Source organism: Acinetobacter sp. SFA (assembly GCF_001647535.1).
GTDB lineage: Bacteria > Pseudomonadota > Gammaproteobacteria > Pseudomonadales > Moraxellaceae > Acinetobacter > Acinetobacter pecorum.
In genome coordinates this window covers 57,513-115,183 of the sequence record NZ_LSZI01000020.1, presented here as the reverse complement: position 1 = coordinate 115,183, position 57,671 = coordinate 57,513, and the positions used below count along the sequence as shown (strand labels likewise).

54 protein-coding genes (2 of these 54 cut by a window edge) are annotated in these 57,671 nt (G+C 42.4%); 27 read left to right on the top strand and 27 right to left on the bottom strand.

Features of this window, described 5'->3' with window-relative positions; genetic code table 11:
- Positions 1 to 258: the 5' portion of an iron-containing alcohol dehydrogenase gene (locus AY607_RS12675; RefSeq protein WP_064096531.1), read on the bottom strand. The gene continues 903 nt to the left of window position 1, outside the view; 258 of the gene's 1,161 nt are visible here — the first part of the coding sequence; its start codon is at positions 256 to 258; its stop codon lies beyond the left edge, outside the window.
- Positions 259 to 378: 120 nt separating this feature from the next.
- On the opposite strand from AY607_RS12675, the gene AY607_RS12670 reads away from it, so the two are divergent.
- From AY607_RS12670 to AY607_RS12655, 4 genes are read left to right on the top strand one after another with little or no spacing between them, the layout of a single operon-like run.
- Positions 379 to 885 carry a low molecular weight protein-tyrosine-phosphatase gene (locus tag AY607_RS12670; RefSeq protein WP_064096530.1) on the top strand — a complete coding sequence of 169 codons (507 nt, stop codon included), beginning with the start codon at positions 379 to 381 and terminating at the stop codon, positions 883 to 885.
- Between the two features lie 3 nt (positions 886 to 888).
- Positions 889 to 1,929: a UDP-N-acetylmuramate dehydrogenase gene (gene murB / locus AY607_RS12665; RefSeq protein ID WP_064096529.1), complete on the top strand. Its 1,041-nt coding sequence runs from the start codon at positions 889 to 891 to the stop codon at positions 1,927 to 1,929.
- 1 nt (position 1,930) lies between these two features.
- Positions 1,931 to 3,070 (top strand): YdcF family protein, encoded by a 1,140-nt coding sequence (locus AY607_RS12660; protein WP_064102696.1) that lies wholly within the window; start codon positions 1,931 to 1,933, stop codon positions 3,068 to 3,070.
- On the top strand, positions 3,070 to 4,113 hold the full coding sequence (locus tag AY607_RS12655) for an alpha/beta hydrolase (protein ID WP_064096527.1): 1,044 nt from the start codon (positions 3,070 to 3,072) through the stop codon (positions 4,111 to 4,113). Before AY607_RS12660 ends, AY607_RS12655 begins: the two co-directional genes overlap by 1 nt.
- 85 nt (positions 4,114 to 4,198) lie before the next feature.
- Here AY607_RS12655 and AY607_RS12650 read toward each other — a convergent pair whose 3' ends face one another.
- On the bottom strand, positions 4,199 to 5,869 hold the full coding sequence (locus AY607_RS12650) for an FMN-binding glutamate synthase family protein (RefSeq protein ID WP_064102695.1): 1,671 nt from the start codon (positions 5,867 to 5,869) through the stop codon (positions 4,199 to 4,201).
- A 499-nt stretch (positions 5,870 to 6,368) separates the two neighbouring features.
- Positions 6,369 to 7,376: a helix-turn-helix transcriptional regulator gene (locus AY607_RS12645; RefSeq protein WP_064096525.1), complete on the bottom strand. Its 1,008-nt coding sequence runs from the start codon at positions 7,374 to 7,376 to the stop codon at positions 6,369 to 6,371.
- 238 nt (positions 7,377 to 7,614) lie between these two features.
- Here AY607_RS12645 and AY607_RS12640 point away from each other — a divergent pair, with 238 nt between their 5' ends.
- The 5 genes from AY607_RS12640 to AY607_RS12620 all read left to right on the top strand — a co-directional run bounded on the left by AY607_RS12640 (position 7,615) and on the right by AY607_RS12620 (position 11,835).
- Positions 7,615 to 9,174: a circularly permuted type 2 ATP-grasp protein gene (locus AY607_RS12640; protein ID WP_064102694.1), complete on the top strand. Its 1,560-nt coding sequence runs from the start codon at positions 7,615 to 7,617 to the stop codon at positions 9,172 to 9,174.
- A gap of 23 nt (positions 9,175 to 9,197) precedes the next feature.
- The gene (locus tag AY607_RS12635) at positions 9,198 to 9,800 is read left to right on the top strand and encodes an alpha-E domain-containing protein (protein ID WP_064096523.1); all 603 of its coding nucleotides are present in this window, start codon (positions 9,198 to 9,200) and stop codon (positions 9,798 to 9,800) included.
- Entirely contained in the window at positions 9,797 to 10,576 is a 780-nt protein-coding gene (locus AY607_RS12630) for a transglutaminase family protein (protein ID WP_064096522.1), read from the top strand. Before AY607_RS12635 ends, AY607_RS12630 begins: the two co-directional genes overlap by 4 nt.
- Positions 10,577 to 10,589: 13 nt before the next feature.
- Positions 10,590 to 11,324: a proteasome-type protease gene (locus AY607_RS12625; protein ID WP_064096521.1), complete on the top strand. Its 735-nt coding sequence runs from the start codon at positions 10,590 to 10,592 to the stop codon at positions 11,322 to 11,324.
- A gap of 79 nt (positions 11,325 to 11,403) precedes the next feature.
- On the top strand, positions 11,404 to 11,835 hold the full coding sequence (locus AY607_RS12620; RefSeq protein ID WP_064096520.1) for a BLUF domain-containing protein: 432 nt from the start codon (positions 11,404 to 11,406) through the stop codon (positions 11,833 to 11,835).
- A 45-nt stretch (positions 11,836 to 11,880) separates the two neighbouring features.
- Here AY607_RS12620 and alr read toward each other — a convergent pair whose 3' ends face one another.
- From alr to ppsA, 12 genes are all read right to left on the bottom strand, one after another.
- Positions 11,881 to 12,951: an alanine racemase gene (alr, locus tag AY607_RS12615; protein ID WP_064102693.1), complete on the bottom strand. Its 1,071-nt coding sequence runs from the start codon at positions 12,949 to 12,951 to the stop codon at positions 11,881 to 11,883.
- Between the two features lie 49 nt (positions 12,952 to 13,000).
- A complete protein-coding gene (gene dnaB, locus AY607_RS12610) occupies positions 13,001 to 14,443 on the bottom strand; it encodes a replicative DNA helicase (protein WP_064096518.1) in 1,443 nt (480 codons plus the stop codon).
- 215 nt (positions 14,444 to 14,658) lie between these two features.
- Positions 14,659 to 15,105, bottom strand: coding sequence for a 50S ribosomal protein L9 (gene rplI / locus AY607_RS12605; RefSeq protein WP_064096517.1), 447 nt, complete (start codon positions 15,103 to 15,105; stop codon positions 14,659 to 14,661).
- Between the two features lie 9 nt (positions 15,106 to 15,114).
- Positions 15,115 to 15,342, bottom strand: a complete 228-nt coding sequence (rpsR, locus tag AY607_RS12600) for a 30S ribosomal protein S18 (protein ID WP_004278792.1) — start codon at positions 15,340 to 15,342, stop codon at positions 15,115 to 15,117.
- A 12-nt stretch (positions 15,343 to 15,354) separates the two neighbouring features.
- Positions 15,355 to 15,741 carry a 30S ribosomal protein S6 gene (rpsF, locus tag AY607_RS12595; RefSeq protein ID WP_004278789.1) on the bottom strand — a complete coding sequence of 129 codons (387 nt, stop codon included), beginning with the start codon at positions 15,739 to 15,741 and terminating at the stop codon, positions 15,355 to 15,357.
- A 438-nt stretch (positions 15,742 to 16,179) separates the two neighbouring features.
- Positions 16,180 to 17,058 carry a heme o synthase gene (gene cyoE / locus AY607_RS12590; RefSeq protein ID WP_064102692.1) on the bottom strand — a complete coding sequence of 293 codons (879 nt, stop codon included), beginning with the start codon at positions 17,056 to 17,058 and terminating at the stop codon, positions 16,180 to 16,182.
- A gap of 10 nt (positions 17,059 to 17,068) precedes the next feature.
- A complete protein-coding gene (locus AY607_RS12585) occupies positions 17,069 to 17,395 on the bottom strand; it encodes a cytochrome o ubiquinol oxidase subunit IV (protein WP_064096515.1) in 327 nt (108 codons plus the stop codon).
- Positions 17,395 to 18,015 (bottom strand): cytochrome o ubiquinol oxidase subunit III, encoded by a 621-nt coding sequence (cyoC, locus tag AY607_RS12580; protein WP_004278786.1) that lies wholly within the window; start codon positions 18,013 to 18,015, stop codon positions 17,395 to 17,397. The genes AY607_RS12585 and cyoC overlap by 1 nt, the downstream gene beginning before the upstream one ends.
- Positions 18,016 to 18,019: 4 nt before the next feature.
- Complete coding sequence (gene cyoB, locus AY607_RS12575) at positions 18,020 to 20,008, bottom strand: cytochrome o ubiquinol oxidase subunit I (RefSeq protein ID WP_064102691.1); 1,989 nt, start codon at positions 20,006 to 20,008, stop codon at positions 18,020 to 18,022.
- Positions 20,009 to 20,011: 3 nt separating this feature from the next.
- Entirely contained in the window at positions 20,012 to 21,106 is a 1,095-nt protein-coding gene (gene cyoA, locus AY607_RS12570) for a ubiquinol oxidase subunit II (RefSeq protein ID WP_064096513.1), read from the bottom strand.
- Between the two features lie 303 nt (positions 21,107 to 21,409).
- Entirely contained in the window at positions 21,410 to 22,204 is a 795-nt protein-coding gene (locus AY607_RS12565) for an RDD family protein (protein ID WP_064102690.1), read from the bottom strand.
- 416 nt (positions 22,205 to 22,620) lie between these two features.
- Positions 22,621 to 24,999, bottom strand: a complete 2,379-nt coding sequence (ppsA, locus tag AY607_RS12560) for a phosphoenolpyruvate synthase (RefSeq protein WP_064096511.1) — start codon at positions 24,997 to 24,999, stop codon at positions 22,621 to 22,623.
- A gap of 154 nt (positions 25,000 to 25,153) precedes the next feature.
- Between ppsA and AY607_RS12555 the strand changes: the two genes are divergently transcribed.
- The gene (locus tag AY607_RS12555; RefSeq protein WP_064096510.1) at positions 25,154 to 25,990 is read left to right on the top strand and encodes a pyruvate, water dikinase regulatory protein; all 837 of its coding nucleotides are present in this window, start codon (positions 25,154 to 25,156) and stop codon (positions 25,988 to 25,990) included.
- Positions 25,991 to 26,240: 250 nt separating this feature from the next.
- Here AY607_RS12555 and AY607_RS12550 read toward each other — a convergent pair whose 3' ends face one another.
- From AY607_RS12550 to AY607_RS12535, 4 genes are all read right to left on the bottom strand, one after another.
- Complete coding sequence (locus AY607_RS12550) at positions 26,241 to 26,798, bottom strand: hypothetical protein (protein WP_064102689.1); 558 nt, start codon at positions 26,796 to 26,798, stop codon at positions 26,241 to 26,243.
- Positions 26,799 to 27,201: 403 nt separating this feature from the next.
- The gene (locus AY607_RS12545) at positions 27,202 to 28,206 is read right to left on the bottom strand and encodes an LLM class flavin-dependent oxidoreductase (protein ID WP_064102688.1); all 1,005 of its coding nucleotides are present in this window, start codon (positions 28,204 to 28,206) and stop codon (positions 27,202 to 27,204) included.
- 156 nt (positions 28,207 to 28,362) lie between these two features.
- Positions 28,363 to 28,818, bottom strand: a complete 456-nt coding sequence (locus tag AY607_RS12540) for a hypothetical protein (RefSeq protein WP_064096507.1) — start codon at positions 28,816 to 28,818, stop codon at positions 28,363 to 28,365.
- A gap of 244 nt (positions 28,819 to 29,062) precedes the next feature.
- Positions 29,063 to 29,479, bottom strand: coding sequence for a glycine zipper 2TM domain-containing protein (locus AY607_RS12535; RefSeq protein ID WP_064096506.1), 417 nt, complete (start codon positions 29,477 to 29,479; stop codon positions 29,063 to 29,065).
- A gap of 346 nt (positions 29,480 to 29,825) precedes the next feature.
- Between AY607_RS12535 and prfA the strand changes: the two genes are divergently transcribed.
- Both prfA and prmC read left to right on the top strand, forming a co-directional pair.
- A complete protein-coding gene (gene prfA, locus AY607_RS12530; protein WP_064102687.1) occupies positions 29,826 to 30,914 on the top strand; it encodes a peptide chain release factor 1 in 1,089 nt (362 codons plus the stop codon).
- Positions 30,914 to 31,732, top strand: coding sequence for a peptide chain release factor N(5)-glutamine methyltransferase (prmC, locus tag AY607_RS12525; RefSeq protein WP_064102686.1), 819 nt, complete (start codon positions 30,914 to 30,916; stop codon positions 31,730 to 31,732). Before prfA ends, prmC begins: the two co-directional genes overlap by 1 nt.
- 184 nt (positions 31,733 to 31,916) lie before the next feature.
- On the opposite strand, the gene AY607_RS12520 is transcribed toward prmC, so the two are convergent.
- Both AY607_RS12520 and AY607_RS12515 read right to left on the bottom strand, forming a co-directional pair.
- The gene (locus tag AY607_RS12520; RefSeq protein WP_064102753.1) at positions 31,917 to 32,270 is read right to left on the bottom strand and encodes a hypothetical protein; all 354 of its coding nucleotides are present in this window, start codon (positions 32,268 to 32,270) and stop codon (positions 31,917 to 31,919) included.
- Between the two features lie 222 nt (positions 32,271 to 32,492).
- Positions 32,493 to 33,515, bottom strand: coding sequence for an AraC family transcriptional regulator (locus tag AY607_RS12515; RefSeq protein ID WP_064102685.1), 1,023 nt, complete (start codon positions 33,513 to 33,515; stop codon positions 32,493 to 32,495).
- 135 nt (positions 33,516 to 33,650) lie between these two features.
- On the opposite strand from AY607_RS12515, the gene AY607_RS12510 reads away from it, so the two are divergent.
- The 3 genes from AY607_RS12510 to AY607_RS12500 all read left to right on the top strand — a co-directional run bounded on the left by AY607_RS12510 (position 33,651) and on the right by AY607_RS12500 (position 37,635).
- Positions 33,651 to 34,421, top strand: coding sequence for a 3-hydroxyacyl-CoA dehydrogenase (locus AY607_RS12510; RefSeq protein ID WP_064102684.1), 771 nt, complete (start codon positions 33,651 to 33,653; stop codon positions 34,419 to 34,421).
- 163 nt (positions 34,422 to 34,584) lie between these two features.
- Positions 34,585 to 35,721, top strand: coding sequence for an acyl-CoA dehydrogenase family protein (locus AY607_RS12505; RefSeq protein WP_064102683.1), 1,137 nt, complete (start codon positions 34,585 to 34,587; stop codon positions 35,719 to 35,721).
- A 267-nt stretch (positions 35,722 to 35,988) separates the two neighbouring features.
- Positions 35,989 to 37,635: an AMP-binding protein gene (locus AY607_RS12500; RefSeq protein ID WP_064096499.1), complete on the top strand. Its 1,647-nt coding sequence runs from the start codon at positions 35,989 to 35,991 to the stop codon at positions 37,633 to 37,635.
- A 196-nt stretch (positions 37,636 to 37,831) separates the two neighbouring features.
- Here the strand turns inward: AY607_RS12500 and AY607_RS12495 are convergent, their stop codons facing one another.
- Complete coding sequence (locus tag AY607_RS12495; protein WP_064096498.1) at positions 37,832 to 38,344, bottom strand: pyridoxamine 5'-phosphate oxidase family protein; 513 nt, start codon at positions 38,342 to 38,344, stop codon at positions 37,832 to 37,834.
- 687 nt (positions 38,345 to 39,031) lie between these two features.
- Here AY607_RS12495 and AY607_RS12490 point away from each other — a divergent pair.
- The 4 genes from AY607_RS12490 (at position 39,032) to AY607_RS12475 (ending at position 42,117) form a co-directional block, all read left to right on the top strand.
- A complete protein-coding gene (locus AY607_RS12490; protein ID WP_225215721.1) occupies positions 39,032 to 39,817 on the top strand; it encodes a HesA/MoeB/ThiF family protein in 786 nt (261 codons plus the stop codon).
- A 58-nt stretch (positions 39,818 to 39,875) separates the two neighbouring features.
- Positions 39,876 to 41,174, top strand: a complete 1,299-nt coding sequence (locus AY607_RS12485; RefSeq protein ID WP_064096497.1) for an ABC1 kinase family protein — start codon at positions 39,876 to 39,878, stop codon at positions 41,172 to 41,174.
- Positions 41,175 to 41,342: 168 nt separating this feature from the next.
- Entirely contained in the window at positions 41,343 to 41,723 is a 381-nt protein-coding gene (gene folB, locus AY607_RS12480) for a dihydroneopterin aldolase (protein ID WP_064096496.1), read from the top strand.
- Positions 41,680 to 42,117 (top strand): 2-amino-4-hydroxy-6-hydroxymethyldihydropteridine diphosphokinase, encoded by a 438-nt coding sequence (locus AY607_RS12475; protein ID WP_064102682.1) that lies wholly within the window; start codon positions 41,680 to 41,682, stop codon positions 42,115 to 42,117. Before folB ends, AY607_RS12475 begins: the two co-directional genes overlap by 44 nt.
- A 539-nt stretch (positions 42,118 to 42,656) precedes the next feature.
- Here AY607_RS12475 and AY607_RS12470 read toward each other — a convergent pair.
- Positions 42,657 to 43,358, bottom strand: a complete 702-nt coding sequence (locus AY607_RS12470; RefSeq protein ID WP_064102681.1) for a VIT family protein — start codon at positions 43,356 to 43,358, stop codon at positions 42,657 to 42,659.
- Between the two features lie 283 nt (positions 43,359 to 43,641).
- On the opposite strand from AY607_RS12470, the gene AY607_RS12465 reads away from it, so the two are divergent.
- Complete coding sequence (locus AY607_RS12465; protein ID WP_064096493.1) at positions 43,642 to 44,343, top strand: DUF1003 domain-containing protein; 702 nt, start codon at positions 43,642 to 43,644, stop codon at positions 44,341 to 44,343.
- A 146-nt stretch (positions 44,344 to 44,489) separates the two neighbouring features.
- On the opposite strand, the gene coq7 is transcribed toward AY607_RS12465, so the two are convergent.
- Positions 44,490 to 45,125 carry a 2-polyprenyl-3-methyl-6-methoxy-1,4-benzoquinone monooxygenase gene (coq7, locus tag AY607_RS12460; protein ID WP_064102680.1) on the bottom strand — a complete coding sequence of 212 codons (636 nt, stop codon included), beginning with the start codon at positions 45,123 to 45,125 and terminating at the stop codon, positions 44,490 to 44,492.
- A 3-nt stretch (positions 45,126 to 45,128) separates the two neighbouring features.
- The gene (locus AY607_RS12455; RefSeq protein ID WP_064102679.1) at positions 45,129 to 46,448 is read right to left on the bottom strand and encodes an MFS transporter; all 1,320 of its coding nucleotides are present in this window, start codon (positions 46,446 to 46,448) and stop codon (positions 45,129 to 45,131) included.
- A 174-nt stretch (positions 46,449 to 46,622) separates the two neighbouring features.
- Here AY607_RS12455 and AY607_RS12450 point away from each other — a divergent pair, with 174 nt between their 5' ends.
- The 7 genes from AY607_RS12450 to AY607_RS12425 all read left to right on the top strand — a co-directional run bounded on the left by AY607_RS12450 (position 46,623) and on the right by AY607_RS12425 (position 56,546).
- Positions 46,623 to 49,379 carry an autotransporter assembly complex protein TamA gene (locus AY607_RS12450; RefSeq protein ID WP_064102678.1) on the top strand — a complete coding sequence of 919 codons (2,757 nt, stop codon included), beginning with the start codon at positions 46,623 to 46,625 and terminating at the stop codon, positions 49,377 to 49,379.
- A gap of 36 nt (positions 49,380 to 49,415) precedes the next feature.
- On the top strand, positions 49,416 to 53,939 hold the full coding sequence (locus AY607_RS12445) for a translocation/assembly module TamB domain-containing protein (protein ID WP_064102677.1): 4,524 nt from the start codon (positions 49,416 to 49,418) through the stop codon (positions 53,937 to 53,939).
- Positions 53,940 to 54,255: 316 nt separating this feature from the next.
- Positions 54,256 to 54,459: a hypothetical protein gene (locus AY607_RS12440; protein ID WP_064102676.1), complete on the top strand. Its 204-nt coding sequence runs from the start codon at positions 54,256 to 54,258 to the stop codon at positions 54,457 to 54,459.
- Positions 54,460 to 54,720: 261 nt separating this feature from the next.
- The gene (locus AY607_RS12435; protein ID WP_064102675.1) at positions 54,721 to 54,990 is read left to right on the top strand and encodes a hypothetical protein; all 270 of its coding nucleotides are present in this window, start codon (positions 54,721 to 54,723) and stop codon (positions 54,988 to 54,990) included.
- A gap of 150 nt (positions 54,991 to 55,140) precedes the next feature.
- Positions 55,141 to 55,290, top strand: a complete 150-nt coding sequence (locus AY607_RS15075; protein WP_171255309.1) for a hypothetical protein — start codon at positions 55,141 to 55,143, stop codon at positions 55,288 to 55,290.
- A gap of 149 nt (positions 55,291 to 55,439) precedes the next feature.
- A complete protein-coding gene (locus AY607_RS12430) occupies positions 55,440 to 55,721 on the top strand; it encodes a hypothetical protein (protein ID WP_064102674.1) in 282 nt (93 codons plus the stop codon).
- A gap of 624 nt (positions 55,722 to 56,345) precedes the next feature.
- Positions 56,346 to 56,546, top strand: coding sequence for a hypothetical protein (locus AY607_RS12425; RefSeq protein WP_064096485.1), 201 nt, complete (start codon positions 56,346 to 56,348; stop codon positions 56,544 to 56,546).
- 218 nt (positions 56,547 to 56,764) lie between these two features.
- On the opposite strand, the gene xseB is transcribed toward AY607_RS12425, so the two are convergent.
- Positions 56,765 to 56,959: an exodeoxyribonuclease VII small subunit gene (xseB, locus tag AY607_RS12420; RefSeq protein ID WP_064096484.1), complete on the bottom strand. Its 195-nt coding sequence runs from the start codon at positions 56,957 to 56,959 to the stop codon at positions 56,765 to 56,767.
- Positions 56,949 to 57,671, bottom strand: partial view of an exodeoxyribonuclease VII large subunit gene (gene xseA / locus AY607_RS12415; RefSeq protein WP_064102673.1) — the 3' portion only. The gene runs 549 nt beyond the window's last position; 723 of the gene's 1,272 nt are visible here — the last part of the coding sequence; its start codon lies off the right edge, out of view — the gene reads right to left on this strand; it ends in the stop codon at positions 56,949 to 56,951. The genes xseB and xseA overlap by 11 nt, the downstream gene beginning before the upstream one ends.

Below are 57,671 nucleotides of genomic sequence, written 5' to 3'. Positions count from 1 at the left end.
CTGTTTTGCAAAAGCCGCCGCTTCAAGCACCACTGTATCGGGCGGATCGGCCTGAACATCCGAATAAATCACGTAATCCAGTCCGGCAGATTCAATAATATCCAGAAGCGGAAGATGTAATTGCTGCTTCAGCATGCCAGGATCGGTCACCAGCAGTAGACGTTGATAACGGCCATTTTTTAGAATTTTAAATAATTCCTGAATCGTGCCTAGTCCGGCAATGACATTAGGGACGGTTTGAAATTGAAAACGATTCATGGCGATATCCTTAATATTTTTATTGCAAATACGAGATTATTCTATGGTTGTAAGATAGGAATCAGTATATAAATAACTTAACATAAGAATCCTTAAAATAAAGTAGCTCTGAGGTTGTTTATGTCATCCAGAACGCCATACAAGGTGTTATGTGTTTGTTTGGGGAATATTTGCCGTTCTCCCACGGCAGAAGTGGTACTCAGACATTATTGTGATGAACAGCAACTGAATATCGTGGTCGATTCTGTTGGAACCAGTAATTATCATCCCGGCAAGGCTCCGGACTTGCGTAGCCAAAAGCATGCGCTGAAACGTGGTTACGATCTTGCTGGCTTGCGGGCGCGTCAGCTGACTCCGCATGATTTTATTGATTATGATCTGATTCTGGCGATGGATCTGGAGAATTTATCCAATATCCAGAACATACAGCGTCTGGCAGAAATTCGGTTTGGTCATGTACGTGCAAGCGTGGCACTGATGAGTGAGCATGATCAGATCTATCCAAAACAGGCTTTACCCGATCCCTATTATGGCGAAGCGGATGGCTTTGAGCGGGTGCTTGATCAGTGTGAGTCCAGCAGCCAGGCCTGGATTGAAATTTTTAAACAGAATTTAAACAAGGTTTAAGCAATGCAGATTCAAACCCAGGTTCAACTTAAACCTTTTAATACCTTAAATTTAGAAGCAGTTGCTTCATATTACGCTCATATTCAGTCCACCACTGATCTGTTGGCTGCACTGGATTTTGCGGAACAGCAGCAACTCAATGTGCTGATCCTTTCAGGCGGCAGCAATATGTTGTTGCCGGAGCAGATTGATGCACTGGTTCTGCATATGGATATTCATGGCATAGAGATGCTGGATGCTGATGATCAGACGCAACGCTTACGTGTAGGCGGTGGTCAAGGCTGGCATGACTTCGTGCTCTGGACTACAGCACAAGATCTGTATGGTTTACAAAATCTGGCTTTAATTCCGGGTCGGGTCGGTGCTTCGCCAGTACAGAATATTGGCGCTTATGGCGTTGAAGTCGGCGAGTTTATTGATTCCGTCGAGGTCTACGACCGTCAGCTGAAACAGTTTGCTTCGATTCAGGCAGCCGATTGCCAATTTGCCTATCGGCATAGTATTTTTAAAGATGATCCAAATCGTTATGTGATTACCCATGTGACTTTTAGCTTGCTTAAACAGCCAGATTTAAAGCTGAATTATGGTGATCTTAAAACTGCAGTTGGTAACCAGCTCTCGCCAGAAAACCTGCAACAACAGGTCATCCAGATTCGCCAGAGTAAATTGCCTGATCCGCAAGAATTCCCTAACGTGGGCAGCTTCTTCAAAAATCCTGTGGTTGATCAGGTGGTCTTTGACCGAATTGCTGCATCTTTCCCGAATTTACCCCATTACCAGCAAGCCAATGCGCAAGTTAAACTTGCAGCAGGCTGGTTAATCGATCAGGCTGGCTGGAAAGGCAAACAGTTGGGCCCTGTCGGTATGTTTCATAAACAGGCATTGGTCTTGGTGAATTATGGTCAAGCCTCTCTCACCGATGTACGTAAAACGTATCGTGCGGTACAGCAAGCGGTTTGGGATAAATTCCAGCTGATGCTGGAACCTGAACCTGTATTGTTCGATAAAAATGGTCTGATCCGCTCTCATCAGGAAGAGGAATAACATGAAGAACACCCATTGGATGGTACGTTTTCTACAAATTGTCACTGGACTATTTGTATTATGCGGCTGTCTGCTGGTGTTTGTTTATACGCCTTTTTACTCAAAAATTATCGTAAAGGGTTTAAATCACTTTGCATCAGTAGAACTCAATGAAGTTGCGGCTCAAAGCCAGAAAATGGCTGCACTCAGCGAACATGAAAATCTGGAACCTGGGTCTGACTTGTGGATTGCCCGACAGGCATATTTAAAGGTCATGGAACAGGATATCCAGCAAAATAACTCGGCTAACCTGCTTCTGATTCAGGCGCGTTATAAAGCGCTACAGAAGGTGATTGAAGACTATCAGCGCGAGCAGCAAGATCAAAAATCAGAGCAAAGTCCATCTGCCCAGGTACCGTTATTGCGCTCACAGGAAGATGCAGAACCAGTCGATCCGGCAGCCAATGTCCGGGAATTACTGGAGTGGGATAGGAGTGAAAACAAGGAACGCATTGAGCAATATATGGAGTTTCTGACGACACATCCACTCGAGCAGAGGGAGGCTAGTTCAGTACAGGAAACTAATGGCGAAGAAATCCGGCAGGATTTGGCTTTACTACAAGATCAGCAGCAGGTTAAACCAGCGAATCGCTCTCAGCCTTATGCCATTGTGGTACTGGGTGGTGGGTTAACTCTGGATGAGCAACGCAAAGAAATTGTCGTCAATAATTATACGCGACTACGACTGGAAACCACGCTGGCAGTAGAGAAACATTACCAGTTACCAATTGTCTTGAGTGGGGTCGAAGCACCCTATATGCAGCGCTGGCTGAAAAATCACGGAGTCGATGCAAAATTACTGGAAGATCGCAGTATGAATACCTGTGAAAATACCCGTTTCAGTTCATTATTATTACAAAAGAAAGGTGGAGCACCTACAGTGATTCTGATTACTGATCGTTATCATATGCCGCGTACCCGCCGTTTATTTGCTTTAAATGGTATACAAACTATTCCGGTAGAAGCACCGATGCCAACGCCTTTGACCCGCTGGCGTCCAAGTGCACAAAATTATGATCATAGTCGCCGTGCCAATTATGAAATGTTGGCGACCATGCGCGATGTCTGGTTTGGATCCAGTGACTGTCGGGAGGTGCCATAATGTCTGATATCCCATTTTTAAATCCCGCCGTTCTGAAACAGCTGGATTTACCTATTCCTAGTCGGGACATTACCCCACAGCTTTTGCCACCTTTGAACCTGAATCGTAGTGATCAACCGCCAATTGATTTGCAGTCCTATCGAAAACTTTATGGTTTTGATTTGCTGGACTGCAAACACTGGCAGGGCTATGTGCAGATGCCATTATTCAGGCTGCATGTACAGGTGTTTGAGCCCAATCTGGAAAATACCCGCTTTGACAAGATTCAGGGAACCGCTTTTCTGTTGCATGGTTATCTGGAACATAGTGGTATTTATCAGCCGATTGTAAAAGAGCTGCTGGAGCAGGGTTTTAGTGTGTTGACCTATGATCTGCCTGGACATGGTCTGAGTGATGGTTCATCTGCCAGCATTCAGAATTTTGATCACTATCAGCAGGTTTTGCATGCAGTACAACGTTATGTACAGCACGCCTCCCAATTACCTAAACCTTGGGTGGGAATCGGGCAAAGTACCGGCGGTGCGATCTGGATGCATCATTTACTGGAATTTGCACAGCGTCGCGAAAATCCTTTTGTGGAACGGGTTCTGCTGTTATCACCATTGATTCGCCCTGCCAAAACTGCCTGGTGGCATAATTCGGTGGGGCTGGGCATTATTAGCCGCATCAAACGTGAAGTTCCCCGACATTTCAGACGCAATAATCATAATCCGGAGTTTCTGCGTTTTATCCGGCTTAAAGATCCATTACAACCGCGGATGATGGGCATGGACTGGATTCTGGCGATGTCGCGCTGGATGCTGGAAATGGAAGCGCGACCTGCTTGCCGTATTCCGGTCTGGCTGGCGCAGGGTGCACAGGATCAGACTGTGGACTGGCGCTACAATATTGAATTTATCCGGCGTAAATTCCGGCTTCAGACCTTATTGATGCTGGAAGAAGGTTCACATCAGTTAATCAACGAGCGTGCAGACATTCGTGCTGCATTGACAGGCTTGATTCCGGCCTTTCTACATGCCCATGGCAGTAAAACTTATTATTAATTTATTGTTAATAGAGTGAAGGTTGAACATTCAAGTAAAAAAAGGCGTTTTTTTAGAATGCCTTTTTATGTCTAACTTTGTTGATTTAAAAATGTTCTAATTTGGCCAAATTCCACATTCGGAAGTAAAAATTCTCATCATCTTTATTTTCACAAGACAATAATTCTCCCTCTTTCAACCAAAAATGAATCTGTGCAAAGTTTTTTATTTCGTGACTATTCACACGTTGCGCCAGATGATGCGCCTTAATGGCTGAAGGGTGTTTTAAACCTGCGGAAGCGATCAGTTCAGACAGGGCATGCAAGGTGTTTTTATGAAAATGAAAGACACGTTCTGCCTTGGTTGGTACATGTAGTGCTTTTTGGCGATCTTTGTCCTGGGTGGTGACTCCAACCGGACATTGATTGGTGTGACAGCTTTGTGCCTGAATACAGCCCACTGCAAACATAAAACCACGGGCGGAATTCACCCAATCCGCCCCAATGGCAAGCGTGCTTGCAATATCGAATGCACTAATAATTTTACCACTTGCACCAATTTTGATCTTATCTCTCAATCCTGCACCAACAAGGGTATTATGTATAAACAGTAAACCTTCTCGTAATGGTGCGCCGACATAGTCAATTAGCTCAATTGGTGCAGCACCGGTTCCACCTTCAGATCCATCGACCACGATAAAATCCGGGTAAATCTGGGTATGTAACATGGCTTTTACAATACTCATAAATTGCCAAGGCTGACCCAGACACAGCTTAAAACCGACTGGTTTTCCGTTGGAAAGTTCACGTAATTGTTGAATGAAATTCATCATTTCAATTGGGGTGCTAAATGCCGGATGGCTAGAAGGTGAAACGCAGTCATGATCACGGCTGATACCCCGGATTTGTGCGATTTCTTCCGATATTTTACTTTTAGGTAAAATGCCACCATGTCCAGGCTTTGCGCCTTGCGAAAGTTTGATTTCAATCATCTTGACTTGGGGTAATTTGGCCTGAGCAGCAAAACGTTCCGGGTCGAACTGTCCGTCTAAAGTACGGCAGCCAAAATATCCACTGCCAATTTCCCAGACCAGATCACCGCCATATTCCAGGTGATAGGGACTGATACTGCCTTCGCCTGTATCATGAAAAAAATCACCTTTTTGAGCGCCGAGATTAAGTGCACGTATCGCATTGGCACTCATGCTGCCAAAGCTCATGGCTGAAATATTTAAAATAGACGCTGAAAATGGCTGTGTACATTGCTCATTCCCAATCAGGATACGAAAAGTCTGCGGATCGGCAACTTTACAGGGGGTGATAGAGTGACTGACAAAGCGGTAATTATCTTCATAAACATTCAATATCGAGCCGAAAGGTTTATCTGAGTTTTCGTTTTTCGCCCGCTGGTACACCAGACTGCGTTGCATGCGGGAAAAAGGCAGTGCATCCCGGTCGGCTTCAATAAAATACTGACGAATCTCTGGCCGGAATTCTTCAAAGATAAAGCGGAAATGTCCCATAATTGGGTAATTTTTCAGAATAGAATGCTTATTTTGCAGTACATCATACAAACCCAATAGGCTGAGGAGAATACTCAGAATCCACAGGGTATTCACCAAAGTTTGCGGCATGAAATAATAGATATAACGCGGCGAATAACCGATATGGAATGTGGTAAAAATCACTGCTATCAGAATGCAGGCAAACCAGACCGAATGGCGGGAAAAAAACGTATTAAGCAGTTTATGACGTACTAATTGCGCAGGGTTAGCCATTGTAAAATTAAGTCCCTATTTCGACTTCTACAGGGCTTTATGATGTGCAGAGCCCGTTATCTTATACAAGCAGAGAATTGTTATTCAATTTTATAAACTTGCCGAAAACCCTACCAAGCGATGCAATGATTCCACAGCGATTGCTGATAAACATTACTGAAAAATTCCTATAGAAAAAATCTGCATAAGATAGATATTCTCTTTATTTCACAAGATGGAGAGATAATTTTATAGTTGGTTTATCCACTATTATATAGGAGCTTGATCCCATGACCAAAAAGTCCATTCGCTTTAATACTGCTGAACTGGCTTGCTCATGTCTCAGTTATTTTTAAATATCGAACTTTTATCCAACCTGAATTCCGGGGTACCAAAGAGAGGCAGGTGGGCACAGCGACAGATCACCACAATAATTACAAAAATATAAGCATAATTCTCCAGTCCCCAATTTGGGGGCTTTTTTATTTTTAATTCTTATAAAATCTCGATGAAACCCTAGCTAAGGATTCCCCTCATCCCGTTGATTGACTGCATCCGCCACAATACTCGGTTCAATATGTTTAATCTTTTTACCAAAGCTACGCAGCCACCAGACCAGTTGTGAGGTGAATGGCACGGTGGCTGTGATTAATGCCATACCCTTATCTATTTTTTCAATTTTCTGGTCTTTGCTAAGCTGGCTTTCTTCCAGATAATGTGCATCTGCTTCCGACATGGTTAATTTAAGCGTGACGTTCTCTGTAGGCTGATTGAAATCCACCCGGAAACCCAGTGCACCAGAATCAATATATTCATCAATGTCAAAATTCACCGGATGCAAGGCACGTGAATTCAGTACTACGGCAGATTTAAAGCGATGCAGGGCAAAAGTCTGGATATCGGACTTGTCATGACGGGTACATATTAAATAGATAATGGAACCTTTTTGCACCAAAGCCAGAGGATTGAGAATATAGGTTTTTTCTTCGCTGTTATGAACACGTCCCTGATACACACATTCCAGTTGTTTGTCCTGTAACAGACCTTCATACACGGCTTGTTGAGCCGCTTTATCGACGACAGGTGGAATCAGCGGCTGGGTAGCTGGAACAATACGCACGCGATTAATCCATTGCCGGACATTGTTCTGGGAGGAAAGACTGCGTCGCGCCAGATCAAACCAGGGATTCATTTCTTCGATCAGGCTCGGTGGCAGCAGGTGTTTTAAATGTTCTTCGACCATCATAAAGGTGACGGCTTGCGAGCTGGTCATATGCGGCAAACTTTGCAGTGGCGCATCTGAGCGCCAACGCCAGCCTTGTGGTGTGGTCTTACTACTTTCAATTGGAAAGCGTTGCGCAATCTGGTTCAGGTCACGCTGAATGGTACGCAGACTGATATCGATACCTTCGCGATTCAGGATTTCCTGTAATTCACGTGTTCCCATCCATTTGCCGGTAGAAAGACGCGACAAGATTTGCCATTGGCGATACAGGCTGTTCGAGGTTTCTTTTTCTTGTGCTGACATAGTGTATTTTACTGGCAATAAAAGACGGGATTTAAACTTAGATTAACACAATAAGAAAACTCACATTTTTTCGCAAGTCCTTAAACGCAACAATTGTCCTACAAACTAAAAACAACTTGGCAAGAAATAGCATTGAGTTTAAATGGTATTTCCTAGATTAATGATAGGCGGAATATAGATGCGCTGGCATAGATATTGCTTTGATTAAATTAGAATAGATGATAATACGAGGGTTTGTATGCTTAAAGGAAATCAGGATACAAATGTGATTGAAACGATTGATAAATTTACTTCTCCGAATCTTGGGAAGAATTTTATAGACACTAAAACCCCAACGGTATCTACAACAACCAATCCACAACTTTTATTGCAGCAACTGTCTTCAAAGTTTTTTAATGAAATGCAGGATGAGCATGTGCTGTCCAGTCAGGCCGGCCAAAGACTGGAAGAATGGTTATCTCAACATACTCTTGATGAACTTAATACACTTAATCAGGTTGCAAAAGAACATTTTTTACATCACGGTATTACTTTTACGGTTTATGGGGAGGAAGAAGGCGTAGAGCGAACGATTCCCTTTGATATCATTCCGAGAGTCATTGACCGGAAACAGTGGAATATGGTGGCTTTAGGTTCGGCCCAACGTGTACGGGCACTAAATCTATTCCTGCATGATATTTATCATCAACAAGATATTTTAAGAGCCAATATTATTCCTGAACTGCAGATTTTGACCCATGAGGCCTATCAGCCACACATGTATCAACATAGCTTGAAAGGCGGGATTTATAGCCAGATCAGCGGTATAGATCTGATCCGTGATTCCAAAGGCGAGTTTTATGTTCTGGAAGATAATCTCAGAACGCCATCGGGTGTAGCTTATATGCTGGAATGCCGCAAGATCAGTGAAAAGCTGATGCCGAAAGTATTCGAACAGTCCAAGATTGCTGCAATTGAGCAATATCCACAATTATTAAAAGAAATTTTGATAGAAAATGCCTATGTCGATAAGCCATTTGTTGTGGTACTGACGCCAGGACGTTTCAATAGTGCATACTACGAGCATGCAGTTCTTGCAATAGAGATGGATGTACCATTGGTAACATCACGTGATCTTTTTGTTGATGACTCGAAGGTTTATGTAAAAACTATACGTGGTCGCCAACGAGTCGATGTTATTTATAGACGTGTCGATGACGCTTTTCTCGATCCATTATGCTTTAAACCGGATAGCACCTTGGGTGTAGCTGGCTTGATGTCAGCTTATTTGCAAAATAATGTCGTGATTGCAAATGCTCCAGGAACTGGTGTGGCAGATGACAAATCAGTTTATCCATATGTCGACAAAATGATTCATTTTTATTTGGGCGAACAGCCAATTCTGAAGAATGTTCCGACTTATCAATGTCGTAATTCACAAGAACTGGACTATGTCATGGCTCATATGGATCAGCTGGTGGTGAAAGAAGCACAAGGTTCTGGTGGCTATGGCATGCTCATTGGCCCACAGGCATCTAAACAGCAAATTGAAGATTTTAGGGAGAAAATTTTAGCTGCGCCACATTTATATATTGCGCAGCCAACTTTGGACTTATCGGTTAGTCCTACTTTAACCAATTTTGGTATTGCTGAACGTCATATCGACTTACGCCCATTTGTACTGAGTTCACCTTATCGTACTGAAATCGTACAGGGTGGCTTGACACGTGTAGCGATGCAGCCTGGCTCACTGGTAGTAAATTCATCACAGGGCGGCGGTATTAAAGATACCTGGGTAGTCGACAATTTACATTCATAAGATTCCAAAGAAGGAAAAATGTCATGGTTTTGCTAAATAGCAATGCAAAACATATTTTTTGGTTAGGGCGCTATTTAGCCCGCACACATTTTTTATGTGCCCGCTTTCCATTTTTAGAAGATGAGGCGGCTTTAACTTATGCACACGCTTTTTGTTTACCTGCCTTCGATGCCAGCTCCTTAAATGAGCTGCTACTTGATCCTACTCAACTGGCATCTTTTAGCCAGCAGTTGGGAATTGCTAAAGATAATATTCAGGAGTTGCGCGGAGTATTGTCGGCATCAGGCTATGCGGAAATGATGAAACTGATCAAAACTGCAGACAAAAATGCCGGTTATATTTGTGAAGTAGTGAATGAATGTGAAGATATTCTGGAAGCGGAGTCTTCCGATATCTTTCTGTTTTTTAGTTTAGGCCAATGTCTAGAACAGCTTGATCATCATTTGCGTCTGGGTGAGGAAACTGGTACTACACTGGGTAAAATTGATTATATCGTCAAAATTTTGGTGGAAATGGGCTGGGGCGATCTGGAACAGTACTGGGAACAGTTGCGTGCAGAGCCAAACCGGATTGAATTCTATCAGTTTAGCGACCATATTCATCAACTGTTTGAGGCAGATGTATGAAATTGATGGTGAATCACCAAACCCATTATATGTATACGGCCGAGGTGAGGAACAGTATTCAGTACATCAAAATGATGCCTTCGAATAATGCGCATCAGCGGGTACATTCGTGGGATATCAGCGTGCCGGGTTATAAACAGATACGAAAAGATGCATTCCAAAATTTGTGGATGACCTGTAACCAGCGCGAGCCGTACTATTCCTTAACCATTATGGCACAGGGGATTGTCGAGCTGAATCCTGCACATCAGAGTGGGCTGAATGATTCAATTAATCCCAATCTTTTTTTACAGCCGACCGAATCGACCCAGTGTAATGCAGCAATGAAGGATTTTGCACAACGTCATGTCCCTGTATTAAGCCGTCAGCATCTGATTGGACTGGCACAGGCATTGCTGGAGCATGTACCTTATATTTCCAACAGCACTTCTGTACAAGGCACAGCAATAAATGCTTTTGAGTCCAGACAGGGGGTTTGTCAGGATCATAGCCATATTTTTATTGCCATGTGTAAATATCTGGGTTTACCTGCCCGGTATGTGTCTGGTTATTTATATGCACAAAATGCCTCGCATCTGGCCAGTCACGCTTGGGCAGAGGTGTTTGTAGACCAGACATGGTATTGTTTTGATGTCAGTAATCTGCTGTTCACTCCGAGTTCGCATGTTTATGTGGCGATTGGACGAGATTATTGGGATGTGGCACCGGTACGCGGTGTAAGAGAGATGGGCGGTGTGGAATCCATGCTTTCCAGCGTTCAGGTGCTAGGATGTTAATAAGGACGAACTAATGACGTATTGTTGTGCATTGCGTTTAGAGCAAGGTATGCTATTTATCAGTGATACCCGGACCAATGCCGGAGTAGATCACATCTCTATATTTCGAAAGCTATACACCTTCGGAGTTCCTGGGGAACGTATGATCGTGATACAGGCATCCGGCAATCTGGCAACCACCCAAGCCGTGATCGGACATATCAAAAATCAGCTTGAACTGAAGCAGGAACCTAATATATTGAGCCTGCATACCATGTTTGATGTCGCGGAACTGGTGGGAAGCATGCTGAAAAAAGTAATTGCCAACGTCACGAGCGATATTTCGGAACAGAGTAATTATTATTGTAATCTGCTGGTGGGTGGACAACTCAAAGACCAAGATATGCAGCTTTATCATGTTTATCCGCAGGGAAATTTTATCTGTGCGACACGCGATACACCATATTTCCAGATTGGCGAAAGCAAATATGGCAAGCCCATCCTGGATCGCGCGCTGACTTATGATATGCCGCTGGATGAAGCCTTGCGCTGTTCCCTGATTTCATTTGCATCTACCTTGCGCTCTAATGTTTCAGTTGGTATGCCGCTCGATGTACTGGTCTATAAAAAAGACAGTCTGATGATGCCGAGAGGTAAGCGTATTGCTGAAGATGATGAGTATTTCACGGCAATCAGCCGGCAATGGTCGGAAACCTTGAAAAAAGGACTGGCAGAACTTCCGGTTCCATCTAATGAGTATTTCTTGTAAAAATCTATCCTAGGTCCGGTTTTTCACGTACAGTGTTAACTTCTATGCATCAGGCATAATAAAAAAGAGAAGTTAGTACATGTACCAATTTTGTTACGCCAGTAAAAGTACTTCTCCCAAAACTGATTTGCTTGAAGATTTAGCGAATATTTTGAAAGAGGCTCGTGATTTTAATTACCAGCATCAAGTTACAGGTGTACTGTATTTTGCTGATGGTTGTTTTTTTCAATGTCTGGAAGGTGAGTGTCTTACTTTAAAAAGTCTGCTGGTCGAGAGGCTGAATAAAGATCCGCGCCATCAGGACATTAAACTATTTGAAACCAAGGAAATTGAATATCCGAGTTTCCCGGACTGGTCGATGAAATATATTTCTAAACGCAGTCAAATCCAGCAATTCTGTCAGGACATGGGATTTAATGACTTTAACCCTTTTGCATTTCAGCAAAGTCATGTTGATGCTCTATTGCTGCAATTATGTGTAGAGCAAGGTGAAGAACAAAAGTCAGCCTAAATAAAGCCCAACACTGGTTGGGCTTTTTTGGATCTTTAGATTAAATCAGATTACTTTACGTCGTGCCCGATTGCTTAATCGACATAATAGTTCATAACCAATCGTACCATTGGCTGTCGCTACATCATCCACCAGACGGGTTTCCCCCCAAAGTTCGACTTCTGTACCTAATTGCACTTCTAATCCTGTGACATCAATAGCGATCATATCCATCGCTACGCGGCCAATCACGCGAGTTTGCTGACGATTGATTGCGACATAGTTCTGTTTGGGGAAAGCACGAGGATAGCCATCACCATAGCCAATTGAAACAATGGCCAAAGTCATGTCCTGATCTGCGGTGAACGTCGAACCATAACCGACATGCTCACCCGCTTGAATATCATTCAAGGCAATAATTTCAGCTGTAAAGGTCATAACCGGTTTTAAATCCAGGTCATGTACATCACGGTCTGCAAAGGGCGTCGCACCATAGAGCATAATCCCGGGACGGACATAGTCAAAATGCAATTCTGGATATTTATAGATTGCAGCCGAGTTACAGCATGAACCCATGAGTGGTGCACAGTCATTTTTCACTTCAAGGAACTGCTGGATTTGCTGTTCATTCAATGGATGATCGGCATCTGCATTGGCAAAGTGCATGGCAAGTACACAAGTAAAGCCTTCAGCTTTCAACTGATTGATCACGGTTTTAATCACATCAATTTTAAAGCCTAGACGGTTCATGCCGCTGTTCAGTTTGACCCAGACTTTTAGGCCTTTGGCGATATAGGTCTCTTTATGAGCCAGTAACCAGTCGAGTTGGGCCTGATGATGTACCACAACTTCAATATTCTGATCGATTACAAGCTGCATTTCATCGGCTGAAAAAATACCTTCGATGAGCGTGATCGGCTGTAAATAGCCCAATTCACGAATTTCCAAGGCTTCTTGCAGGCAGGCGACACCAAAGGCATCGGTTTCGCTTAAGGCTGCTAAGCAGTCTTTAACTCCGTGTCCATAAGCATTGGCTTTCACCATGCTGACGATTTTCGCGGTTGGGGCAAGTTGTTTGACACGGTTTAAATTATATTGCAGCGCAGCGCTGTCAATATAAACTGTAGCTTGACGCACCCTAAATTACTCCTAGAGGGACGATGGAAATGTGATGACGAGAGCCTGATTACTCTTCATCATCATACTGAGCATAGAATTCAGGCGAGAGATTACTAAAGCGGGTATATTGACCTTCGAATGCCAGACGCACGGTACCAATCGGGCCGTTACGCTGTTTGCCGATAATGATTTCAGCGGTGCCAGCTTCCTTTGATTCTTTGTTATAAACCTCATCACGGTAAATAAACATGATCAAGTCGGCATCCTGCTCGATCGCACCGGATTCACGCAAGTCGGACATCACCGGGCGTTTGTTTGGACGGTTCTCCAGCGATCGGTTGAGCTGCGACAAGGCAATTACGGGACACTGCATTTCCTTTGCCAAGGCTTTTAAGCTTCGGGAAATTTCCGAGATTTCGCCAACACGGTTATCACCCATGCCAGGGACTTTCATCAGCTGCAGGTAATCGACCATGATACAGCCTAGTTTTCCGCCATGCATTTTGGCAATACGACGCGCACGGGCACGTAATTCTGTCGGTGGAAGCGCAGAAGAATCATCGATATACAGATTTTTTTCTTGTAAATGCACAATGGTACTGGTGACTTTTGACCATTCATCACTGTCCATTTTACCAGAACGTAAATGTCCCTGATGCACGCGACCAAATGAAGAAATCAAACGCATGGCGATCGAGTCGGCTGGCATCTCCATTGAATAGACCAGAGCAGGCAGGTTGTTATTGAATAAAACACTTTCGACCAGATTCATGGCAAAGGTGGTTTTACCCATGGAAGGACGCGCCGCGACAATAATTAAATCACCAGATTGCATGCCGGAAGTTTTGTTATCCAGTTCCACAAAACCAGTAGTTAAACCGGTAATGCTGCCTTCCATTTGTGACAGTTCATTTAATTTATCAAATACGTCCGCAACCACCGAGTTGATCGGCTTAGGGCCTTGCGCTTTGGCATTGTTATTATGCTGTTCGGCAATCGAGAAAATATTCGTCTCAGCCAGATCCAGAATTTCACTTACTGTGCGGCCTTTGGTGTCATAGGCATTTTGTAAAATTTCAGAGCTGACTTTAATCATGCTGCGCAGGGTAGCAAACTCTTTAATTTTCCCAGCATAAGTTTCCAGGTTATAGAAACTCGAGGGTGAATCTGCCATCAGTTGCATCAAATACTCTTCGCCACCAATGGCATCGAGCAAGTTCTGTTTGATTAGCCAGTCATGTACCAGAACCGCATCATAAGGTGAGTTTTCTTTAGAGAGCTGTTCAATGGCGCGGAAAATATATTTATGTCGGGTAGCATAAAAATCATTTTCGGTCAGTACATCACCGACCTGTTCAAAAGATTCAGCCACAGTCATAAGGGCAGCAAGTACAGCCTGTTCAATTGCTAAATTGTGGGGCGGGGTACGGAACTCCTTGAGATTGCTATTTTCAGTAACAATTTCCGGTTTAGTAATAGGTACCTTTTTGCTGGCATTCGCCTGTGACATATAAATCCCTGATTTTAAATACAATGGTAAAATATCGTCGGAGATGAATAGCGTTTATTCACTACGAGATGAAATGATACGCGCTCTGATCAAAAATGCGAAGTGCAATTTTTTAGAAACACGCATGATAAAATGAATTGGGTAATATTGACTAGATTATATTTTTTAGAAATAAAAAAGAGCATGCGAAAGCATGCTCTTTTTGAGGCGAGAAATTACTCAGCTACGATAGTAACCAGAACTTCTGCAATAACATCATGGTGCAATTGGATTGCGATGTTAAATTCGCCAGTGTGACGAAGTGCGCCATTTGGAAGACGTACTTCAGCACGGTCTACTTCTAGACCAGCATTTGTCAACGCGTCAGCGATGTCACGAGTACCGATAGAACCAAATAGTTTACCTTCGTCGCCTGCTTTCGCAGTAATAACGATGTTCACTTCGTTCAATTGGTCAGCACGTGCTTGAGCAGCAGCTAAAACATCAGCTTCAGCTTTCTCAAGTTCAGCACGACGAGCTTCAAAAGCAGCAGTATTTGATTCTGTTGCAGCAACTGCCATACCTTGTGGGATAAGGAAGTTACGGCCGTAACCAGCTTTAACTGAAACTTTATCGCCTAGTTTACCTAGGTTTTTAATGCGTTGTAATAAGATAATATCCACAGCTCAACCTCACTTATGATTGTCAGTGTAAGGGATCAAAGACAAGTAGCGAGCTTGTTTGATAGCTAGCGCTAATTGACGTTGGTAACGAGCTTTAGTACCTGTAATACGGCTAGGAACAATCTTGCCGTTTTCAGTGATGTACTGTTTTAAAGTGTCGATATCTTTGTAGTCGATGTACGTAACGTTCTCAGCTGTAAAGCGGCAGAACTTGCGACGACGGTAAAAACGTGCCATGTTATGTTCTCCTTAAGCTTCAGCAGAGTCTTGAGCGTGTTGTGCTTCTTCACGTTGAGCTTTACGCGCACGTTTTTCTTCAGCACTTTTAGCCAATAGTGACTCTTCAGTGATAGCGTTTTCACGACGGATGATAAGGCTACGAATGATTGCGTCGTTATAACGGAATAATTCTTCAAGCTCATCAAGAGTAGTTTGACCACACTCAACATTCATAAGAATGTAGTGAGCTTTGTGGATCTTGTTGATTGGGTAAGCCAATTGACGACGGCCCCAGTCTTCAAGACGGTGGATTTGACCTTCAGCTTCTTTGATGTGAGTTAGGTAGCGTTCTACCATACCAACTACTTGATCGCTTTGATCAGGGTGTACTAAAAGTACGATTTCGTAATGACGCATTGTCAGCTCCTTACGGTTTGGACAGCCCCAATTTAAGTAAATTGAAGCAAGGAGTCACAACCAAAGTTGTGTCGCAGTGTTTGCGAAGGGGGAATTGTAGTGATCTTTAAGGATAATTTCAACCAAATAAGAGATTTTTGCGAAATTATCTCTATAACCAGACCGATTATCAGAACCTTATTTTGGCTTTAACCAAATTTGGACTGGTTAAATTCAGCACATGTATTGTTGCGAAGATCAAGCTGGACTTATCAGGTTAAAAATCTAGAAAAACTGAATAATCGGAGTCTGGAGCCAGAAAGATTGAGTTTTACAAGCGATCAGGAAGATCGAGGTTTAGCTTTATAAAGCCGAATTTTTGATGCTGCTCTACAACTATTAGAAGCAGGGGATTAAGAGAAATCAAAATAAAAAAGATAGAGACTAACTCTATCCTTTTTAAAAAAACACAATCTGTGTAGATGGCGCAGTGGAGGTAAAACTAAAGATAATACTGATGACAGTAATCAGGATCACAGAGAACAAGAAATATTTCTTTGCCCAAAGTTGATCATTTTCAGCTTTAAATCCAATCACACCCAGATACAGCCAGTATATACACAGTAAATTTAAAACCACTGCATAGAGCCAGTTGGCATAACCAAAGACAAATAACGCATTCATGGTTAGTGTGAATAACATCACATAAACCAGTGATTCAACCTTGGTACGATGAATCGAACGCGCTACAGGCAAAATCGGAATACCTGCATTTTTGTAATCATCAAAGCGGTAAATCGCAATCGCCCATGAGTGAGGCATTTGCCATAATGCATAACCTAAAAAGATCAGCAATGCACCTAAATCAAATTGATTGGCTACTGCGGTATAACCAATGACAGGCGGAGCTGCACCAGAAATACTACCTACAACAGTTTGATGAATTGTGGTTCGTTTTGTCCATAGGCTGTAAAAACCGACATATACGACAAAACCAATCACCGCGAATAAGAAAGCGTACGCATTTACCCAGAACCATAAAAGACTAAAACCAATAATGCCTAATACCAGGGCAAAGGCCAGGGCAACAGGTACAGAGATGGCTTTAGTGACGAGAGCACGATTTTTTGTGCGCTGCATTTTTTGGTCGATGTCCTGGTCAATCACGTTGTTGACCACACATCCTGATGCTACGACAAGCGTAGTACCGAGCAAGGTAATAAGCAGGAGAAGGAAATCTACAGAACCTTGAGTGGCTACAAAGTAGCCACCCAAAGTGGTAACAAAGTTACCGAAGAGAATTCCTGGCTTAGTCAGGAATAAATACTTTTTCAGCATGACGACCAGTTTAGATCATCATGTTGTAGTGTAGGTAGTTCATGATCCATACAGAACCTACTAGAAGAATAGCAATGGTTAAGATGGTATACACAAACGCAATTACGTTCCAGCGTTGCTCTGAAGAAGAGTTCATATGCAGGAAATAAATTAACTGCACAAGAATCTGAGCAACCGCAGTAATCGCAATGACGGTAATCAAAGTACCACGGCCAAAACCGCCTGCCATCACCATACCGAATGGAATTACGGTAAGGATGATAGAAAGGATGAAGCCAACAGTATATTGCTTAACGTTACCGTGTGATTCGCCAGCAGCGTTATGATCGTGACTCATTACAGAACTCCCATCAAATAAACTACGCTGAATACACAGATCCAAACGATGTCAAGGAAGTGCCAGAACAAGCTTAGGCAAGCTAGACGACGCGTGTTTGCAAGAGTCAAACCATATTTCTTGATTTGAACCATAAGCACGATCATCCAGACCAGACCAGAAGTTACGTGAATACCGTGCGTACCTACCAAAGTAAAGAACGCAGATAAGAACGCACTTGTGCTTGGACCGTGACCCGCATGAACTAGGTGATTGAATTCATATAGTTCCATGCCGATGAAGATAGCACCGAATACCCAAGTAATCGCTAACCAAGTCAGTACTTTTGCAACGTCTTTTTTGTATGCAGCAAGAACTGCAAAACCAAAGGTTACAGAAGAGATCAAGAGGGCGAAGGTTTCAGTAAGAACGAAACCTAAAGAGTCGCCAAACAGGTCTCTCGCACTTGGAGTACCCACAGGGATGTGGCTACTCAAAACAGCGAACGCAATGAAGAGTGTACCGAACAGGACAAGGTCACTCATCAAGTAAGTCCAGAAACCAAAGACAGTGATGTCAGTATCATCGTGATGATGATGCTCATCATGTCCGTGGTTATCGTGATGAAGTACTTCAGCCATTGTCTTAGTCCTTCTTCAAGTGTTTTTCAAGAATCGCATAGCGTTCGTTTTCAATACGCTCAACTTCAGCAGCTGGAACATAGTAATCCACTTTCTTGGTGAAAGAAGACACGATGAAGCTAATGATAGAAGCAAGGAACGTAACAACTACTAACCACCAGATGTGCCAGATTAAACCGAAGCCCATAATAGTGATGAACATCGCGATAACGAAACCAGCAGCACGGTTAGTCGGCATATGCACGTCTTCATACTTCGTCGGTTTTGCGTATGCAACACCATTTTCTTTCTCGATCCAGAAAGTATCAATACCATGGATCTTTGGAAGATGAGCGAAGTTATAGAATGGAGCAGGAGATGATGTCGACCATTCAAGGGTACGACCATCCCATGGATCGCCAGTCAAATCTAGACGTTGCTCACGTTGTAGGAAACCAACCACGATTTGCATGATGAAACATACAATACCCAGCGCAATCAGAATCGCACCAAACATGGCAATGTTTACATACGGATCCCAGTCCGGGTTGTCAAATGTATTCAAACGACGAGTCATACCCATGAAACCAAGGATATAAAGCGGCATGAATGCAAAGTAGAAACCGAAGAACCAGAACCAGAACGCTGCTTTACCCCAAGTTTCATTCAGTCTCCAACCGAACATTTTCGGCCAGTAGAAGATGATACCTGCGAACATCGCGAATACTACACCACCAATAATTACGTTATGGAAGTGGGCAATCAGGAATAAAGAGTTGTGTACCAGGAAGTCCGCTGGTGGAACCGCCATCAATACACCTGTTAAACCACCGATACCGAAAGTCACAAGGAAGCCAAGTGTCCATAGCATTGGGGTAGTGTAAACAATACGACCCTTGTACATGGTGAACAGCCAAGAGAAGATCTTCACACCTGTAGGAATCGCGATAATCATGGTCATGATACCGAAGAACGCGTTAACGTTGGCACCTGCACCCATGGTAAAGAAGTGGTGAACCCATACAACGAATGACAATACTGTGATTGCTACTGTTGCATACACCATTGATTTGTAACCGAACAATGCTTTGCGCGAGAAAGTCGCAACAACTTCTGAGTAAATACCAAATGCTGGTAATACCAAGATATACACTTCCGGGTGACCCCAAGTCCAAATCAGGTTTACATACAACATTGGGCTACCACCCATGTCGTTGGTAAAGAAGTGGAAACCGAAGTAACGGTCAAGCGTTAACATTGCGATTGTTGCAGTCAACACTGGGAAAGCCGCAATAATCAATACTGCTGTACATAAAGATGTCCAGGTAAAGATTGGCATTTCCATAAGTTTCATGCCAGGCGCACGCATTTTGATGATGGTAACGAAGAAGTTAACACCCGTTAATAGCGTACCTAGACCTGAAATTTGCAGTGCCCAGATATAGTAGTCCATACCCACGCCTGGAGAATATTCGATACCAGACAGTGGCGGGTATGCCATCCAGCCTGTTGCAGCGAACTCACCTAACGCAAGTGATACCATCATCAGACCCGCAGCACCGGCGAATAACCAGAAGCTCAGAGAGTTTAATAATGGGAATGCAACGTCACGTGCACCGATTTGAAGCGGTACAGAGATGTTCATTAAACCAACTACAAGACCCATTGCCACGAAGAAGATCATGATCACGCCATGGGCGGTAAAGATCTGGTCGTAATGCTCAGGGTGTAAATAACCTTCGCCGCCACCTTTTGCAAGGAACTGCTGAAGACGCATCATGATCGCATCGGCGAAACCACGCACCAGCATGATCACAGATACGAAGATATACATGATACCAATTTTTTTATGGTCTACAGATGTGAACCATTCGTTCCACAAGTAGCCCCATTTTTTGAAGTAGGTAATACCGGCAACAACTACGATACCACCCAAGATCATCATTGCAACAGTTGCCAGTACGATTGGATCGTAAGGAATTGCATCCGGACCTAACTTACCTAAGAAGCTCATGTCTTATTCTCCTTGAGAAGCAGTCGCATGTTCACCAGCTACATGAGCTTCAGAAGCAGACGCTTCATGAGCAACAGCATCAGTTGCTGCAGCTTCTACAGGAGCTGAATGGTCAGCACCGTGGTAGTTACTCATATACTTGTGAATCACAGATTCAAACAAACCTTGCTCTACAGAAGAGTAGTAAGTCACAGGGTGTGGCTTAGTAGGGTAAGGCTTCATTGCTTCAGCAGCAGCCTTCTCTTCAGGAGTCTTAGCTCTTGCAATAATCGCTTCGATCTGGTGAACACCGCGGTTACCGTCACGTAAGCTTGCAAATTCAGCTTGGTCTAGAACAGTTTTTTGTACTGCATTAGGGTTAACTGAAGTACCGTTTCCTGCCTGAATAGCAGAAACCCATTCGGCAAACTGGGCATCAGTCACAGAATGTGCACGGAAGCGCATTTGTGAGAAGCCGTAACCTGAATAGTTTGAAGAGAAACCACGGTAGCCTTCAGCTGGGCTAGTTTCATCAGCTAATAGGTTGAGGTGAGTTTGCATACCTGCCATTGCATAAATCTGACCACTTAACGCCGGGATGAAGAATGAGTTCATCGTGAAGTTAGAGGTTAAACGAAGGCTTACCGGAGTTTTCTCTGGGAAACGCATTTCGTTGATTGTTGCAATACCTTGCTCAGGGTAGATGAAGATCCATTTAAATTGTTCAGCAATAACTTGAACAGTTAAAGGTGCTTTATCTGCTTCAATTGGACGGTATGGGTCATACTTGTGGGAACCCCACCAAGTTAACCAAGCTAAAATACCAATAATAATGACAGGGATACCCCATACTACAATTTCAATCGCAGTAGAGTGTGCCCATGTAGGTTTATAGTCTGCGTCTTTATTCGATGCACGATATTTCCAACCGAACCATAATGCCATGATGATTGATGGAATAACCACCAATAGCATTAAGTAAATCGCAGTCATCATCAGGTTACTTTGACCTGCTGCAACTGGACCTTTAGAGTTCAGAAGTACCATATCACCACCACACCCGGTCAAGAGTGCAGTCATCGCAGATAAAGACAATACAGCTAAAATCGTTTGTCTCATTTTACAACCTCGGTGAAGAGTCCCATTCCCTAATTTAATATGGGATAGCGATTAAAGTGCACATGACTAAAAAAGGCTGATTTTTTAAAAAACATCCTTTTAATCATAATACACCGCTACGTTGTAGGGCATTATGCCTGAGATTAACGAACTAAGCTATATGTAAAGGTGCTTTAAATGCCTGTAATAAAAACCGATTTTGGTAGGATGATTTGGGGAATATTTATAGGAATTTTATTTCAATTTCAAAGTTATGTAAGAAAAAACGGGATGAAGATTATCCCGTTTTTATTTGCTGCTAAATTATTGTTTTACTACTTGAGTTTTGGCCAGTTTGTCATGCAGGGTCTGACGTTTTTTACCCAGTCCGAATGCCCAGTCTATAATTAAGCTGAGAGGCATAAACATGATATTGAAGAAAATGAACAACACACTGCGGATAGTAAAAGCGCGTAACAAGCTGGTTTTTTCGCCAGAATCAGCATCTACAATTTTGATTTTCGTGAGTTTTTTACCAATACTTTGACCTGATTTTGCAATCAGAAACGCTTGAATAGCCAGCATAATCAGTAAATAGACTGCTGTGGCAAGCCAGGCCTGTTGAGAAAACATCTCAAACATTTGAGTCTGTAATTGCTGGGCCATTGCCGGATCTGCATCGCTGCTCAGCACCACGTTCATGAATTCTTGGTTCAATTCTGCGAACCGTGCTTCCTGTTCAGGAGTGAAAAATGCAGTCAGGATAAAAGTCGCCGGCAACCACAATAGCAGGTCTACAATTTTAGCCAAGATACGACTGGGAATACTGGCCAGTTCATTTTTTCTTGCAGAGACTCGAGGCTGCTGGCCATAAGAGGTTTTTTCGGTTTGATTTTTCTGAAATACAGGCGTTTCAGGAGTTGGTGCTGGAGCGATATAGCCTTCAGGTTGATATACTGATTTTCCTTGGGTAAGTTCACCTAAGGCTTTCCATTCTGTCATGCCTTGATGCCAGGCTAAATCTGTCAGCATGACTTGTTGATTCGCCAGCATCTGATTCAATTGCTCGAGCGTATATGGACCAGCTTGTTGATTGTTTCGTGCCAAGTAAATCTGCATATAAACTGAATCTCAATATTTAAATGTGAACTGATAAATAGGTTTAATCAAGATTGTAGTGAATTCTGTTTTGAAAACAAACACTCTCTCATCGTAAGATATAGATTAATTGAGGATTTTCAATCATATTTCTCATTAAAATGCATCCTACACATAAACTGAAAACTTCTGTGTTCTAAAAAGATACATGTTTGGACTTCAGGTAGACATTTATTATTGCTAGTTTGGTATGACTTTACTGTTGGTATTTGTTTGTCATTACAGTAGGGGTGTGTTTAGAAATTTAATTTAATTATTTTAGTTAATTCAATTGTTTAACTTTTGAATATTTTCAGTCCATTGATTTGAACTAGTAAATAATGGTGAGCTTATAAAAAAGACCCTATTAAAGGGTCTTTTTTATATTCAAAATGAATTTATGCTTTTTTTACTTTTTCTTCAGCAAGGAAGAACCAGGTATCCAATACTGAGTCTGGGTTAAGCGACACAGATTCAATTCCTTGTTCCATCAGCCATTGTGCAAGATCTGGATGGTCAGAAGGGCCTTGACCACAGATACCGACATATTTGCCTGCTTTACGACATGCATGGATTGCCATAGACAGAAGTACTTTAACTGCAGGATCACGTTCATCAAACAGGTGAGATACAATACCAGAGTCACGGTCCAGACCAAGAGTTAACTGAGTCAAGTCGTTTGAACCGATAGAGAAACCATCGAAGTGTTCAAGGAACTGTTCAGCTAACAAGGCATTAGTTGGAAGTTCACACATCATGATCACTTTCAGGCCATTCTCGCCACGTTTCAAGCCATTTAAAGCAAGAAGTTCAATCACGCGTTTTGCTTCAGCTACAGTACGAACGAACGGAATCATGATCTGTACGTTGGTTAAGCCCATTTCATCACGAACTTTCTTCAATGCACGGCATTCCAGCTCGAAGCAGTCACGGAAGTTGTCAGAGACATAACGGCTTGCACCACGGAAGCCCAGCATCGGGTTTTCTTCCTCTGGTTCGTATAACTTACCACCGATCAAATTCGCATATTCGTTTGACTTGAAGTCAGACATACGCACGATCACTGGCTTGTCTGCGAATGCAGCAGCAAGAGTAGAAATACCTTCAACCAGTTTTTCTACGTAAAATTCGATTGGAGATGCATAACCCGCAGTACGTGCCATGACTGCTGCACGTGTTTCACGTGGCAGGCTGTCGATGTTCAGTAATGCTTTAGGGTGTACGCCGATCATACGGTTGATGATGAACTCTAGACGTGCAAGACCAATACCTTCGTTTGGAATTTGAGCAAAGTCGAATGCACGATCCGGGTTACCCACGTTCATCATGACTTTGAACGGTAATGCTGGCATTGATTCGATCGAGTTGGTTTGAATTTCGAAATCAAGCGCACCTTCGTAGATGAAGCCGGTATCGCCTTCAGCACAAGATACAGTGACTTCTTGACCATCAACCAGTACTTCAGTGGCATTACCACAACCTACAATTGCAGGAACACCTAATTCACGTGCAATGATTGCAGCGTGACAAGTACGACCACCACGGTTGGTGATAATCGCAGCAGCACGTTTCATCACTGGTTCCCAATCCGGGTCAGTCATGTCAGATACAAGTACATCACCGTCTTGTACTTTGTCCATTTCTTTAATCGACGTCACGATACGGACTTTACCAGAACCGATACGTTGACCAATTGAACGGCCTTCACAGATTACAGTGCCGCGTTGTTTCAACAGGTAGCGTTCCATGGTGCCGACATTTTCACGGCTTTTTACTGTTTCAGGACGTGCCTGAACGATATAAATTTTACCGTCATCACCGTCTTTTGCCCATTCGATGTCCATTGGAGAACCGTAATGGTTTTCAATGATCAACGCTTGTTTAGCCAGTTCTTGTAGCTCGTGATCATTCAATGCAAATTGCTGACGATCTGCTTTTTCTACGTCAACTACAACTACTGATTTACCCGCAGAGGCTTCTTCACCATAAATCATTTTCTGGTGCTTAGAACCCAGGTTGCGACGAAGGATCGCGTGTCGACCTGCATTTAAAAGTGGTTTAGAAATATAGAATTCATCCGGGTTAACTGCACCCTGAACAACCATTTCACCCAAACCATAAGAAGCGGTAATGAATACTGCATCACGGAAGCCTGATTCAGTATCTAGTGTGAACATTACACCCGCAGCACCAGTTTCTGAACGAACCATGCGTTGTACACCAGCGGACAAAGCCACTACATCATGGGCAAAGTTTTGGTGTACACGGTAAGAGATTGCGCGGTCGTTGTATAAAGATGCAAACACTTCTTTGATTGCGATCAGAACGTTATCGATACCACGAATGTTCAGGAAAGTTTCTTGCTGGCCGGCAAAAGAAGCATCCGGCAAATCTTCTGCAGTTGCAGAAGAACGAACGGCAACCGCGATGTCAGGGTTGCCGTTAGAAAGTTCTGCAAATGCTGTACGAACTTCTTGTTCTAATGCAGGTGTAAGTGGAGTATCCACAATCCATTGACGAATTTTTGCGCCAGTTTCAGCGAGTGCATTCACGTCATCAACATTGAGTGCAGCAAGCTCTGCATTGATTTTAGCGTTTAGGCCACTTTGCTCGAGAAATTCACGGTAGGCATCGGCAGTCGTTGCGAAACCACCTGGCACAGATACACCAGCATTTGATAAATGGCTGATCATTTCGCCTAGTGATGAGTTTTTCCCACCAACCAGCTCAACGTCGTGCTTCCCTAATTTTTCCAGACCAATTACGCGCGCTTCCAAAGTTGTTACTCCACTTTTGCAGTATTAATCACTATCTTGGCATGAGAGTATAGCAAATCATCTAGGTTTTTGATTTTACTAAGCGACAGTCATGTAAGATCGGTTTACTATAAAGATTATATAGCACTAAGACAAATGTTGGAGGAGAATTTTAATGTCGGAAGGTAAACAAATTCAGCGTAGTGTTTTCTTTATTTCAGATGGTACTGCCATCACCGCTGAAACGCTTGGCCACTCGCTGTTAGCGCAGTTTCCACACGTAAAATTTGACATTCATATTATCCCTTACATTAGCTCTGAAGAAGCCGCTACAAGTGTGGTGGCAGAGATCAATGCAAGAGCTCAAATAGACGGTGAAAAACCTCTGGTATTTGATACTTTGGTTGATCCTTATGTTCGCGATATTATTAATACAGCAAATGCGGTAAATCTTGATGTATTTGAAGGGCTTATTAGTAAATTGGCTGATGAGTTAGGCACGATTCCTACGACTTTAGTCGGACAGACCCACGCAGTGACGGACTCCGAATCCTATAAAGCCCGTATTGATGCTGTCCATTTTGCTTTGGATAATGATGATGGCGCACGTACCCGTCATTATGATAAAGCCGACCTGATTCTAATTGGTGTGTCACGTTCCGGTAAAACACCAACTTCTATTTATCTGTCTTTGCAGTTCGGTATTCGTGTAGCAAACTATCCGCTGACAGAAGAAGATCTGGATGATAACCGTCTGCCAGCAGTGCTAAGACCCCATAAAAACAAGCTTTTTGGTCTGATGATTGATGCAGAACGTCTGGTTGCCATCCGCACTGAACGTAAGGCGAACAGTCGTTATGCCAGCTTTAGCCAGTGTCAGATGGAACTGCGTGCGATCGAAGGCATCTATATTTCAGAAGGAATCAAATACCTGAATGTCTCTGAAATGTCGATTGAGGAGATTTCTACCCGGATCCTGCAAATGACTGGTCTTAAACGTCGTATCGGTTAAGAAAAGTGCAGAGCCAAGCTAGAACTTGGCTCTGATTTATAGATAAAAAATTAATAAAAGAGCCAGATTCATAGAAATAAAATATCAATATTATAAACAAATAAAATACTGAATATTTTTTTAAAAAATACATTCCACTATTTTATAATCAACTTGTTTAGATACTCACCAAAAAATTCAATTTTATAGACCTTGCATTTTTTAGATACAGCTTATAATTTCAGTTTACTGGCCTATCCATTGATCAGTTTTATACTGAAAACGTATACACAATCAGTTCGACCTGATGCTGAGCGCCATTAATACAATAAATGCTATCTTTAGAAATTTTTGAAATGGGCCAGGTAATCAGCTGGCAATTTTCACGTTGCAAGGCAGTATAGTAATGATCAGATTTTAAATAAACTTTAGATACTTCGGCGAGATTTGGCATAAGTTGACGTCTTAACCATAAATTCTGGACCTGATTTTCCAGATAGCGTAAGGACAAAATACTTTTGATCCGGCTATTAAATAAGCGTCGATTTTTGATAATCAGAGGATGATTCAACAGTCGTTGCAGACCATGCTCTGTACCGGGAAGCACGAATTGCGGATTAATCTGAAAAACTTTCACAGATCGGGCGTGCTGGCTAATGTGATTGAGATGACTCACGGTAAACTGGTCCGTGCCAATAATCGCAATATCTTTCCCAGCGCAGTCTAATTCAGCAAGCTGGGAAGAGGGCACTTTAAGGCCAGTAAAATGCTGGAAATTTTCGGGACGATTCTCGAATATGCCCATATGTACATCCTGCTTGGTAGACATTGTTTTTCCTTGAAATTTTTTAATAATTGATTTTATTTGCTTTTCTATAGATATTAACAAAAGCCCCAGAGCAGTAAAGTTCAAAATTTAACTTAGACAGTCATTCTATTTTCTATAGTTGTTTTTAGTGCAAAAGAGCAAGTCCAGAGAAACATATCGATTAAAAAAGATAACACGTGAATTTGTGTGGCTGGCCATACAGGTCAAGGTATAGATTAAAAACCATACACCCATTCCGAAGAATGGGTATTGTAGATGACAATCACACAAACTAGAAAAAGTAAGCATTATCAAAGAAATTTCCTTTCCTATCTATAAGGAAAGGTTAGGAAGAGGTTGTGTATAAAAATTTCCTCTCCCCCTTGCGGAGCATGCTCCTCCTTAGAGGAGTTAGAGATGAGATCTATTGTCTGTTCTTGATTTGCATCAGTAATTCAAAGTTATGCAGACGTTTCTCTGTATCATAAATATCGCAGGTGAAAATAAACTCATCCACATTATATTTTGCCAAAAGTGTTTTCAGCCCCGCTTTAACAGTTTCTTTAGAACCCACTTGTGCCATGGCAAAGAAATTATCGACAGACATTTTTTCTGGTGGTGACCAAAGCCCTTCCATTGATTCAATCGGAGCTTTCAGTTTCAGGCTCTGACCGCGAATCAGGGAAAGCACACGTTGGTAAGCACTTGTTGCCAGATATTCTGCTTCTTCATCGGTATCTGCGACACAGGTCGGTACGCCCATGGAAACATAGGGGCGATCCAGATATTCAGAGGGTTGGAAATTGTCACGATACAGCTGAATCGCCTGACCCAGCATACGTGGAGCAAAATGCGAAGCAAATGAATAAGGCAGACCAAGTTTCGCTGCGAGCTGGGCACTAAACAGGCTGGAGCCTAATAACCACACTGGAACATGGGTGCTTTGACCCGGTGTTGCCACGATACGTTGTCCAGGAATTGGATCTTTAAAATACTGCAGAATTTCCAGTACATCTTGTGGAAACTGGTCTTCGGTTTCCTGACGGCCACGACGTAGGGCACGCATGGTCATTTGATCGGTGCCTGGAGCACGGCCCAGACCCAGTTCAATACGATCCGGATAGAGCGTTGCCAATGTGCCGAACTGTTCAGCCACGACCAACGGGGCATGGTTGGGTAACATAATTCCGCCAGAACCTAAAGTTAAGGTTTTGGTATTTGCCAGTAAATAGCCTAAGAGAACTGCGGTTGCTGAGCTGGCGATGCCATCCATATTATGATGTTCTGCCAGCCACATCCGGCGATAACCCAATTTTTCTGCTGTTTGGGCAAGTTCGAGCGCATGGTTTAGCGCAAATTGAATGCTCTTGTCGTCACGAACAGGAACCAGTTCGAGGATAGAGAACTGGGTATCGTTAAGTGTACGCATAGTATTACTCTTAAATAGACATCTTTAAAAGCATACGACTTTAGATTGTATTTGTATATCGAGGAAAATCGATATAAGTGTAAACTAAATTATAAAGATAAAAAAAATAAGCATCCGAAGATGCTTATAAAGGAGGAAAGGATAAAAGATGAAGTCTTAACGACGACGGTTATTGTAGCGATAATCGTTGTAACGGTAATTGCGAGAAGAGTTATAGCGACGTTCGCTACGATCATCATAACGACGGTCTTCGCTAACTTTTTTACCTAAAGCTGAACCGCCTGCTGAACCGAGTGCTGCACCGATATAACCACCATTGCTGCCAGCCATATTTCGACCTACTGCATAACCTGCACCGCCACCTAAAGCACCACCGATAATTGCACCATTACGGTCACGTTTATTTGCTGCCACTGCGGCACCTGCACCACCACCAATCGCTGAACCGATTGTTGCGCCAGTGGTACCGCCCATTTTATTACCGACTGCGGCACCCACAACGCCCCCCAAAGCAGAAGCTAAAGCTGTATTGGTTGTATTGCCTGCATTGGCAGCTGTCATACCCATGGCTGAGGTTGCTACGACAGCGATCATTAGAGATTTATAGTTCATGAGGACACCTTTTATATATCTAGCTGTATTTTGTTGATAAAATCAATTTAATCTAGCAAGCGCCAAACAGCATGGAGGCAGTGTTGGCGAATTGTGATTTTTATCTCCTTAATTTATTCATGATGTTGGCAAGATAAGTTGATGCTTTACATGAATTTGGAGGGAATAAAAGAGCAATAAAAAAGCACCCGAAGGTGCCTCTTGTGTTAAATGTAGCCGCTGGCCTAAAATGCCTGAATTCAAATTAACGGTAACGTTTTTTCCAGTGTTTAGAGCGTTTTTCAGCAGTTTTATCCTTGGAAATCTTGTTACCTAATGCAGCACCACCCGCAGCGCCCAATGCTGATCCAATATAGCCACCGTTAGAGCCGCCCATATTTTTACCTACTGTATATCCTGCACCGCCACCTAGAGCGCCACCAATTGCAGATTCAGTCCGGTTTTTCTTGCTGCTTGCAACCGCTGCACCACCAGCACCACCTAAAGCAGCACCCAAGGTTGCACCAGTATTGCCACCCATATTTTTACCTAAAGCTGTACCCGCAACACTACCCAAAGCACTTGCTGCTGCAACGCGTGCTGTACTGTCTGCATATGCGTTTACAGTCATCATTGAACCAGCAGCTAAAACTGTACTCATTAAAAGTGCATTAAGCTTCATGTCATTACTCCGTGTCCATTTATGGGACTGTAGTTATTTCGATGCAGAAAATGTAACAAATCATGCTGCAAACAATATGAAGATCTTTCTTCATAATTACTGGATTTATTTGGCAAATTGTAAAATCTGCAGTAAATAAGCATAAGATCGATTACTAAAAAGGCAGTTTTACTATTTTTAATCATATTTATTAACAAAGACATTAGAACGAGAACAATAGCAAGCTGGACTTACTCAATAATGATGTTCATTAGAGGCCAGAGTCGTTAAACTAGGCGCAATTTTTTGATTTCGCTGTGCTAAATGAATATTTAGCTGCAGCCATATGTTTGAGATTTTTTAGAAAATGAAAGAATCGTTACGTTTACGATTAGACCAGCTCTCTGACCGCCATGAAGAACTGACCGCATTGCTAGCTGATGTAGAAGTCATTTCTGATAACAAGCGCTTCCGTCAATTATCACGTGAGCATAATGACTTAACAGAAATCACCAATGTCTGGACCAAGTACAGACAGGCTGAAGAAGACATCGAAACGGCTCAGGCCATGCTGTCAGACCCGGATTTCAAGGAAATGGCACAGGAAGAAATTAAAGAAAATAAAGCTTTAATTGAATCGCTTGAAGCTGATCTGAATATCCTGATGATTCCGAAAGATCCGAATGATGCCAACTCGGCTTATTTAGAAATCCGTGCTGGAACAGGCGGTGATGAAGCGGCAATTTTCTCGGGTGACCTGTTCCGTATGTATAGTAAATATGCTGAGTCTCAAGGCTGGAAACTTGAAATCCTGTCCGAAAATGAAGGCGAGCATGGCGGTTATAAAGAAGTCATTTGTCTGATTAATGGTGAAGGTGTCTATGGTCGCCTGAAATTCGAAAGTGGCGCGCACCGTGTGCAGCGTGTACCTGCAACCGAATCGCAGGGCCGCGTCCATACTTCTGCATGTACGGTAGCGATTCTTCCGGAAGTGGATGTCGATACTTCGGTTGAAATCAATTCATCTGATTTGCGTATTGATACTTACCGTGCTTCAGGTGCCGGTGGTCAGCATATTAACAAAACTGACTCTGCTGTGCGTATTACCCACATTCCAACCGGTACAGTGGTTGAGTGTCAGGATGAGCGCTCACAGCATAAAAATAAAGCCAAAGCCATGGCTTTACTGGTTTCACGTCTGGAAAATGCCAAACGTGCTGCTGCGGATGCGGCTACTTCTGAAATGCGTCGTGACCTGGTTGGTTCAGGTGACCGGTCCGAACGTATTCGTACCTACAACTATCCACAAGGCCGTATGACCGATCATCGTATTAACTTGACCTTATACAAGCTGGATGCGGTGATGGAAGGTGATCTGACTGAATTGCTGGACAGTCTGCATCGTGAATATCAGGCCGATCAGTTGGCCATGCTTGCACAGCAGAATGGTGGATAATGAATATTTTACAAGCGCTGGCTTTGCGCGGCGAAGCTGAAAGTTACGAACGTCAGGAAAATGCCTGGTTACTGGAACACATCACCAAGATTGATTCATTTGATCTGCTGATGAAAAAGGATCAGGAACTAACGCCGGAACAGGAACAGGCGTATAAAGACGGTCTGGCGCGTATAGCTGCCGGTGAGCCTTTGGCTTATGTCACTGGTTCACAGCCATTCTGGACTTTGGACCTCAAAGTGACCAAAGATACTTTGGTACCACGTCCGGATACTGAAGTACTGGTTGAGACTGTGTTGAAATTGGACCTGCCTGAAGATGCCCGTGTGGCAGATTTAGGTACAGGTACTGGCGCAATTGCGTTATCACTTGCTTCTGAACGTCCAAACTGGTCCATAACGGCTTCGGATATTTACGCGCCTACGCTGGAGGTAGCGAAGTATAATGCAGAGCAGTATGATATTGAGAATGTGGAATTTGTTCTCGGTTCATGGTTGAAGCCATTTGGCCGTCAGTTCTTTGATGCGATTGTATCAAACCCGCCGTATATCGATGCCAATGATGCACATATGCCAAATCTGGCGACTGAGCCGGAACGTGCTCTAGTGGCAGACAAAAAAGGTCTGGCTGATCTGGAGGACATTATTATTCAAGCCAAGAAGCATTTGACTGTGAATGGTTGGGTGGTGCTTGAGCATGGTTATGATCAGGCAGACGCCGTACAACATCTATTTAAACAGGCGGGCTATAAGCAAGTCCGCACGGTTAAAGATTATGGCGGTAATGATCGTGTGACTTTGGCGCAGTGGCCACATTAATCTGTAATCTATCTTTCTTTATTAAAAAGCGACCGGTATGGTCGCTTTTTTATTCAAGTTTTATCAATTCCCAGCTGCATCTGAAACCTTAAACATTCTTAATGGCATCACGCCAAGGCAGTATAACTAAAAATAAAAAAAGCGATGCCAGAGCACCGCTTTCGAGGAATTCTTAAAAAAAGAATTACATCGGATAGTCTTGTAGACAGTCATATACTTCGACCTGATCCAGACTGCCGGTTTCCATTGCCAGACAAAGTGCCACAACCTTCAAAGTGTCTGCCAAAGATTCTTCATCTTTCAAGGCAATACCTTGCTGTAACTCGTTGATACGTTCTGCTGGTATTTCAAGGGCTTGAGCCGCTTCTACAGCGTCTACCTGATTAAAGAAGTGCAGAATTGCATGTTTAAGTTCTGCATCCGATGCATTTAAAATCCCTTGATTCAACTGTTCTGTGATGAGATCAGTTGAAGAAAATAAAGCTTTAGAGAAGTTCTGAACAAGATTTTGTTCAAGTACATCAGTCATCTTTAACATGGAGATACCTTCAAAAATAAAGGAAAATATAAAAACAGCCAAAAATGGATGTTCTAAAGTGATTGAAAAATAACCCATATTAATAGGAAAATAAAAGCTTTTAGAATGACTGTTTAGTTCTGTAATTTAAGGCTGTGATCCTTGAAATATATAAATATTGAATAAACATACGGTTAAATTTATTGATTGGGGTTTAATCGTTTTCAAGTCTTAATATATAGATTATTTTGTAATATTTTGCCGGTAAGCCCCTGGGCTGACACCAGTCCATTTTTTAAAGGCACGATGAAAGGCACTGACTTCCTGGAAATTTAACTGATCACTGATATCCTGCAGACTTTGCTCTGTACGGGTTAAGAGCTCAATCGCAGTATCACAACGAATTTCATTTTTAAGTTGCTGATAACTCAGGCCTTCATTTTTCAGACGGCGTTGTATGGTGGCTTCAGAGATATTCATTTTCAAAGCAAGTTCATTCAGTTCCAGCCAGTCTGCGGGTGGTACATCTAATAGCTGTTTGCGAATCTGGGTGCTTAAGGCATAGGGATTTTTAAAACGAACCAGCAGGTTGTGTGGCGTCTGCTGAATAAACTGATACCAGGAAGTCTGATCCTGTTTTACTGGGAGTTGCAAATAGGCAGCATCAAACTGGATATAGTTTTCACTGGCCTGATATTCAATCTGTTCACAAAACCGGACTTTATAGTCAAAATCATTGATTGGCGCGGTGCATTTCAGCTGAATCTGATTGAGTAAAATTCGCTGGCCGCTTAACCAGCATAAGAGGGTATGGATCAGCATTACATAGGTGGCATAACTGAACATGCGTTTGGTCTGTTTCTGGTCATAAATTACGATATAGGCAAAGTTTTCCTCGACCATGAGTGTACTGTGCAGATCATCCAGAATCAGGTTAAAAAACTGCAGGATTTGTTGCAAGGCTTTTTCTAGTGTCTCTGTCTGCAACAGCATTTTGGATAACAGCTTGAAACTGCCACGGCGCATGGGATGGCTATCCATACCAAAAAATTCATCATTCATGCTGTCTGCTAGCGCGGTCCATAGCGCTGCATATTGCGCCACTGAAACCCGAGCCTTGGCTGAGTGCAGAATCTCTAACGGAATACCGGCTTTATTTAAGATAATAGCAATATCGTAATGTTGTGCTTTGGCATTCAATAATGCTTCATGAACCAGATCAATCGAGATGGTTCCCTTGCTATATTCCAAGACAGGTAAATGCATGGCCGGTCAAAAATCCTTTTTTTTATTGTCCAAATCCATCAATCAAGATGCAATATTTGGAAATTGTACAGAATAAAATCTCTGTTTACTCTTCTTCATAAGTCGTAATTTTAAAAATATCTAAAGGACATAAACATGAAAATTCAGGGAAAAGTTATAGTGGTTACCGGTGGCGCGTCGGGTCTGGGTGCAGCTACAGCAACCTATCTGGTGGAACTGGGCGCCAAGGTCATTCTGGTAGACATGAACCAGGAACAGGGTGTCGCTATGCAGGAGCAACTGGGTGAGCAGGCCGAATTTGTACAACTGGATGTCACTGATGAGCAGGCTGTCGAAGCCTTCTTTGCTGAAGTCGAAAGCAATTATGGTCAGCTAAATGGTCTGGTGAACTGTGCCGGGATTGCACCGTCTGCCAAAGTGTTGGGACGAAACGGCATCCATGAATTGGCGATGTTCCAGAAAGTGCTGAATATTAATGTGAGCGGTACTTTTAACATGCTGCGTCATGCAGCGGCTTTAATCGCAAAATATGAGCTGCAATCGGGTGAAGAAGAACGTGGCGTGATTGTGAATACCGCTTCGGTTGCCGCTTATGACGGCCAAATTGGTCAAACTGCCTATGCGGCATCCAAAGGTGCAGTAGTCGCAATGACTTTACCTTTGGCACGTGAACTGGCTCGTGAAGCGATCCGTGTCATGACCATCGCGCCGGGCATCATGGAAACTCCAATGTTGAAAGGCATGCCGCAAAATGTCCAGGATGCTCTCGGACAGATGGTGCCTTTTCCATCACGTCTGGCCAAACCACAGGAATTTGCTCAGTTAGTTGGTCATATTTTCGAAAATAGTTATTTGAATGGTGAAGTGATTCGTCTGGATGGTGCAATCCGTATGGCACCAAAATAATTCATTAAATAAAGATGCTTTCTCTGATTCATCAAAATGGCAATAACGTGTCAGGGAAAATTGTATGTTGAATTTGCCGAATACATCCAAAAAAACATCACATTTTGAAAATTAAAAAGTCTGTGCTGATGCTGGATAGAATGAATAAAGAAGGGAAAGATCCGTGATTTTAAATGACGAACAAAAAATGATTCAGGAAATGATGCGGAATTATTCGCAGCAGAAGCTGAAACCAACCGCTGGTTTGCGCGATAAAACAGCACAATTTCCCACACAGGAGCTCAAAGAACTGGGTGAGCTGGGTGCTTTGGGCATGACTGTTTCCGAGCAATGGGGTGGAGCAGGTCTGGACTATGTTTCGCTGGTACTGGCTCTTGAGGAAATCGCCGCCGGAGATGGAGCGATCTCGACGATTGTCAGCGTGCAGAATTCTTTGCCTTGTGGTATTACCCAGCGCTATGGCACAGAGGAACAAAAACAGAAATATCTGACCAAACTGGCGACAGGTGAATGGCTGGGGTGTTTTTGCCTGACGGAGCCACAAGCTGGGTCGGATGCCAGCGCTCTGGAATGTAAAGCCGAACGTGATGGCGACGAGTGGGTTTTAAATGGCATCAAGCAATTTATCACCACAGGTAAACACGCACAGATTGCACTAGTATTTGCTGTGACCGATAAATCTGCAGGGAAAAAAGGTATTTCATGTTTTCTGGTGCCGACCGATATACCGGGTTATATCGTGTCCAGTCTGGAAGAAAAAATGGGGCAACATTGTTCCGATACCGCGACCATCGTTCTGGATAATTGCCGGATTCCTGCTGCCAACCTGCTGGGGCAGGAAGGCGAAGGATACAAAATTGCCTTGTCTAATCTGGAGTCGGGCCGGATCGGGATTGCAGCACAATCTGTCGGTATGGCACGTGCTGCACTGGATGCCGCGGTAGAGTATGCCAATCAGCGTAAATCCTTTGGGGTGGAACTGGTTCAACATCAGGCTGTGGCATTCCGGCTTGCCGATATGGCCACCCAGATTGAAGCGGCGCGACAACTGGTCTTGCATGCGGCAACGCTCAAAGATGCTGGCCAGCCATGCTTAAAAGAAGCTTCTATGGCCAAGCTGTTTGCTTCGACTATCGCAGAGCGAGTCTGTTCGGATGCGATCCAGATTCATGGTGGCTATGGCTATGTGTCGGATTTTCCGGTTGAACGTATCTATCGTGATGTGCGAGTGAGCCAGATTTATGAAGGTGCATCAGATATTCAACGACTGGTGATTGCGCGTGAAGTATGTCAACGCTGATTTTTAATTTAAAAAAACAGACTTTGAGGGATGTTCAAATCCTGCACTTACATTGATGGATATGGAAATTGCAGGATTCAACTGAATATGATGCTCTAAAGACATACAGTGCGAATAATCGAAAATAAGCCTTATTCAGGTCCTAGCTATAAGGCATGAATGCAGATTTGAAAAATTATGCTGATGGAATCAGCAGGAACAACAAATACAAATGGATAAACTCAGGCAAGCTCGCCTGAAAACTACAATAGGAAAGAGGTTGTCGTCATGAAGACACTAGAGCAGGCATATGCTGATTTTAATTTTGAAAATATGGTTCAGGAACATCTGGTTGGAAGTACAGAGAACATCAATGCTTATACCGAATGCTGTGGTCGCTACCTGGGTCAAAACCGAACTGCACTGATCTGGCAAGGCAAAAATGGGAACGCACAACAATGGACTTTTGAGCAGCTGGCTGAAGCTTCAGGACAACTGGCCCATTACATGACTGTACTGGGGCTGCGAGCAGGCGACTGTATTGCCGGTCTGCTTCCACGTACTCCCGAACTCCTGATTACCATACTGGCGACCTGGCGTATCGGTGCGGTTTATCAGCCTCTATTTACTGCTTTTGAAAGCAAGGCTATTGAACATCGGATCAATACTGCTCAAACCAAGCTGATTATTACCAATCAGGAGCAGCATTCAAAACTGAATGATCTGAGTATTCCTCATATTTTAACTGTACATCCAACTCCTGATTGTGCTGAAGAAGATGCCGATTTCTGGACTGAAATCAAGGAATATCCAAGCGATTTTGAACCGGTTCAAGGCCGATTCAGTGATATTTTTTTGATGATGTTTACTTCAGGTACCACCGGACTGGCGAAATCAGTGCCTGTTCCTTTAAAGGCTTTACTGGCATTTAAAGGCTATATGCTACACGCTGTCGATTTACGTGAGGAGGATTCATTCTGGAATCTGGCCGATCCGGGTTGGGCCTATGGCCTGTATTATGGCATTGCAGGTCCTTTGAGCTTAGGGCATAGCATCATTATGGATGAGCGTGCTTTTAGTGTAGACAATGCAATTGAAATCATTAAAAAATATCAGGTGAATAACCTGACGGGCTCACCAACGGCATTCAGGATGTTCTTTGGCTTTAAAGAAAAATTTGATGCTGAAATCAGTGCATATTTACGTGTAGTCAGCAGTGCAGGTGAGCCCTTAACTCCAGAAGTGATTCAATGGTTCAATCTGGATCTAAACGTCAATATTTATGACCAGTATGGACAGACTGAACTTGGGATGGTGATTGCCAATCATCATGCTCTGGAGCATTATAAAAAAGTTGGTTCGGCTGGATTTGCGATTCCGGGGCATCGTTTTGCAGTATTGAATAAAGAGCATCAGGAAGTAGAAAAAGGCGGTGTCGGTACCCTGGCAATAGACTGTTCAGCTTCACCTTTGATGTGGTTTGACGGCTATGGCGGAAATAACCGGAAAGCCTTTATTGGTCAGTATTATTTAACCGGTGACACAGTCAAACTGAATGAATATGGTGGCATTGATTTTATTGGTCGTGCAGATGATGTCATTACCACGTCGGGCTATCGGGTTGGGCCTTTTGATGTAGAAAGCACCTTGCTGGAATGTGAGGAAGTATTGGAATCCGCCGTAGTGGGTAAGCCAGATCCTGAACGCACTGAAATTGTGAAGGCCTTCGTGGTGCTCAAGTCACAATATACCGCCAATGAAGACTTGATGATCAAGCTGCAGAACTATGTGCGTTCCCGCTTGTCTAAACATGCCTATCCAAAAGAGATTGAATTTGTTAGTGATTTACCCAAAACATCCAGTGGTAAAATTCAGCGCAATCTGCTTAAACAGCAGGAAATTGCTAAAATTCAAGCAATAAAACAGGTCAGTTGATTTTACTAAAGAAAATTTATAAGGTTGCAATTGCGGCCTTTTTAATTTTTTAGCCGATTGCTTTTGAGGAGCTGTTTAAAATATTAATCACGCTATTTGAGTCATTACAATGTAATTTTTAATCATTTAAATTTAAAATAATCAAATATTTAGCCTCTTATGAAAAGAGGCTAAACAGGAGAGAAAAGTTTAAAATTTATAGAGTCACTTTCTCATGTTCTGTATCTGGTTCTTCCGGTTTACCTGTTACATTTCCTTTAAGAACTTTGAGTAAATGGGTCACTTTATTATCTTTCACATTCCAGTATTCAGCACTTACTGCTTTGGCAATCAGAACACGAACGCTTGGGTCGTCTTTGCCCTGAAACCAGTTTTCTGCCCAGGGATTCCATAGCTTCTCAATCAGCATGCGGTCTGTACTGATTTCCCCATGTGCACTAATGGATACATAAATATCATCAGATGGCTTGGAAAAAGACAGTCCCAAATGGCGACGGCCTGCATTTACAGCCTGAACAATATCGTTGGTGTCCTTCATAATAAAATAAAGATTCTGATCCTCATTCATCGCCTCAGAGTTAAGCATGGTCATTGGCTGTGAGTGAAGTTCTTGAGTATCGGTCTGATGACTGATCATGGTAAAGCGGACGTCTTTGATCAATTCCCATAATTTTTCACGGTTATTATGTTCTGAATGCTGTTCAGTCATATCATTGCTCCATGGTTCTTAAGATTCAGTTTTTTGTGGCTTTAAGCAGCTTAACCATATTTAAGAACCGATACAGAAGGTCTCACTGAACTTATACATTTTCATACTGAAGGACAGAAAGTGACTACAGAAGCGCTAAACAAGCAGGAGTCAGTTACAGGATGATAAAGAGTGAGTATATGATAATAAATAAGAGAAAATTATAAGAAATTGCAAGTGAAAATGGAGAAAAGTGAAGGGGTTGAGCACTATAAAAGTTAATTCACTCTCTACAATAAGTTAATATTCGGCATGTTTAACGTGGCAATCTAACTTTTTGAGAGAAATGTTTAGCAGATCCTCAGGCACAATGTTGCAATAGTAGAGGAAGCTAAAAATTTTCATACGCTATTCTAAATCAACGTAAGTATCTAAAATTTCTGATAGCTTCCATCAAACAAATGAGAGTTTTCCACGAGTTGTGATCTAATTGGTATCATTAAAAAATCCTGTGGCATCACAAGATTGGCAACTTGATCGCGAGCATTTAACTGATATGATATTTGGCGCCGTTTCTAAACCATTGATTGGTTTGCTGGTTATACGCAGGGAAGTCAATTTATCTGAAATATATCTATATATTGAAATTTCAGTACCCATACTTCTATGACGATTACTTTTTAAATATTTTCAAAACAGGGAAAGACATTGTCTACATTTAATACGGATACTGTATCTTCAGAATTCGAACTGAGCGATGCAGAAATGCACTTATATGCTCGACAGCTCCTCTTAGAGGGGTGGGATATTGAAGCACAGGAAAAACTGAAATTTTCTAATATCTGTATTGTGGGATGTGGCGGGATTGGTTGTGTCTTAGCAGAACTGCTGGCTCGTGCCGGAGTCGGTAAAATTACCCTGATTGATCCAGATACGATTGAAATGAGTAATCTGCAACGACAACTGGCTTTTACTCCACAGGATTTAGGTTTTTATAAGGCAGAAACACTGGCAAAAAGGCTGGGGCAGATTAATCCGAATGTGCAGATTGACTATATTAACCAGGCCTTAACTGAGAACAATGCAGAAAGTATTATTGGGCAGCAGGATCTGGTGCTGGATGGCTGTGACCAGTTTGAAACACGCTACCTGGTCAATCAGATCTGTGTAAAACTCAATGCACCCTTAATCAGCGCCTCGGCCATTGGCGTGCAAGGTCAAATGTTTATGATTGAAGGCGATTCTGCCTGTTATGCCTGCCTGTTCCCGCCAGAGCATCAAGAGGATACTAGTTTACGCTGTGCCGACTCTGGTGTACTCGCAACCACACCCAACGTGATGGCAAGTCTGCAGGCACATCATGCTTTGCTATATTTGGGCTTGGGAGTAATGCCACTGAGACAGAAACTTCTGCTTTGGGATGGTCTCAGCTTCAAGCAGCGAATTTTAAGTTTCGAAAAAGATACAGATTGTCCAATCTGTCAGGCAAGATAAACCTGCAATTTTTAATTTTTTTGCTACACTGCATGTAATTAATTTTTCCTAAGACATTATGAAAAACAATATCTGGTTAGATGGAATACGCTCGGTTGCCCGTATGGGTGAAACCGCGGTGGTTGCGGCAAAGGCAGGCATCAAATATGCTACCGAAAAGCCAAGCAACGCCAAACTCATGCGCGAGACTTTTGAATCATTAGGTTCAACTTATATCAAGCTCGGTCAGTTTATTGCCAGTACGCCGTCATTATTTCCACGTGAATATGTAGAAGAATTTCAGGGCTGTCTGGACCAGACGCCGACTTTGCCATTTAGCTATATTCAGGAAGTACTGGCCTCAGAATTTGCTGGCCGTAATCTGGATGAGATTTTTGCCTCAATCGAGGAAACACCACTGGCTTCTGCCTCAATTGCACAGGTACATGCGGCCAAACTGGTATCGGGTGAAGATGTTGTTATTAAGGTGCAAAAGCCGGGTGTGGAAACCATTCTTTATACCGACTTGAATGTCCTGCATTGGGCGACAAAGCTGCTGGAAAAAGCCGTACCAAAAGTGAAATTTGCCTCACTGGCCGATATTGTCGAAGAAATCAAAACCCGGATGGTGCGTGAAGTCGATTTTATTGAAGAAGCACAAAATCTGGATGACTTCGTTAACTATCTGAATATTACCAACAACAAGGCGGCCACAGCGCCAAAAGTTTATCATCAGTATTCAACTCGTCGTGTGCTGACCATGCAGCGTTTGTATGGTGTGCCACTGACCGATTTTGAAGTGGTGAAAAAGGTCGCAAAGGACCCGTCACAGGTATTAATTACAGCCATGAATACCTGGTTTGGTAGTCTGATGATGTGTAATAGTTTCCATGCCGATCTGCATGCCGGTAATCTGATGCTTCTTGAAGATGGCCGGGTTGGTTTTATTGATTTCGGTATTGTTGGGCAGCTCAAACCTGAAGTATGGACTGCATGTATGGCCTTTATGGATGCTTTGCAGCATACCAATTATACCTTGATGGCAGAAAACATGCTGAAAATGGGCATGACTGCAGTTGAGATTGACACTAAAGTGCTGGCTGCTGATCTTGAGCGTCTGTTTGGCGGGGTGATGCTTGCCGATCCGCAGGAACTGCTGACCTCAAGTCCTGCAGATCTCAACGATATCATGATGGATATGGTCGCTGTGGGTGAGCGTCATGGCATCCGCTTCCCGCGTGATTTTGCCTTACTGTTCAAACAAATGCTGTATTTCGATCGTTTTATGCGGATTCTTGCGCCATATACAGACATTTATGCAGATCAGCGTTTGCAAATGGTGCAAAGCATGGATCCAAATCTGCTGTTAAAGCATTAATTTAATCTCTCCCGACCTTCTTTTCTTGCGCAATTTTAAAGCAGGGCTTTAAAAAAGCGCATGGAGGAGTGTCTCATTGCTTGATAAAATATAAGCAATGCAAGTCCCTTTTTAATAAAAAGGGACTTCGGGAAATTAGTGGTAAATATCATCTTATCGAGCAATCCAATGGACGCCATTATTATTGAAGGCTTAAAAGTCGAGACAGTCGTGGGCTGCTTTAACTGGGAGCGCCAGATTATTCAGCCTTTAATGCTGGATTTGACTATTCACACCGATTTAGAACAGGCATCAAACTCAGATGCGCTTGCAGATACGCTAAATTACGCAGAAATTTGTGAGATTTCCAGCAAGGTCATTCAAGAAGCCAAGCCTGAATTGATTGAACATGCAGCAAAGTTGGTGCTAAATGCACTTTTTACTACCTTTACAGCAATTGAATCGATTAATATTACGATCCGTAAGCCTGCCATTATCGCGCAAGCCAATTCTGTAGGAATACGTCTTGAACGCCACCGAAACGATTTTCGCCCTAGCATTAGCGAGTAATTGTCATCCTCAACAACATTTTCAGGCTGCACAGCAACGTATTTCCGAATGGGGGGAAGTTCAGTTTTCTCCTGTTTATATGATTCCTTGCCGTGATGGCATAGGAGCCAATTACTGGAATGCTGCGTGTTTATTGCGAAGTTCGGTGTCCAGTGAAGACATGATTGATCTGCTTAAACAGCTAGAAAAGGCATCTGGGCGAGTGCGTCCATCACATCAGATTACTTTGGATGTTGATTTGATTGCCTGGGGATCAGATCTAACGCATATGCAGTTTAATGAAAAAAAACTGCCTTTGGCTCTGGATGTGAAAGTTCCGATGTTTGATATCTGGGATGCTGCCATATTTGAATACGGACAACATAGTTTTCCAACAATCAAGCAGTTTATTTAAATCAAATCCCATGATTTTTTTGTTTATGCATTTTATTCAGTATTGATGGATTGCCTGATCAACCAAGATCAGGCTTTTTATGATTCATTTTTTTTTAGATCTAAAGAAAAATTCAGCTAAAATAGCGCGAGTTTGGTTTAGAAATCATTTAATAATGAAAATATTTAAAATTTTAATAAATAATTATTTTCTGATTCATGAAAGAAGTCTGATTGATTTAAAACTACAGAATTTATTTTAAGCTTTACAAAAACCTTAGAATTATAAAAGTGAATATTTGCTTTCTTACTTTTTCTTGTTATAGAAAATGATCAGCAATACTATGATAATTGCCAACATGGCAAAAATAATTACGGTTTCCATAAATATATCTTTCAGTTCAAGAATGTTGCTTTTAATTTTCTAAATTAAAACCAAAATAGCTTAAAATAAACCCGAGTTTTGTTAGCGTAGCCAGATTTTTATTAACCTTATTCAGCTAACTTAAAATAATAGTCACGCTATCATATTGTGAGCCTGTCAAAACGATAAACAGATGTTTAGGCAACTGACACATTAAATAATGATCCTATCCAGGCACTAAACAACATGGCGATAATTCCCCAGAGCATTACCCGGACTGCACCTTTCCACACGCTGACTCCACCGGCATAGCTCGCCAGTGCACCCATCATTCCCAGGCTTAGAACCCCAATTAGTATAACGCCTTTATCCAGATATCGATCTGGCAGAATCATAATCGAGATTAAAGGAAATAATGAGCCTACGGTAAATGCCAGAGCTGAAGAAAATGCCGCAAGAAAGGGTCGGGCAGAGGTATGCGCTGAAATACCAATCTCATCACGGGCATGAGCATCCAAAGCATTATGTTCAGTCAACTGCTCAGCAACCCTTTGTGCCAAACCTGGTTCCAGGCCGCGTTGTATATAAATCGTCTTCAGCTCATTTAGTTCATTATTGGGATGGCGTTGCAGTTCACGCTCTTCCATGAGCAGGTCATTTTTTTCAATATCCTGCTGGGATTTGACTGAAATATATTCACCCGCTGCCATAGAGGCGGCACCAGAAATTAATCCAGCAACACAGGTCACCAGTAAAATTTCCTTGGATGCTCCACTGGCTGCGATACCCACCACCAGACTGGTGACTGAAATAATTCCGTCATTTGCCCCCAGTACAGCTGCGCGAAGCCAGCCCGCACGTTCAATATAATGTTTTTCAAGATGGTATGAGTGGCGCATAATGAAGCCTCTTCTTTATTATTATTATGATTATAGTAAATTTATGTTAGGTAGAGACAGATAGATGAAATCGATCTGAAAATTAACCTGAATGATCAGATCATAGTGCACTTGGCAAAGCATTTTATCAACCAAAGATCTAACCGATTTGGGACTTAATAATTTAATAGTTCGAGGGAAAGTAATACTGAACTGATATAAAAATTATAAAAGTAAAAAATCAATAAACCAATAAGATATATCCAAATGATAGCTAGGAAAGCTGGTATAAAAGAGAATTATCATGAAAGAAAAAAATGAAAATCATAGCTGCTTGGTGTGCGGCAAACGTTTTCCTTTAAAAAATCTTACACCGATGGGAACTGTCAGAAAGGTCATTACCGAAGAAATTGCAAAGGATATTCCTGACTGGACACCGCAAAATTATATCTGCCAGACAGATCTGACCCGATATCGCATGCAGTATGTGCATTCATTATTAAGCTCAGAAAAGGGTGAATTGACTGATCTTGAGTTTGAAGTGATTCATAGCATGCATGAACATGAGCTGATCACCAAAAATGTAGAAACGGCATTGGAACAAAAATGGACCTTGGGTGAAAGGCTGGCCGATAAAATTGCAACTTTTGGTGGAAGTTGGGTCTTTCTGATCTGTTTTGCAATTTTTCTAGGTCTATGGATTACGATAAATACTGTGGTGATGGTGACTCAGCCTGCAGACCCTTATCCATTTATTCTGTTGAATTTAATCCTGTCCTGTCTTGCAGCGATTCAGGCGCCTATTATTATGATGAGCCAGAACAGACAGGAAGCAAAAGACCGTTTACGTTCACAAAATGATTATCAGATTAATTTAAAAGCTGAACTGGAAATTCAGTATTTACATGAAAAATTAGATCATTTGCTGCTACATCAATGGGAAAGGCTGGCACAAATCCAGGAAATTCAGCTAGACCTACTTTCTGAAATGAACAAAAAAGATTAAAAGGATACTGTAGGCAATCTCTATTATTTTATAGAGCTTAAAAGTAATAAGATCACCACATGCCTTGAGTTAATATTATCTTGCTCAAGATTTGAGACTTATTAAAAAGCCCACAAATGAGTGGGCTAAGAATGAAAATAACTGGTTTAAATAAAATAGCTGGTTTTGGTCATCAGCTTGGAAATGCCTGTCATGGCGATTTTGACAGGAACGGGCAAATCTACACCACCCGCCTTTAAAGCTGTATCCCGATGATGCAGTTCATCTTCGTTCATCTGTTTCAGAATACGGCGAGAACGTTCATCCTGAGGGGGTAATTGGCTAATATGATGCTGTAAATGCATGCTGACCTGACGTTCTGTTTCAGCCACAAAACCCAGACTGTATTTATCACCTGCGATTCCGGCAATCGCACCCATACCGAAGGAAAGACCGTACCAGACCGGATTGAGCAGACTGGTATGGCTATCCAGTTCTTTCAAACGGTCTTCACACCATGCCAGATGATCCTGTTCTTCAATCGCAGCCTGTTCCATTTCACGACGTACATTCGGGAGTTTTGCCGTCATGGCCTGACCATGATACAACGCCTGTGCGCAAACCTCACCACTATGGTTGACCCGCATTAAACCTGCTACATGTCGTGCATCACTGACCGTCAACTGCGTTTCTACCGGTTGGGCCGGGTTTTCACGCTGCGCTGAAGTCGTGCCCGGGACTAGACTGCGTAATGCCTGGTCAAAAGAATGAATCAACTTATCCAGACCTGTATATTGACGCATGAATTAATCCTCCAAGGGTGCTTTCGCGATTTTGATCATTGGTTTTAGGCGGTAAAGTAACCATAAAGTAAACAGGCCACTTAATACTGCAGTAATACAAAAAAGTATTTTAAGATCAAGCTCTAGAATACTTAAAATAATAATAGAAAATATAGCAGAAGATACCATGAAAACGGCATTCAGAATATTATTTGCTGCAACCACACGCGCACGATGTGAGCGTGGAGAATGCGCCTGCATCATGGCATACAGCGGGACAATATAAAAACCACCACTAATACCGAGCAAGGTAATGGCTAGCATCACATGATAATAACTCCAGCCTTGCTGGAACACTTCTGCCAGACCAATTAATGCACCTGCACGTTCTGGAACAAAGGCCAGACTCGAGGCCAGATATAAGGCAAACACTACTAGACCGATTGCCCCAAAAGGCACCATCTTGATATTGACCTGACTGCCACCAATTTTACGGCATAAGTATGAGCCTAACCCAATCCCGACAGAGAAAAAGGTTAAGAGCAGACTGGCGACATTTTCAGATGCATGCAGATTCTGTAACGTCAGCTGAGGAATCTGGGTCAGATAGGTTGCACCATAAAACCAGTACCATGAATTGCCCAGTAAAATGGTAAAAACCAATGGTAAGCTTTTGGCATATTTCAAAGTCTGCAAGCTGGTACGAAAAAAGTTCCAGTCTATTTGCAACTCCGGTGCGGAAATGTTTTGCTTCAGAATATAACGGCTTGATATATAACCTATCAGTGCGATGCTGATGATGGTTAAACTGATCCAAATCAGGTTGCCAGCCGAAGCTGCAATAACTGCGCCGCCCAGAATCATACCGAACAGGATTGCCAGAGAAGTTCCAGACTGGAACAGGGCATTGCCGGACATCAGTTCATCCGGTTTCAGGACTTCAGGTAAAATGGCATATTTGATCGGGCCAAAGAAAGTGGACTGGGTTCCCATCAGGAACAGGGCAAATAACAGAATCCATAAATTGCCCAGCAGGAAACCGATAGTTCCCAGCAGCATGATGACAATTTCCAGAAGCTTGAGATAGCGAATCAGCTGTGAACGTTCGTATTTGTCGGCAATCTGACCGGCAGTGGCCGAAAAAATAAAATAAGGAAGAATAAATAGTAAAGCCGCCAGATTATTCAAGGTGCTGATGCTGGCTGATTGCTGTTGAATCCAGCCATAAGTGATGACCAGCAGTAACGCTTGCTTAAATACATTATCATTTAATGCACCGAAAAACTGAGTCAGAAACATCGGAAGAAAGCGCCGAGAAGCTAACAAATGTTCATTTTTGTTCATATAGGCCGTGCTACATTAAGTTTTATTAAGAAATGTCAGTTATGCGTAAACATTGAGAAAAATCATGTAAGATACTTTCAGCTATGTAAAGGTAAAAACCAATTAATTAAGCTCCTTAGCTTATATTTTTCGGTCAAATAATCAATTAAAGAATGTATTCGTTTAGAGTTTGCTATGCCTGCAAAGAAAAATTTTAAAAAAACGATGCTAAATCGCAGTATGGGGCCTCATATACCACCGCACAGTGGTATGCACCTGTGTATGAGCATCTTTTTTATGATGTTATCCCATCAGAGCATGGCACAAACCGAACAGCCCGAAACGCCCGTGGCTATTTCCCAGGCAGAAATGGTAGATGAGCTGTCCAAAGAGGCGATTCGTCAGGGCTTAGTTACGTCTGAAACAGAAGCAGAAGAAAAAGTTGAAGAAGCTTTAGAACAGGAAGTGCCAGTTGACAGTATGCTGATGCTGGAACAACAGCAAAATGCAGGATCGGGTCTAGATGAATTTACTCCAATCGAATTTGATGATCTGGAAGAATTGCCAGTTCAGACTATTGACCAAAACATGGCCAATGAAATTTATCGTGTGGCTGAACAAGCCAAACAGGAAGCGCAAAATTATCGCAATAGCCAGACCACCGAAACTGTAGTCGCAGATATCAGCCAGCAAGAACTGCTGGAAATCAATCAGGCGCCGGTCAATGTGGATCAGTTGATGCAGTCCATTCAGGCAGACAGCCAGATTATGGTGCAAAACAACGAAGCAGGCATGACCTTAGCAGAAATACCAGACTCGCTTTCACCTGAAAATGACAAGCGGCCAAATATTTTTAAAAGACTGTTTTATAAGATCCGCCCGCCACGCCAGATTATGACGGCAAGAGTTCCTCGGATTAATGCAGACGTCGTCATTGTGAATGAGGAAGGTGTGGCGCAAAGCAACGGCACACTGAATCGCAAGAGTGAATCCCAAGGTTATCTGAATTTAAGAAATAATGTCAAAGCCAAGCTCTCCAGTTTTACCCAGGAGTCTTTTGGCGATTTTAATTCAGCTTTACCTCAATTGCGGACACTGTCACGGCAGGCAGCTCAGGCGGTGGGTTATTACGATGCCCAGTTCAGGTTTGAAAAAGTATCAGACAGCAGGCTTCGTGTTTTTGTCACACCGAATGAACCTGTGATTATTACCAGTTATGACCTGGAATTTACTGGAGCTGGCGCAGAGCAGCCACAATTTCAGGTCATCAGTATTTTGCCTGAACAGCAAGATGGCGATATTTTTAATCATGGTGATTATGAAAAGACCAAGAACCGGATTGTTACTGCAGCCAATAATAATGGTTATTTTGATTCATACTGGCGTATGCATGATGTCAGGATTGCATTGCCACAGAATACGGCAGATGTGAATCTTCGTTTTGAGACTGGTGATCGTTATAAGCTGGGGAATGTCGAGTTCAGAATGAGTGATCCTGAAAAGGAACTCCCACTCGACCGCGATGTACTCGAAAGTCTGGTTACCTGGAAAGATGGGGCGGATTATACCTTCTGGCGAGTCAATAGCCTGGCCAACAATCTGACCAATTCACGCTACTTTAACTATACCATGGTCGATGCGGTTCGCCCTGATCCGATTGAAAAGGAATTGGAATTGGCACCGGATATTCAGCAGCTGATTGAAGAACAAAAACTTTCTGAAGATCAGTCTGTAGAGAAAAAACCTGCCCGCTCGCCAGCCTCTTCTCAGGAGGTGACCCAGAATGTCGTGGATGAAGATCAGTTTGCCGGTAGTCGTGATCAGGAAAATCCAAACTTAAGAACCTTACGGGTTGAGCAGCAGACCAAAGAAAATGAACAGGATCGTTTAAAGGAACAGGCACGGGAAGAGAAGAAAATCCCGGTCATCGTGACTTTAAATGCAGACCGGGTAAACAGTGCAGAGCTGGGTCTGGGTTATGGAACAGATACCGATATCCGTCTGCGTGGTCAATACAGGCGCGCTATTGTAAATAAGCGTGGCCACTCTTTTGATGCCAATATCGAGTTGTCAGGCATCCGCCAGTCGATTGATGGACGTTATAATATTCCTTATAACCATCCGCTGAATGATTATGTCAGTATTGTGGGGGGCTACGAACGTGAAGAACGTGATAGCGTCGCACAGGGCCAAGGACTGATGATTGAATCAGCAGTGTTAGGTGCAGACCGGATTATTAAAAATCCACTGGGTAACTGGCAGCGTACTTTTGGAGCCCGTTATCGTCTGGATCGCTTAACACAGGATGGTTCTGTCGATTTTAATCAGATTCCAGAAGCGTTTCGCTTTAATACCGAAGATGAACAGCAATCGCTACTGGTGGGTTATGAAGTTTCACGTACCGATAGCGATCGTCGGGTCAATCCGACCAAGGGCTTCAAGCAAACCTATAAGATTGAGCTGGGTAGCGAGGCTTTATTATCCGATGCGGATATGGCCATTGTGAATGCAGGCTGGCGTTTTATCTATTCATTGGGTGAAAATGCAGATTATCAGTTTGTTGGGCGTATGGATTTAGGGTATATCTTTACCGATGATTTTGCCAAAGTGCCATATAACCTGAGATATTTCACTGGTGGTGACCAGAGTATTCGCGGTTTTGACTACAAGAGTCTTTCTCCGGAAATTGACGGCTTTAAAGTGGGTGGTCAGGCCTTGGGTGTGGCTTCATTAGAATATAATTATCAGTTTAAGGAAGGCTGGCGTGCTGCGGTCTTTGCAGATGCCGGAAATGCCTATAATAAGGAATTCAGTAATCCGACCGAATATGGTGCGGGGGTAGGCTTACGTTGGGCTTCACCGATTGGGCCAATACGTGTAGATGTTGCGACGGGGCTGTCTGATGACAATCACCCGATTCGGTTACATTTCTTTATTGGATCACAGTTATAAAACTTCAATTTTAAAAAATAGTTATTTGGGTAGATCATGGTCGAGAACCAACCACAGCCAGAACAAGAACCACAAAATAGCGTTGTGCCGAAAAAGCGGCGTATATTTAGAAGTATCTTATTGTCAGTACTTTTCTCCCTGATTTTTCTGCTGTCTGTGCTGGCTCTCTTGTTTTCGACCAATCAGGGCAGTAAATTTCTGCTGGATCAGGTGCTGCAACGCCAGCAAATTATTCATTATGAATATGAAGGCGGTAATTTATGGCGTGGGATTATCCTTAAAAATGTGCTCGTCACTTTAAAACCGGTGGATGTCAAAATTGATCGTGCTGATGTCAAACTGGGCTGGCGGGCAATTGTCAAAAAAGAAATTCATCTGACTGAGGCGGATGTTCGCAATCTGCAAATTATTAATAAAAATCCGTCTACAGGCGAACCATTCAAGTTTAATGCTATCCGCTTGCCTTTTATACTGCGTGTCGATCATCTGCTGCTGGATCATCTGGTCATTAACACCCAGACCAATGCCGTGGATTTTTACAATATTGAATTAAATGATGCACTCTGGTCCGGCACCGAATTAAATTTTGAAGACTCCCGTATGGATATGGGCTATCTTTCGCTACGTGAAGCCACGGGTAAAATGCAGTTCGAAGGCAAATATCCATTAGATGCCCGTGGCATTGTCAATCTGCCTTCTTTAAGAGAAAGCCTGAATATTCATGATATTCAGGTTCGGGCGCGTGGAACGCTAGATACTATTCAGGCAGGAGTAGCGACCAATACGCCTGATTTGTTGACGGGTTGGGTTATCGTACATCCAATGCGTCCACAGGTCCCGATGCGCGGCGAGTTACAGTTTAAAGATTATCATTGGCCTATTCTGACTGAGCAGAAACTGTTTAGCAAAGACGGGGTTGCCAAGTTTAATGGTGATATCAAGCGTCTGGATCTGAATGTTGATACTGACCTGATTGGGGAAAATATTCCGCAAGGTCAATATAATGCGGTGATGTTTACCGATCTGGTCAATCAGCTGAATATTACTGACCTGAATGGCCAGTTGATGAAAGGTGCAGTCAGCCTTGCTGGAACAGTGGGCTGGAAAGATCGGGTCAGTTGGGATCTGACGGGGCGCTTAAATGGCATTGATCCTAAACATGAGCGCATTCCGCAAGTCGTACAGGATTTCTTGCCGCCAAGTCTGGATGCCAATATTGCTTCTGCGGGTAACCTGGAAAATGGCCTGCACCTTACCGGACTGGTTGATTTCGACCGTTATGAAAGCTGGAATCTGAAGCTGGATCAAAACCCGGCCAAGGGCAATAAAGCGCAGCCGATGCTACTGGATATTGCCTGGAAAAATATTGATCGCGCCGTACCTTATGTGGGCTGGCTCAGCAGTCAGTCTGGTGATGTCAAATTGGCACTGGTTGAAGGTCAGCAGAATATTCATGTGGCGACCAAAGTCGAGCAGCATGAACAAGGTCTTTTGCCTGCAGGCATGTATCAGGCCAAGCTGAATCTGAAAAATAATATCCTGAATGTCCCAAGTTTTAATTATAATGCCAATGCACAGGCAGGTAGCTTAAGCGGTAATGCACGGATTGAACTGCCACAAGAAAAACGTCAGTTGAAGTGGACAGCGGTATTAAATGCCAAAAATTTAAATACCCAAAGTATTGCAGCAGCTTCACCGGTAGACCGTTTGAATGGCCAGATCAAGGCCAATGGCTATGCACAACCGAATCAGCAGATTATTAAACTGAATAATGTAAACTTGACCGGACGCTTGGCGGAGCAGAATGAAACTGTGCGTCTGACTGGTAACAGTACTATTGCCCTGTTATTCCATAATGAAAAAGCTGGCGGTGGATTTAAAGGCTATGCAGTCAATTATGATGGCGCTTTAAATGCTAGTCAGCTTAAAGCCAGTCAGGGCATGCTGAAACTTCGGGTTTCAGGTACACCCGAGCTACTGAAAGTCAATGAATTCCGTCATGATGGTGTGGCTGGCAAGATTAACGCGAGCGGTCTGGTCAATTTGAAGAATGGTATCGGTTGGGATATTAATGCTTCACTCATCCGCTTTAAACCACAATACTTTAATGCTCAATTGAAGGGCGAATTATCTGGCAATGTACAAACTCGTGGTGTCTGGTCAGATGCCTTAAAACGCATTCAGATTCAACGTTTGAATCTGGCCGGTATGCTGAATAATAAGCCGGTACGTGGTACAGGTAATTTATCGGTCATTATTAACTCAAATCAGCGCGGTTTTGTTCCAGAGCAATTTGAAGCCAATAACCTGTTCCTGTCTTATGCCAGCAACCAGATTCAGGCGACTGGAAATGCACAAAACCTGCAACTGAAGGTGAATGCGCCGGCATTGTATGAGTTATATCCGGGTTTAAGAGGTCGTGCGCAGGGCTATATCAATATGCAGGCGCAGCCGCGCTTACAGGCTTCTGCTAATCTATCTATCGATAATTTTGCTTTTAAAAATCTGTTTAGTGTGCAGAAAGTCCGTATTCGCGGACAGTTGCCAACATCGCAGACTACACCAACCTTATTAACTGCAACAATGGATCGCTTGCGTAATGGCTCACGGGAAATTGTTCGAGGCGAAGTATCACTCGCCGGTACCCGTGCAGCGCATATACTTAAAGTTCAGGCAGAAAATAAACTGTCAAAATTCTTTGTTCAGCTGGCTGGTGGCTTTAATGCACAAAATAACTGGCTGGGTCAGATTCAAAAAGGTGACTTCGACTCTTTGCGCGCCCATTTGGTGCAGCGTCAAAATGCGGCAGTGATTTATAACACTGCCCAGTCTAGTCTGTTTATCGGTGCTCATTGCTGGATGAGTCAACAAAGCCAGTTGTGTTTTGATCAGCCGATTCGGGTCAATAAAACTGGAGGTAGTGTCTCTTTTATTACCCAAAACCTTGATTTGGAAGACTTCAGCGCATTCCTGCCTGATGGATTGGCGTTGACAGGTAAAGTCAATGGTTATGCCAAGGCAGCTTGGGCACAAGGGGCTAAACCAAAAATTGATGCACGTCTAGTCACCCGAAATGGCGTTGTAGGTTTATCTTCTGAAGACCCGGAATATTTAGGTTCTACGCTAAAATATGATGAAGTTGGCTTGGTAGCAAAAAGTGTAGCACAAGGCTTGCAGCTTCGCCTGGATGTAAAAACTCCAGATATCGGTGCAGGCTATGCCAATGTGATTATTGACCCATATCGGGACAGCAAACCGATGCGTGGCGAAATTGCCTTTAACCAGGTGCAGCTCAAGGTCTTTAAACCATTTATTGAGGACATTCGTAATCTGGACGGAACTTTATCCTATGCCGGAAAGATTGGTGGCACTTTAACGGATCCTTTGCTGGAAGGTGAGCTTCGGGTCAAAGATGCCTCGATCAGTATGATCTCTTTACCCGTGAATCTGACCAATGTACAACTATATTCATCCATACGTCAGAACTCTGCCAGCATTAATGGGGCATTTAACAGCGGTCAGGGTGTCGGTAAATTAACCGGTTCAGTCGACTGGAAAGGTGATCCAAGGGTACAGTTAAAACTGCAAGGTGAAAATCTGCTGATTCGTCAGGCACCATTAATTACGGCCATGGTGACGCCTGATCTGACCTTGGACATGTATCCATTTAATAAAAAACTGAGTTTAAGTGGCACGGTAGATGTACCGCGTGCACTGATTTCAATGCCTGAAGCTTCGGAACCGGTAGTCGGCTTATCCCCAGATGTACGTGTCGTGCGTGAAGGTGAGGATCAACTGGCGATTTTGAGAGCGGCACGTCCATGGGATATCCGGGCGGATGTGGCTGTTTCTTTGGGTAATCAGGTGATCTTCCAGGGCTTTGATAGTCGTATCCCGCTATTAGGCCGAGTGAACCTGTCACAGCGTGGTCTGGAAACCGCAATGCGCGCCAATGGTGCAATCGGGGTATCACAACGGGTGAAAATCGAAGCCTATGGTCAGAGTCTGGATTTGAATCGTGCCATCGCGCGTTTTAATGGTGAACTCACCAATCCGACGCTAGACATTGATGCCAATAAAATGGTTCAGGGTAGTACGGTCGGGGTGCGCGTAACGGGTACTGCATCGAGTCCAAGCATTCAGATTTATAATGATGCGGGCTTGTCAGAGCAGGAAGCCTTAAATGCCTTGATTACCGGTCGTATCAATGAGGGTGCATCCGGTTTAAATCAGACTGAAGGATTCAGGTCTGATGTAAATAATACGATCGCTGCCGCAGGTATCAGTCTGGGCTTGGGTGGTACCCGTGCACTGACTAACCAGATCGGACGTAGTTTTGGCTTGAGTGGTTTAGCCTTGGATGCACAGGGAACAGGAGATGATACGCAGGTTTCTGTGACTGGTTACATTACGCCAGATCTGTATCTTCGCTATGGAGTTGGAGTATTTACACCAGTAAATAAACTGACTTTACGTTATCAGGTAAATCAGCGTCTTTACTTAGAAGCAAGTCAGTCCTTAGAACGTGCAATTGACTTGTTCTATAACTGGCGCTTCTAAGCGCAGTAAAAAAGCCCTCAACTGAGGGCTTTTTTATGTAGAAATTTTTTATTTATCATGAAATCATCCAGTTTAAGTACCGATCAGTAGAAACAATGAATATCTAAAATTAAGCTCAATAGAAATAAAAAATTTATGCAACATTGCTTAAATCTTGGCGATTTTATCTCCTAAGAAAATTAAATACTTCTTATGGCCCCAATAAAATATAAAAAATTAATTAAAATATAGAATAACTGCCTAAAAATCAATAAACCCATAATAAAATTAGGTGTATATTGAAAATACAATTTTTTTTGTATAAGAGCATCTTTGTATGTCGACTAAATTTATCATCCGTTTTGCTGCGATACTATTTTCTATACTTATTTTGACTGCATTAGTTATTAAATTTTTCTTTAGCCCAGATGTAACCATCGTGCTATGGATTTTTGCTGTGCCTTTCATTTTAGGTATACCAATTTTAGCTTCTGTTGTATTGGCCACCAATGAAGAGCTGGACCTTCATAGCGTGAATTAGAATCTAATCTTGAGCTAAAAGTTAGAGTAGCCGCCATTTTGGCGAATTTATTCCTAATAAATTTTTTAAGTCATACACGACTCCTTAGTACGTCAAAAATGAGTGTATGTATATGCTCATTTTTTATGGCTTGATCTGATAGTTTTGATTTAAGTTCGTCATTATCTAATTTACATAAACCCTAAGAAATAGTGGAATATTCCCATCCTTACTCATTCAATATAGTGATTCATCATAACTCATTATTTTAGAGAAAACAGAATGCCTAGAAATAACTATTTGCCAGCTCTAGAACAAGTTTATGAATTTTTAATAGAGCGTCCAAATTTTAAAAATCAAAGCGAATTTGATAAATCAATAGAGTATTTTAAAACTCTACATGAAAGTGATCCTCTGGATTTCAGGGTGCAAACACCTCATGTTGTAGCAGGAAAATTTGGTGCTAAAGAAACCATAAATTTAGGATCTATGCCAAAATTCACTGATAAAGAAAATTTCATTAACTGGATTGATGCGCAGATTAACTGTTAAGTCTTCACACTGACTCATCATAGGCTGGATTCTAGATATTATTCATACATTCAGTAACATGTAGTACAGAAAATAATCAAAACTGGATTGGAAAGCTACAAACTTGAATGATAACTTTATATTTAAATCTTCCCGGTGATGAGGTAAACAATGAAGTTGTTAACTTTGGTAGGCATGGGAGTTGCAGCAAGTTATTGTTATAAAACTATGAAAAATGGCAAGCTCGCTCTTTCAAAGCCTGACTTTGATGAAAGTGTAAAACGGTTTGTCTTGCAAGAATTTGCAGCTTCACATTCCTGATTTTTTTTATAAAAAGGCTCATAAGATAGTGAGCTTTTTTATTTTCTAAAAGCTTATAACTTTAATATTCATATTAAAAGCAGTTTTATTATACTCAGCGTGCTATAAAGCTATTACATTGGCTATTTTAAATAATTAAATGAGAAAAAATGGGCGATGAAGATGAATGGTGTGAACTTATATATTCTGAGGCTTTAAGACTACACAAAACATCACGTTATAAGGCAATTGATAAACTTAGATTCTTTGCCTTGATTTTAGAATTATTCGTCGAGATGCGCAATGATGAGGCAACTATTCAGATAAAGACAGTAAATATCAAGTTTAAGTTAAGATCTAAGAATTATATTTTTTGGGTGTTTGAAATTCCTGATTATCAGGATAAAAGATTATTTATGACATATATGTATCGTCAATTAAGTAAATTTTGAAGTATATTTATGGTTAAAATATTTAATTAATTCCACAACTATAGCTATTAATTATGCAACTATAGTTTTTTTATATGCTTATGGATGATTATATATTTTTATTTAGAAATTGCCTATGCTCTGCATGTTGTTCATTTTAACAACATACCTGAATCAGCGCAAAATTGAGGAAGGGGAAAGCCTATCGCTAGATAGGCTTTTTTTTTAGATGTACATTTCATTCCACGAAATGTAATTTAAAGTGAATATAAAGGTGAAGATTATTAATACTCTTTATATTCTATTTATAAATTTGAAATGCTATATATGTTTTACGAAAAAAAAGAAAATGTATATAAGATACATATCCTGAATACAGTATTAGCCTGCTTATTCAAAAGGTTAAAGAGGTTTTTTAATTGAAAAACTGATGTAATCTTATATTAAAGAACTCTATATTCTATAGCTGTAGTTTCTTCCAGTTGTTGCCTTCCTTTCTAAGGAGGATTTTTTGAACAGAGAAGACCAAAATTCAAACCTCTATTTTGTTTATTCAGTTACACAAATGATCATCGTTAACTATTGAATGAATCCCGTAAATATTTGAGCATGATATTTTCTTGGTTAAATAAATGAGGGACCGCCATGATAGATGAAGAAAAGCCGTTGAACTTTGACGATGATAATGTGCCTCAAGATTTTGAAGATGAAGAATTTATCGATGATCAGAAAGAGGATGAAATGTACAACGCTATTACCAAAGACGGTTCAAGTGTTGATCCTGCAGATGACGGGACACGTCATATTCGACCTGAAGATGGCGACCCGATTGAAATAGAAGAGTAATAAAAAGCCCAATTTAATATTGGGCTTTTTATTGTATGGCAGAAGAAATATGAGCTGCAGTATTTTTCATTTAATGAGTCAAGCTATTGAATAAAAAATACCTAAAAAAATGATCACTAATCTTATTTTTCATCTTCATAAAAAGCTCTCCATTACGAGATCTTCTAGATCAGATAAAACAATAAATAGCCGAAGTTATCTTTTGAGTGAAAAGAGATTTACTCTTTAAAGGTCTCATTGAGAGCGGTTTGCACCGCTTCAACGCGTGCTTTACAGGCTTTATAAGCTGTCATGGACTCTTCCACGATTCTCATCAAGTTGTCGATATCTGGTTCTTGCTGGGATTCCAGCAGTTCCGCATTCTTTTTCAAGATGTTATAACCTTCTTCAAAGCTTAAAGTATCATGATTCATGAGGAAGTACCTGTATGAGCTGTGCTGAAAATAGGCCATCGTGTAATTCAATCTGAACAGGCTGCTGATTATCAATTTGAGTAATTGAACTCATCACATGATCTTGCTGGCGAACGATGGCATAACCTTTGGATAAAACGTGTTGAGGGTTTTGTAGCAGCGTTTCTCGCATCAGGGCATCAAGCTGCTGATTCATGAGCTGGGTATGCTGCTGGGCTAGACTGGCAGTATTAGACTTGATCTGTTGCAGACGTTGCAGGGCATCGAAAATCTGGTTGTTGGCCAGAGTTTGAATCAGTTTAAAAAAATGATCATTCTGGTTCTGGTAAGCCTGAATCTGTTGTTGAGATAAACGCTGAATCCGCTGTAGACAATTCGCCACCTCCTGAGTCAGTTCAACTATATGATTGCGGATGCCTGCAATGACTTTACTTGGAGTATCAAAGGAACGATGCGCAATTTCATCCAGAATAGTACGGTCTTTCTCATGACCAATGCCGACCCAAATGGGTACCGAGCGTTTGCAGAGCAGGGCAGCCAGATCATAATCGTTCAAATAAGCCAGATCATTGACTGCACCGCCGCCCCGTATAATGACGATCAGATCCGGTGCAGCCTCATAGGTCTGCACCCATTGTTTAAGTGCTTGTGCCAGACTTTGCATAATATTTTGAGGGGCTGTATTTCCCTGAAAAGTCGCACTATGATAAAT

Excerpts from the sequence above, each read along its gene's own strand:
- cyoA (WP_064096513.1), bottom strand. The coding sequence starts at position 21,106 with ATGAGACAAACGATTTTAGCTGTATTGTCTTTATCTGCGATGACTGCA.
- AY607_RS12550 (WP_064102689.1), bottom strand. The coding sequence starts at position 26,798 with ATGTCTACCAAGCAGGATGTACATATGGGCATATTCGAGAATCGTCCC.
- AY607_RS12495 (WP_064096498.1), bottom strand. The coding sequence starts at position 38,344 with ATGACTGAACAGCATTCAGAACATAATAACCGTGAAAAATTATGGGAA.
- AY607_RS12630 (WP_064096522.1), top strand. The coding sequence starts at position 9,797 with ATGAAATTGATGGTGAATCACCAAACCCATTATATGTATACGGCCGAG.
- cyoE (WP_064102692.1), bottom strand. The coding sequence starts at position 17,058 with ATGCTGAAAAAGTATTTATTCCTGACTAAGCCAGGAATTCTCTTCGGT.
- AY607_RS12520 (WP_064102753.1), bottom strand. The coding sequence starts at position 32,270 with ATGTTAAAGATGACTGATGTACTTGAACAAAATCTTGTTCAGAACTTC.
- rpsR (WP_004278792.1), bottom strand. The coding sequence starts at position 15,342 with ATGGCACGTTTTTACCGTCGTCGCAAGTTCTGCCGCTTTACAGCTGAG.
- coq7 (WP_064102680.1), bottom strand. The coding sequence starts at position 45,125 with ATGCGTCAATATACAGGTCTGGATAAGTTGATTCATTCTTTTGACCAG.
- AY607_RS12635 (WP_064096523.1), top strand. The coding sequence starts at position 9,198 with ATGGTTTTGCTAAATAGCAATGCAAAACATATTTTTTGGTTAGGGCGC.
- AY607_RS12435 (WP_064102675.1), top strand. The coding sequence starts at position 54,721 with ATGCCTAGAAATAACTATTTGCCAGCTCTAGAACAAGTTTATGAATTT.
- AY607_RS12510 (WP_064102684.1), top strand. The coding sequence starts at position 33,651 with ATGAAAATTCAGGGAAAAGTTATAGTGGTTACCGGTGGCGCGTCGGGT.
- AY607_RS12650 (WP_064102695.1), bottom strand. The coding sequence starts at position 5,869 with ATGGCTAACCCTGCGCAATTAGTACGTCATAAACTGCTTAATACGTTT.
- AY607_RS12430 (WP_064102674.1), top strand. The coding sequence starts at position 55,440 with ATGGGCGATGAAGATGAATGGTGTGAACTTATATATTCTGAGGCTTTA.
- AY607_RS12515 (WP_064102685.1), bottom strand. The coding sequence starts at position 33,515 with ATGCATTTACCTGTCTTGGAATATAGCAAGGGAACCATCTCGATTGAT.
- AY607_RS12625 (WP_064096521.1), top strand. The coding sequence starts at position 10,590 with ATGACGTATTGTTGTGCATTGCGTTTAGAGCAAGGTATGCTATTTATC.
- AY607_RS12565 (WP_064102690.1), bottom strand. The coding sequence starts at position 22,204 with ATGCAGATTTACTTGGCACGAAACAATCAACAAGCTGGTCCATATACG.
- AY607_RS12470 (WP_064102681.1), bottom strand. The coding sequence starts at position 43,358 with ATGCGCCACTCATACCATCTTGAAAAACATTATATTGAACGTGCGGGC.
- AY607_RS12545 (WP_064102688.1), bottom strand. The coding sequence starts at position 28,206 with ATGCGTACACTTAACGATACCCAGTTCTCTATCCTCGAACTGGTTCCT.
- xseB (WP_064096484.1), bottom strand. The coding sequence starts at position 56,959 with ATGAATCATGATACTTTAAGCTTTGAAGAAGGTTATAACATCTTGAAA.
- AY607_RS12455 (WP_064102679.1), bottom strand. The coding sequence starts at position 46,448 with ATGAACAAAAATGAACATTTGTTAGCTTCTCGGCGCTTTCTTCCGATG.
- AY607_RS12485 (WP_064096497.1), top strand. The coding sequence starts at position 39,876 with ATGAAAAACAATATCTGGTTAGATGGAATACGCTCGGTTGCCCGTATG.
- AY607_RS12535 (WP_064096506.1), bottom strand. The coding sequence starts at position 29,479 with ATGAAGCTTAATGCACTTTTAATGAGTACAGTTTTAGCTGCTGGTTCA.
- AY607_RS12645 (WP_064096525.1), bottom strand. The coding sequence starts at position 7,376 with ATGTCAGCACAAGAAAAAGAAACCTCGAACAGCCTGTATCGCCAATGG.
- cyoC (WP_004278786.1), bottom strand. The coding sequence starts at position 18,015 with ATGGCTGAAGTACTTCATCACGATAACCACGGACATGATGAGCATCAT.
- prfA (WP_064102687.1), top strand. The coding sequence starts at position 29,826 with ATGAAAGAATCGTTACGTTTACGATTAGACCAGCTCTCTGACCGCCAT.
- AY607_RS12500 (WP_064096499.1), top strand. The coding sequence starts at position 35,989 with ATGAAGACACTAGAGCAGGCATATGCTGATTTTAATTTTGAAAATATG.
- murB (WP_064096529.1), top strand. The coding sequence starts at position 889 with ATGCAGATTCAAACCCAGGTTCAACTTAAACCTTTTAATACCTTAAAT.
- AY607_RS12440 (WP_064102676.1), top strand. The coding sequence starts at position 54,256 with ATGTCGACTAAATTTATCATCCGTTTTGCTGCGATACTATTTTCTATA.
- AY607_RS12425 (WP_064096485.1), top strand. The coding sequence starts at position 56,346 with ATGATAGATGAAGAAAAGCCGTTGAACTTTGACGATGATAATGTGCCT.
- AY607_RS12620 (WP_064096520.1), top strand. The coding sequence starts at position 11,404 with ATGTACCAATTTTGTTACGCCAGTAAAAGTACTTCTCCCAAAACTGAT.
- AY607_RS12540 (WP_064096507.1), bottom strand. The coding sequence starts at position 28,818 with ATGAACTATAAATCTCTAATGATCGCTGTCGTAGCAACCTCAGCCATG.
- AY607_RS12585 (WP_064096515.1), bottom strand. The coding sequence starts at position 17,395 with ATGAGTCACGATCATAACGCTGCTGGCGAATCACACGGTAACGTTAAG.
- dnaB (WP_064096518.1), bottom strand. The coding sequence starts at position 14,443 with ATGTCACAGGCGAATGCCAGCAAAAAGGTACCTATTACTAAACCGGAA.
- AY607_RS12655 (WP_064096527.1), top strand. The coding sequence starts at position 3,070 with ATGTCTGATATCCCATTTTTAAATCCCGCCGTTCTGAAACAGCTGGAT.
- AY607_RS15075 (WP_171255309.1), top strand. The coding sequence starts at position 55,141 with ATGAAGTTGTTAACTTTGGTAGGCATGGGAGTTGCAGCAAGTTATTGT.
- AY607_RS12445 (WP_064102677.1), top strand. The coding sequence starts at position 49,416 with ATGGTCGAGAACCAACCACAGCCAGAACAAGAACCACAAAATAGCGTT.
- prmC (WP_064102686.1), top strand. The coding sequence starts at position 30,914 with ATGAATATTTTACAAGCGCTGGCTTTGCGCGGCGAAGCTGAAAGTTAC.
- AY607_RS12555 (WP_064096510.1), top strand. The coding sequence starts at position 25,154 with ATGTCGGAAGGTAAACAAATTCAGCGTAGTGTTTTCTTTATTTCAGAT.
- AY607_RS12450 (WP_064102678.1), top strand. The coding sequence starts at position 46,623 with ATGCCTGCAAAGAAAAATTTTAAAAAAACGATGCTAAATCGCAGTATG.
- AY607_RS12640 (WP_064102694.1), top strand. The coding sequence starts at position 7,615 with ATGCTTAAAGGAAATCAGGATACAAATGTGATTGAAACGATTGATAAA.
- AY607_RS12670 (WP_064096530.1), top strand. The coding sequence starts at position 379 with ATGTCATCCAGAACGCCATACAAGGTGTTATGTGTTTGTTTGGGGAAT.
- folB (WP_064096496.1), top strand. The coding sequence starts at position 41,343 with ATGGACGCCATTATTATTGAAGGCTTAAAAGTCGAGACAGTCGTGGGC.
- cyoB (WP_064102691.1), bottom strand. The coding sequence starts at position 20,008 with ATGAGCTTCTTAGGTAAGTTAGGTCCGGATGCAATTCCTTACGATCCA.
- AY607_RS12660 (WP_064102696.1), top strand. The coding sequence starts at position 1,931 with ATGAAGAACACCCATTGGATGGTACGTTTTCTACAAATTGTCACTGGA.
- AY607_RS12465 (WP_064096493.1), top strand. The coding sequence starts at position 43,642 with ATGAAAGAAAAAAATGAAAATCATAGCTGCTTGGTGTGCGGCAAACGT.
- rpsF (WP_004278789.1), bottom strand. The coding sequence starts at position 15,741 with ATGCGTCATTACGAAATCGTACTTTTAGTACACCCTGATCAAAGCGAT.